Source organism: Rhodococcus sp. Q (assembly GCF_005503035.1).
Classification (GTDB): Bacteria; Actinomycetota; Actinomycetes; order Mycobacteriales; family Mycobacteriaceae; genus Rhodococcus_G.
This window is the reverse complement of sequence record NZ_SCOY01000013.1, coordinates 1-57,387: the sequence shown is the minus strand read 5'-3', so window position 1 is coordinate 57,387 and position 57,387 is coordinate 1. Positions and strand designations below refer to the sequence as shown.

Here is a 57,387-nt window from a genome sequence, read left to right as displayed (position 1 = left end):
ATGCCCTGCCCGAGCCGTACGGCACTGCCGCGAAGGCGCTGCTGCGGTACTTCACCTACTCCAGTGGAATCACCGACGGCACAACCCTCGTCCAGATGGTGGGCGACCTGGCCGACCTCTGGGAGCGGGCGGCCGTCGACGGCACACCGATCCGCGAGATCGTCGGCGAGAACCCGGTCGAATTCGCCGAGGCGTTCGTCGAGGCCTACACCGGCAAGCAGTGGATCGACAAGGAACGTGCCCGCCTGACCAAGGCGATCGACGATGCCGAAGGGGCCCAGTCATGACACCGGCAGCGATCCAGGTGCGGGGCCTGGAGAAGTCGTACAAGGATCTGCAGGTGCTGCGCGGCGTCGACTTCGACGTGGCGCCGGGCAGCATCTTCGCCCTGCTCGGCTCGAACGGCGCGGGCAAGACCACGGTCGTGAAGATCCTCGCGACGCTGCTCAAGGCGGATGCGGGCACAGCCACGGTCAACGGCTTCGATGCCGCCGCGCAGCCGCAGAACGTCCGCGAGTCGATCAGCCTCACGGGCCAGTTCGCGGCAGTCGACGAGATCCTCAGCGGGCGAGAGAATCTCGTGCTCGTCGCCAAACTGCGCCACGTCGAGAACCCGGCCCAGGTCGCCGACGACCTGCTCGCTCGATTCTCGCTCACCGACGCAGGTGACCGGAAGGCGGCCGAGTACTCCGGCGGCATGCGTCGCCGCCTCGACATCGCGATGAGCCTGATCGGGGATCCGCCGCTCGTCTTCCTCGACGAACCGACCACCGGGCTCGACCCGCAGGCGCGGATCGACGTGTGGCACACGGTCAAGGAACTCGCCGATCGCGGGACGACCGTGCTGCTGACGACGCAGTACCTGGACGAGGCCGAACACCTCGCCGATCGCATCGCGATCCTCCACGAGGGCCGGATCATCGTGAACGGCACCCTCGCCGAGCTCAAGGCACTGCTGCCACCCGCGACCGTGGAATACGTCGAGAAGCAGCCCACCCTCGAGGAGGTCTTCCTCGCGATCGTCGGCGACACCCACACGGACCAGGAGGAACGGCGATGACCACCACGTATTTCTACGGCGACACCACCGCGTTGACGGGGCGTTCACTACGCCACATCCTGCGCAGCCCGGACACCATCATCACCACGGCGGTCACCCCGGTGGCCCTGATGCTGATGTTCGTCTACGTGTTCGGCGGCGCGATCGACACCGGGTCCGCGTCGTATGTGAACTACATGCTGCCCGGCATCCTGCTCATCACCGTCGCGTCGGGCATCGCCTACACGTCCTACCGGCTCTTCATGGACATGCAGGGCGGGATCTTCGAGCGATTCCAATCCATGCCGATCGCCCGGTCCAGCGCACTGTGGGCACACGTCCTGACCTCGCTGGTCGCCAACATGATCTCCCTCGTCGTCGTCATCGCCATCGCCCTGCTCATGGGCTTCCGCACCGGCGCCGGTGTGCTGGCGTGGCTCGCGGTCGCGGGCATCCTTGTCCTGTTCACCCTGGCGTTGACCTGGGTCGCGGTGATCGCCGGCCTCTCCGCGAAAACCGTCGACGGCGCAGGCGCTTTCGCCTACCCCCTCATCTTCCTGCCGTTCGTCAGCTCCGCGTTCGTGCCCACCGACACCATGCCGGGCCCGGTGCGCTGGTTCGCCGAGAACCAGCCGGTCACCTCGATCGTCAACACCATTCGCGCCCTGTTCGCACAGCAGCCGGTTGGCGGCGACATCTGGATCGCCCTCGCCTGGTGCGTCGGCATTCTCGTTCTCGCCTACGTCGCCGCGACGGCCGTCTACAACCGCAAGATCAGCTAGGCGCGCGCCTGCGCGCGGCAGCGGGTCGCTCCCGGCAGACTGAGCAGATGCTGCATCTTCGGATCCTGGCGCCCACGGCATACACCGACGACGTCCTGGGAATCCTCGACGACGAACCCGGCGTCAGCAGCCTCGCGGTCCACCGCGGGGCTGCGGTCCGTCCGGTGGGCGACATCGTCCACGCCGACCTCGCGCGGGAAGTCGCCAACGACGTGGTCCAGCAACTGCGCGCGACCGGCCTGCACCACCACGGCACGATCGAACTCGAACCGGTGCACACCTGGCTCTCTCGCGACGGCCTCGACGCGGAACTGAAGAGTCCCGGCAGCTCCGCCGACACCGTCGTGTGGGCGGAGGTCGCCCAACGCTCCTACGAGGACGTCGAACTGAACTGGACGTACCTCAGCTTCATGACCATGGCGACACTGCTCGCCGGGATCGCGATCATCACCGACTCGCAGATCCTGGTCATCGGCGCGATGGTGCTCGGACCGGAGTTCGGCGCCATCGCCGCACTCGGCGTCGCGCTGGTCAAACACCGGTACGTGCTGCTCGCGACGGCAATACGCACACTGGTCGTCGGGTTCGTCGTCGCGATCGCGGCGACGGCGATCGCGGCGCTGGCCGGGCGCGCCCTCGGCTGGGTGACCCTCGAGGACGTGGCGGGTCCACGCCCGGAAACCGCGTTCATCTACACCCCGGACAAGTGGTCGTTCATCGTCGCCATCATCGCCGCGGCCGCGGGAGTGCTGTCACTGACGTCGTCGAAGCTCGGCGGGCTGTCGGGCGTGTTCATCTCCGTGACGACGGTTCCGGCGGCGGGCAACGTCGGGCTCGGGCTGGCATTCGGTGCAGGCGAGGAGATCTGGGGCAGCACACAGCAGTTGCTGCTCAACCTGACGGGAATGGCGCTGGCGGGCTGGGCGACGCTGGCGATCCAGCAGGCGGTGTGGTCGAAGGTGTCGGTCCGCCGGGCCAAGGCACTCGACCGCAGACGCCGAATGTTGTGACAGGAGAGGTGCCATGACGGGACACGAGGTGTTCGAACGGGTCGTCGGCAGTGTCGACGACACGGTGTACGTGGTGACCACGACGGCCGGCGGCGAGCGTGCGGGCTGCCTGGTGGGATTCGCGACCCAGGTGAGCATCGACCCGTCCCGGTTCCTGGTCGGGTTGTCGACGGCGAACCGCACCTTCCGTGTCGCGGACGCGGCCGACCACCTGGCCGTGCACGTCCTCCGGCGCGGCTCGGACGACCTGACCCGGCTGTTCGGCGGTGAAACCGGCGACGACGTCGACAAGTTCGCGCGCTGCGTGTGGCATGCGGGACCGCACGAGCTGCCGATCCTGGACGGCGCCGCCGCCTGGTTCAGCGGACGCATCCTGGCGCGAGTGCCATTCGGGGATCACACGGGATTCCTGCTCGAACCCGACGGGGGCGTCTGCGACGAGGAATCACTGGACCTGATGAGGCGAACCGATGTGGACGACGTCGATCCCGGGCACGACGCCTGACGGGGCCCTCCGGTCAACAGTTGTTCGCGACCATCCGCTGTGCGATCTCGCGTAGACCTGCTCGCACCGACGCGGGCGCCACCACCTCGACGCCATCGCCGAGCTCGGTCAACTGGTGCACCGCAACGGCTTCCGATTCGAGGGCGAGATCGACCTCCACCCACCCGTCGCCGTCCGGCGGCCCCGGTGTCACGCGGGCGGCTTCGACCCCGACGACGGCGGGAAGCGCGCGCCACGCGGCGGGAGCGAGTCGCACCCGGCACGGGCACCGCAGCAGGGACCGGTCGAACTCGGCGGTCGACTCGGTCCACCACGACGCCAGGTCGAAGTCGGAGGGCCGCTCGGCGGGGGCGTCGAGGTGCTCGGCGGAGTCGATCCGCGTCACCCGGTAGGACAGGACGCGACCCCGGTGCGCGGCGACGAGGTACCAGGTCCCGGCCTTCGCGACGAGACCGTACGGGTCGACGGTTCGGGTGACGGTGCCTGCCCCGCGCCGGTACTCGACACGCAGCCGCCTCCCCTCCAGGACTGCCCGCGCGACGGTGGCGAGGTGCGGTGCGCGTGTGGAGTTGTCGAACCAGCCGGGGGCGTCGACGTGAATCCTGCTGCGCCACATCTGCGCTCCCGCACGCAGCGGCAGGGGCATGGCCCCGAGGAGTTTGGCCTCGGCGGCGGCCGTCTCCTCCCCCAGACCGAGGTCGTCGGCGAGCCCGGGGATGCCGAGCAGCATCAGCGCGGACGTTTCGAGTGCCGTCATGCCGCTGAGTTTGGACTGCCAGCCGTCGAGCAGACGGATACCGCCGCCCGGCCCGGATTCGGTGTAGAGCGGGACACCCGCCGCCTGCAGTGCCGCGACGTCCCTGTAGACGGTGCGGACGGACACCCCGAGCTGGTCGGCGAGGCGATCCGCGGTGCTGCCCGCACCGCCCTGCAGTCTCAGCATCAGGTCGAGCAGCCGGCTGGATCGCATACCGGACAGACTAGTGAAAATTCCTGACAGGAGATGTCAGGGATACGGGCGCAGACTGGAATCCATGACGACCTGGCAGCAGTTCACCGAGGAAGCCCCCGACCTCGCCGATGCCGTCCACGCACGCCTCACGGCGCACAAGCACCACGTCCTCGCGACCCTGCGGGCGGATGGCTCACCGCGGGTCAGCGGCACCGAGGTCGAGACGTTCCTCGGCATGCTCGTGCTCGGCTCCATGCCGAACGCCCGCAAGGTGCTGGACCTGCGACGGGACCCGCGTTACTCGCTGCACTCGAATCCCGGACACCACACGATGGACGGCGGAGACGCCAAGATCTCAGGGCGCGCCCGCGAACTGCTCGGCGCCGAGAAGCGGGCGATCCGCGACTGCTACCCGGACGATCCGGGCGGCGACGCCCAGTTCTTCGCACTCGACATCGAGTCGGTGGTGCTGACCACCGTGTCGGCGGACAAACTGCACGTCGACCTGTGGCGGCCGGGCGCCGGTGTCGTCAGGAGGAGCCGATGAGCACACCGGATCTGGCCGGGAAGGTGGCGTTGGTCGCGGGCGCGACACGCGGCGCGGGGCGGGCGATCGCCGTCGAACTGGCGCGGGCGGGCGCGTACGTCTACGCGACGGGGCGCAGCAGTCGCGCGGGCAGGTCCGAGATCGACAGGCCCGAAACCATAGAGGAGACAGGTGAACTCATCGCCGCGACGGGCGGCGACGGCGTCGCACTGCGCGTCGACCACCTGGAGCCCGACGAGGTACGCGCCCTCGTCGAGCGGATCGATGCCGACCACGGGCGTCTCGACGTTCTCGTCAACGACATCTTCGGTGGTGATCGCTACGCGCAGTTCGGCACGACCCTGTGGGAGCACGACCTCGACGGCGGGCTGCGGATGCTGCGCATGGGCATCGACACCCACGCGATCACGAGCCACTTCGCGCTGCCGTTGCTGATCCGCAGACCAGGCGGGTTGGTCGTCGAGATGACCGACGGGACAGCCGACTACAACGTCGCCTACCGGCACCACGTGGGTTTCTACTACGACCTCGTGAAGGCCGCGGTGCAGCGGATGACCACCGCGCAGGCCTACGAACTGGCGCCGCACGGGGGCGCGGCGGTCGCGATGACGCCGGGGTGGTTGCGGTCGGAGAACATGCTCGACGCGTTCGGCGTCACGGAGGATACCTGGCGCGACGCGCTGGACCGGGTGCCGCACTTCGCGATCTCGGAGACGCCGACGTTCGTCGGCCGAGCGGTCGCGGCGCTGGCCGCCGACCCCGATGCGGGTGAGTTCAGCGGCACCGTCGTCTCGAGCGGGCAGTTGGCGCAGCGGTACGGCTTCACCGACGTGGACGGATCGCGGCCCGACTGCTGGCGCTATCTCGTCGAGGTGGCCGACCGCGACCTGCCTGCGAACACCGACGGCTACCGCTGACCCGTCACCAGGTCAGGTTCTCCTCGCAGTGCGCGCCGTCCGCGCTGGATTCGACCTGGACCGTCGCGTGCCCGAGCCCGTGCGCGTCGAGCACCGTCTTCGCGGCCCGCAGCACGGCCTGGGTGTCCAGGTCGGTGGTGAGGTGCACGGTCGCGACGTCCATGCCGGTGGTCAGCGTCCAGACGTGCAGGTCGTGCAGGTCGGTGACCCCGGGCAGGGCGAGCAGGTCGGCGCGGACGGCCTCGATGTCCACTGTCGCCGGCGACGCCTGGGTGAGGATGCGCAGCGACGCGGCGGCGAGCTTGACCGCCCGCGGCACCACCCACAGGGAGATCGCGACGCCGACGACGACGTCCGCCCAGGTCCAGTTGAACGCGAGAACGAGGGCGCCGGCGATGAGCACGCCGACGCTACCGACGGCGTCGGCGAGGACTTCGAGGTAGGCACCGCGGACGGCGAGCGAATCCTTGGAGTCGCCGCGCAGCATGAGCATGACGACGAGGTTCGCGGCGAGACCCGCGGCGGCGGTGAGCATCAGCGGAAGGCCGGGGATCTCGGGGCTGTCCCCGATGCGCCCGATCGCCTCGTACATCACCCAGGCGGCGACGGCGAGAAGCAGGACGGCGTTGGCCATCGCGGTGAGCACCTCGGCGCGGTGCCAGCCGAAGGTGCGGGCGGCGGCGGTCGAACCCTGGCGGGCGAGGAGGAGCGCGGCCAGGCCCATGCTCATGCCGACGACGTCGGTGACCATGTGCCCCGCGTCGGCGAGCAGAGCGAGCGATCCGATGGCGAGGCCGACCACGACCTCGAGGACGAGGAAGCCCAGGAGGATCGCGAGGGCGAACACCATGCGGCGGATGCGCTGCGTGCTCGGCCCGACTGCGCCGGGTTCGACGCCGACCTGCCCGTGCGAATGTCCGTGTCCGACGCCCATCACCACTCCCTTGGTTCGCTCGCGGCCATCATATGCATACATTCGCATATATCGAAACCCCACTTGCCCATTCACAGTTGAAGTCAACTTCAACTAAGGTGACCTGACTCACACCACTCGTCTCGAAGGGCCACCATGACCGACATCTCCGGTACCTGCGACGCACGCTTCGACGGACTGCGCGAGGCACTGCGCCGCAACCTCGACACGGGCGAGGACCTCGGCGCGTCCCTGGCCGTCACGGTGGACGGTTCCCCCGTCGTCGACATCTGGGGCGGCTGGTCCGACACCGAGCGGACCACACCCTGGCAGCGCGACACGATCACCAACGTGTGGTCGTGCTCCAAGACCGTCACCGCATTGGCGGTACTGATCCTGATCGACCGCGGTCGCATCGACCCCTACGCGTTGGTGTCGAAGTACTGGCCAGAGTTCGCGGCGAACGGCAAGGACACCGTCGAGGTCCGGCATCTGCTGTCCCACACCTCCGGGGTGTCCGGCTGGCAGGAACCCATCGCGCCCGACGAGATCTACGACATGACCCTCGCCTGCTCCCGGCTCGCCGAACAGGCGCCGTGGTGGGAACCCGGCACCGCGTCCGGCTACCAGGCGATCAACCACGGCCACCTGCTCGGCGAACTCGTCCGGCGCGTCGACGGGCGCGACCTGCAGCAATTCGTCGCCGAGGAAATCACCGGCCCGCTCGGAGCCGACTTCCGGTACGGCGTCGACCGCGCCGACTACGGACGCGTCTCGAACGTCGTTCCGCCGCCGCCGCTCCCCATCGACTTCGCATCCCTCGACCCCGACTCGATCCTCGTCAAGACGTTCGGCAACCCACCCGCCAACGCCGCCATCGCCTGGACCGACGGCTGGCGAGGCGCGGTGATCGGCGCCGCGAACGGCCACTCCAACGCCCGCGCCCTGGCCCGCATCCAGTCCGCGATCGCGTGCGGCGGCGAGGTCGACGGGGTGCGACTGCTGTCCCCCGACACCGTCGAGTTGATCTTCGAGAAGCAGTCCGACGGCGTGGACGTCGTCCTCGGTGTACCCGTCCGATTCGGTATGGGATTCGGTCTGCCCACACCCGAATCCGTGGCGTTCATCCCCGAGGGCCGGATCTGCTTCTGGGGCGGCTGGGGTGGCTCGCAGATCATCGTCGACACCGAGCGCCGCGCGACCATCTCCTACACGATGAACCGGATGGGTGCCGGTTTCCTCGGCTCCGAGCGTTCCGCCGAGTACGTGGCCGCCGCGTTCGCCGCACTCGACTGAGCCCGCGGTCCTTCCGGTCCGCTTGGGGGCCACAAGGACTCACGGGCGGGCGCAGCCGCCTACTCCGGCGGGTAGGCGGGCTTCGGCACCGTCGGGGGCAGGGTCGCGATCGCCGAGATCCGGCTCAGCCCCGCCACCTGCAGAAGGTCCACGATCAGCGACCGGATCTGCGCGAACACCACGGTCGCCGAGATGCCCGCGTTCTCGACCAGTTCGGCCTTCGCGCCGACCGCCACCGAACGCAGCACTCGCGCCGCCTCCGCGCGGTCCGGCTGCTGCCCCGGGTCGGCGAGGACGACATGGCGCAGCACGTCCACCGCATGCGCGAGCTTCTCCACCTCGTCGACCAGCCGGGGATCCAGAATCTCGTCGTCCCGGACCAGCGTCAGCGACCGTCTGGCCAACACCCGGATGTTGCGCATCGCATTGTCGATCGGGTCCGCCGCGGCGGCGAGCCGGTCGAACCGCTCCCGCGACCCCCAGTACAGCGGCGACAAGCGGCTGATCTCGCGACCACCGCTCAGACTCGACCGCAGCCCGTCGATCGCGGCCTGCGACGTCCGGGCCTTGCGCAGCGCCGCCTCGATCGGTTTCGGATCGTTCGCCACCAGCCCGTCCGCGACCAGTTGCAGCACCTCGGACGCGGTACCGAGGATCTCGGCAGCGGTCTTGCGGGCGCGCAGCACCGGATGCACGGGCACGAGTGTGACGACGAGGAAGCCGACGACCCCACCGATCAGGGCGTCGAGCATCCGGTCCGGGCCGCCGCCCTGCTGCGGCGGAATCAGGGTCGCGACCAGGACCGCGGACGTCCCCGCCTGCATGGAGATGATCGGGCCACCGTCGAGGAAGATCGCCGTCGTCATTGCCAACGCGACGGCGAGGGTGATCTGCCAGGCGCCGGTGCCGATCAGCGAGATCAAGGTGTCGCCGATACCGATTCCGACGGTGACACCGACGATCAGCTCGACCGAGCGACGGACCCGCGCACCCAGCGAGAGCCCGAGGGACACCACGGCCGCGATCGGGGCGAAGAACGGATCATGGTGGTGGAACACGTCGTTGGCGACGAACCACGCAAGGCCCGCCGCCAACGCACACTGCAGTACCGGGAACGCGGACGCCCGCACCCGGACAGTCGACGCCCGCAGTCGCTCTCGCGCGCGACTGCGTGAGTAGGGCCGAAACCTATTCGACGCCAAGCGCTTCGGCGGCCCGCGGATCGCAGTCCTCGAGCAGATCCAGGCAACGGGCGTGCTCGTCGTTCTCACCGATGGCCTGCGAGGCACGTGCCAGCACGGCCACACACCGCAGGAATCCACGGTTGGGTTCGTGGCTGTAGGGGACGGGCCCGAAGCCCTTCCATCCGTTGCGACGCAGCTGGTCGAGTCCGCGGTGGTAGCCGGTACGGGCGTAGGCGTAGGCGGTGATCGTCTCGCCGCTCTCGAGCGCGGCTTCCGCCAGGTAGGCCCACGCGATCGACGCCGTCGGATGGTCGGCGGCCACCTGCTTGGGGTCGGCCTTGTTCAGCAGTTCGGACTCGGCGTCGTCATCGCCGGGCAGGAGGGTGGGCTGGGGGCCGAGCAGATCACCGAAAGAGGTCATTCGTCCATTGTGCGCGCCGCGCATCCCCGACGATCCCCCGACACCCCCGTAGGCTGCTGGCCGTGGACAACAGCGAATCGGACGCGACGCCGTCGTCGCCGGCAGCCGTACCCCCGCCGCCCGCCGCGCCGTCCGAGGCACCGACGGTCGCCATCCCGCACGCGGCGCGGGCAACCCCTACCCGCGTCGGGCCCGGGACGCCTCCCCCACCCGGCGTGGCACCGACGCCGACCCGTGTCCCCGAGCCTGCGCCGCGCGGGCGGCGCCGCTGGCCACTGGTCCTCGCGGCCGTGGTTCTGCTCGCGGTGGCCGCGACGGGCATCGCGCTTCTCGCGAGCCGAATCGGCGGCAACTCCACCGAGAACGACGTCCGCGGCGCCATCAACGGATTCGTCGACGCCGTGGACCGCGGCGACCTCGCGACCCTGCGGGCCGGTACCTGCGGCGAACTCGGTGCCTACTACCAGCAGGTGTCCGATGCCGATTTCGCCGACGTGTACCAGTCGGCGAACTCGGACCGCGCGGTGCCGATCATCGACAGCATCGACGCCGTGGCCGTCACCGACGGCACCGCCCTCGCACAGGTCACCGTGCACACGGCGAACGATCCGGCGGCGACGTCGGTGCGCTCGTTCGCATTGGAGCAGCAGGACGGCGTGTGGAAGGTGTGCAGCTAGGGCGTGTCTCCTGACGCCCTACAGTTCGGCGAGGGGCGGGAACACGTCACCGATCCCGACGGGGTCGCGGTGCAGGACGTGTCGGACGTCCCTCGTGACCCGTGCGAGGTCGCCGTTCGCGATCGCCGCGTAGGAGCTGACCCAGCCGTCGACCTCCCACCGCTGCGCTCCGAGATCCGAGCGGGACGCGTACGCCTCGTCGAGCGTTTCGCGGTGGTACCGGATCGGGCGTCCCAGCGCTGCGGTCAACGCGTCCGCGACATCGGTCAGCGACAGCGCCGCCGGACCTGTCAGGTCCAGTGTCCGGTCGTCGTGACGGTCCGAGCCGAGCACCGCGGCGGCGACCTCCACGACGTCGGCCCGCGCGACCATCGCGGCACGCCCGTGACCGGCGGGCCCGCGGATGACGTCGTCGGTGCCGACCATGCCGGGCATCAGGTCGAGGTACAGGTTGTCGCGGAGGAACGTGAACGTCAGCCCGGTGTCCCGGACGGCCTGTTCGGTGTGCCAGTGGTCGCGCCCGAAGGTGAACGTGCAGTCGGGTGCGGCGCCGACGAAGGAGAGGTACACGATCCGCCGGACCCCGGCGTCCGCGGCGGCCCGGACGGCGGCCCGATGCAGGTCGACGCGGTGCTCGGTTTCGGTCGCCGAGACCATGAAGAAGGTGTCGACGCCGCGCAGCGCGTCCGTCAACCCGGCGTCACCGAATCCGGCCTGCACGGCGGTCGCGTGCGGCAGGTCCGGTAGTCGGGACGGGTCGCGGGAGAGCAGGCGCAGGTCGGTGCCCGCCTCGGAGAGCAGGCGCGCCACTCCCCCGCCGATGAATCCGCTTGCCCCAGACACCGCGACGGTCATGCGACAAGCCTAAGGCGGGAAAGCACGAGAGTGCAGTGCCCGTCGCGCCGTTCGGCGAACGCGACGGGAACTGCACTCTCGGTGAGAACCCTGGTGGGAGGACTATCCGGCGGAAACCGACCGGCCGGCGGACTTGAGGTCGTTGCAGGCCTCGAGGACGCGAGCGGTCATGCCCGCCTCGGCCTTCTTGAGGTAGCTGCGCGGGTCGTAGACCTTCTTGTTGCCGACCTCGCCGTCGATCTTCAGCACGCCGTCGTAGTTGCTGAAGAAGTGTCCGGCGATCGGACGCGAGAACGCGTACTGGGTGTCGGTGTCGACGTTCATCTTCACGACGCCGTAGCGCAGCGAGTCCTCGATCTCCGACTTCAGCGAGCCCGAGCCGCCGTGGAAGACGAAGTCGAACGGCTGCGAACCGGCAGGGAGGCCGAGCTTCGCGACGGCCGCCTCCTGGCCCTCCTTGAGGACCTCCGGCTTGAGGACGACGTTGCCCGGCTTGTAGACGCCGTGGACGTTGCCGAACGTGGCCGCGAGCAGGTACTTGCCGTTCTCGCCGACGCCGAGGGCGTCGATGGTCTTCTCGAAGTCCTCACGCGAGGTGTACAGCTTGTCGTTGATCTCGGCCTCGACGCCGTCCTCTTCGCCGCCGACGACGCCGATCTCGACCTCGAGGATGATGTTCGCGGCCTTCGACAGCTTGAGGAGTTCCTGCGCGATCTGCAGGTTCTCGTCGATCGGCACGGCCGACCCGTCCCACATGTGCGACTGGAACAGCGGGTTCAGACCCTGGTTGACGCGCTCCTGCGAGATGGCCAGCAGCGGGCGGACGAATCCGTCCAGCTTGTCCTTCGGGCAGTGGTCGGTGTGCAGCGCGATGGTGACGTCGTACTTCGCGGCGATGACGTGCGCGAACTCGGCGAGCGCGACGGAGCCCGTCACCATGTCCTTGACGCCGAGGCCCGAACCGAACTCGGCGCCACCGGTGGAGAACTGGATGATGCCGTCGCTGCCCGCGTCCGCGAAGCCCTTGATGGCCGCGTTGATCGTCTCGGACGAGGTGCAGTTGATGGCGGGAAAGGCGAAGGAGTGTTCCTTGGCCCGTCCGAGCATCTCGGCATAGACCTCGGGAGTTGCGATGGGCACGGCGGCTGACCTCCACGTCGACGAATTCATTCGGGTGCGCTCGGCCGGACGGGCCGGCAGCGTCGTCCTAGCAGTATGGCAACTGCCGGGCACGCCGTCTCCTGCAAGTCCGAGATCGGGCGATACGGGCGCTGCCCCGCATCGGCGGTACTGTGGTCCGCGTGATTGTGCAGGCAGCCGCTGACCTCGTGACCGCAGGCCAGGACTCCGTGACGAATCTGGCGCTTCTGCCGGGATTCCTGGACCCGGTCAACCTCCTCAACTCGTTCGGCACCTGGGTGCTGGTCGGTCTGCTGTTGGTGGTGTTCATCGAGTCGGGTCTGCTGTTCCCGCTCCTTCCCGGCGACTCCCTGCTGTTCACCGCGGGCCTGATCGCCGCGTCGAAGTCCACCGAGGTCGAGCCGTTCGCCCCCCTGTGGGTCCTGCTGGTGACCATTCCGATCGCCGCGTTCCTCGGCGACCAGGTCGGCTACTGGATCGGCGCGAAGGGCGGCGCCGCCCTGTTCAAGTCGAACGACGCGAAGTTCTTCAAGAAGAGCTACATCGACGAGTCCCACGCGTTCTTCGAGAAGCACGGCCCGATCACCATCTTCCTGGCCCGCTTCGTTCCGATCGTGCGCACCTTCGCGCCGCTGGTCGCCGGCGCGTCGAAGATGAAGTACACGGTGTTCCTCACCTACAACATCCTCGGCGCGGTCGTGTGGGGCGCGGGCGTCACGCTGCTCGGATTCCTGCTGGGCCAGATCGAGTTCATCCGCGACAACGTCGACGCGATCTTCCTGCTCATCGTGTTCGTCTCGGTCATCCCGATCCTGGTCGAGATCGTCAAGCGCTACACGGCGTCCCGCAAGAGCCGGCCAGCCGCCGACAACCCCGCGGACGAGTACACGCCGTAATCGATGGCGTTCGCAGCCCCCGACCTGGGGCACTTCGCGACCGTCGGCCCGGTGCTCGTGTGGGTCCTGGTCGTCACGTTCGTGTTCCTCGAGTGCGCGTTCGTCATCGGACTGTTCCTGCCCGGTGACTCGATGCTGCTGACCGCGGGCATCGTCCTGGCCGGTCATGCGGCGGGCAGCACCCATGTGTGGACGCTGTCGGCGGCCGCTGCTGCTGCCGCGATCGCCGGGAACCAGGTCGGCTACGTGCTCGGGCATCGCAGCGGTCACCACCTCGTCGCCCGCCGCAACGGCCGCTACGTCAACACCCGGAATCTGCACAAGGTCAACGCCCTGCTCGACCGGAACGGATTCTGGGCTGTCCTGATCGCCCGCTGGATTCCGTGGGTGCGGACCCTGTGCCCGCTCGTCGCGGGCGCGGCGCGGATGAACCATCGCACCTACACGATCGCGAGCACCCTCGGGGCGCTCGCCTGGGCGCCGGTCCTACTGCTGCTCGGTTTCTATGCGGGCGAGTTCCTCGAACGGGTGCCGTGGCTGATGCCCGCGGTCCTGGGGGTGCTGGTGGTCGGACTCGTCGTCGGCACCGCTGTCGGTGTGGCGCAGTACCGGCAGGAACTCGCCAAGCCGGCCGAGGACTACGAGGTGGAGTGACGACGCGCGACGTTCGCGACGATCGCGTCGTGGACGTACCGCGCGAATCCCGGGGCGACGGCATCCCAGGTCGCGGCGGCCGCCGGATCCGCCAGGTACTGGTCGGCGATCTCGATGTGGCGCTGTGGGCCGCACTCGAAGAACCATCGCTCGAGGTGCTGCCGATGCTGCTCCGCGGCGTCCGTCGCCGAGTCCGATCCGACGGGTGCCTGCGCCGCGATGGCATCCGCGAAGAGCGCGATGACGGCGTCCGCCTCCGCTTTTATCGCTCGCCACTCCTGCTCCCCGTATACCGCCGTCACCCGCCACTGCGCGCTCGTTCCCTCTGCCTCGGCGAGCAGGTCCGCGAACCGGTCCGTCCCGAAGATCTCCCGCTGCTGGGCCGGCGACAGCGCGATGCCCAGTTCCAGAGCCTCCACCTCGCGGTCCAGTTGGGCGAGCATGTCGGACGTGCGGGCCTGCCGCTGCCTCAGCAGCCGATGCTGGCGTCGTAGGTGCGTCCCGGGATCGGGGTCGTCGAGCAGTGCCGCGATCCGGTCCAGGGGAAAGTCGAGCGCGCGGTAGTAGAGGATGCGCCGCAGCCGCGCGAGGTCGCCGTCGCCGTAGCGACGGTGCCCCGCCGCGGTACGGGAGTTCGGGACCAGCACGCCGATCTCGTCGTAGTGATGCAGCGTCCGGATCGAAATCCCCGACATGGCCGCGACCTCGCCGACGGAGTAGTCAGCCACGACGGCGGCTCCACGCCAGCGCCTCGGCGAGCAGCGACGTCACCAGGTCACCGGTCCTCGGACCGGGATTGACGATCGACACCCACGCCTGCGCCGCGTACACGGGGTGCGGGAGCACCCGGTCCGCTTCGCGGTAGTCGTGCTCGTCGCGGCGGGACGCACTCGATTCCGGGCCGTATCCGACGAGGTCGCGGAACCGGTCGCGTCCGACATGGATGTTGACCCGGTACACGTCGGGGCGGTCGAGGTCCGATGCGGTGTCGAATCCGGGGTAGTCGCTGACCACGATCGTCGCGAACGGGATCCCGGCGTCTGCAGATGCCGTGGCAGCGGAGGCGCCGGCGTCGTAGACGAACATGTCACCCCAGGCGGACTCCGGGGCCCCGGATTCCGCGTCTGCGACGAGAATCCGCACCCCGTCCATCGCGGCGACCCGGGTCGTCATCTCGTCGAGTGTCCAGGTGCGCGGTAGGTCGGTCATGTCAGCCACGCTAGGACCTCACGCTGCGTGAGGTGCAAGTCGTCAGACGTGACGCGGGCGGGTCGCCTTCCGTTCGAGTGTGCCCGCCGCAACGTGGGCGGCCTCCATCAGCATCCAGCCACCGAGCTGCACCGAGAAGTCCCGCTCGGCGATGTCGGACGCGTGCACGGTTCCGCCGGAGAACGCGGCGATGCCGTCACCCAGACCGGGCAGGCGGGCCGGGCTCGCCCAGTCGCAGCCGAACAGGGGCTGACCTTCCACCTGCAACCGGTTCTCCCAGGCCGACTCGGCGGAGCCGAGAACGATCTGCGCGGCCACCGTCCTCGCACGCTGGTCGGCATCCTCGCTCCCTGGCAGCGACGCGGCAACGTGCGCGAGGTAGCGGGCCAGGATGCCGTTGAACAGTCCCCCGTCTCCACCCCCACCTCCGACGATCACCCCGTCGACGGTCAGGTGCTTGTCGACGGCATCGACGAGGGCATGGACCCGCAGTCGGTGCCGAGGCTCGTCGAGACTGCGGGCGAGTTCCGTCTCCGCGCCGAGCACCACGCCCTGGCAGTAGCTGTAGACGGCGCGGTCGAGGATGCCTGCGGGCACCGGCTTCCCCGGGGGGAAACGGATGCCGTCGAGGATCAGCCCGGTAGCCGGATCCTTGAGAGCGAGGTCGATCCAGTCGATCATCGCCTGGGCGCGCAGCAGGCGCCCGGTGCGGGCGAGCAGGATCGCGGCGGGCCCGTTCGCGGGGGCGTTGTAGAAGTCGGACCGGGTTCGCCACGGGATTCCACCGCCGGATTCCGGCACCCAGGCATCCCACAGCTGGGCTTCGAGGTCACCGATCGGACGACGGAAGTCCAGATGCTGCAGTCGCTGCGCCCGCTCCAACGAGATCCCGAGCCAGGCCATGTCGTCGTAGTAGTTGTTGGTCCACCCGGTCACGTTCCGGATTCGGTGGGCCCGGGCGATTTTCGTGATCCTGCGCCGACGGCGCGGGGTGGGTTCTCGGTCGGCGGCGTCGACGACGCAGTCCAGCAGATGCGCCTGCCACCAGTAGTGCCAGGAGAAGAACATCCGCTCACGACGGACCGGGGGCCACGCGACGACCGCCATCGATGTGCCGGGCAGCGCCCACAATCGTCGGAGGTGCCGGGTGACCACAGCGGCTTCCGCCGCATCCGCCCGCCCCGACCACTGGTGCTGCATGACAACCGATCTTGCCCACTCGTGTCACAAATCGCTACCAACTACGGCCGAGATCGGCGTGTTGCCGGACCCAGGCGTGCATGGCGATGCCTGCGGCCACCCCTGCGTTGATGCTTCTGGTGGAACCGAACTGCGCGATCGACACGGTCATCACCGCGGACTGTTTGGCGTGGTCGCTGACGCCGGGACCCTCCTGCCCGAACAGCAGGATGCACTCGCGAGGCAGGCGCGCCGTCTCCAGTGGAACCGACCCGGGAACGTTGTCGACGGCGACGACGGCCAGGTTCTCGACGGCCGCGAACTCGAACAGTTCCTCGGCGGTCGGGTGGTGCACGATGTGCTGGTAGCGGTCGGTGACCATCGCTCCGCGCCGATTCCAGCGTCGACGGCCCACGATGTGCACGGCGGCCGCGGCGAACGCATTCGCGGAGCGGACGACGGTGCCGATGTTGGCGTCGTGCCCGAAGTTCTCGATCGCGACGTGGAACGGATGCCTGCGGGAGTCGATGTCCGTGACGATCGCCTCGCGGCTCCAGTACCGGTAGGCGTCGACGACGTTGCGGCGGTCACCGCCTGCGAGCAACTCGGGGTCGTACCGCGGGTCGTCGGCCGACTCACCCGGATGCTCGAGGGCCCATGGGCCGACTCCGTGCGGATGCTCACCCCACTCGGTGGGGCCGGCCTCGTGGTCCTCGCCGGGGTCTGGCTCGTTGCCGCTGGGACCGCTCGCACTCATGAGGTCATTGTCCCGCTCGCTGCGAACACCGACCGAAGGGACCCCGGATACACCTGTGGGCGGGTACCGCAGATGCGGTACCCGCCCACAGGCGAGAACGGAAGATTTACTCCGCGGAGAGCGAAGAAACCGATCCACCGAACTCAACGATGCCGCTGAGCGCGTCGCCGACGCCGGTGAGAAGGTTGCCGAAGTCGCCGAGGGCGGTGAGCAGCTCGATGGCCTGATCGAAGTCCATGGTGTTCCTTTTCGTCGAGCGCAGCTGGCGGGCCGCACTGGGCTTGTGATCGGAGTCGACATCACAATTCGATGACAACAACGGTGATGACCGTACGTACCGACCAAGGTCTGCTTCAAGCGCTACAGCAGTGAGTTGGCTCACATAAGCACATGCGCAACCTGTTGTTAACCAGGACTTTTCAAAAAATTTCGTTAAAATCTTCGCCAATCGCGAAGCCGTGACCATTCGAGTCGTTAAGGCATCTTGCGCCCGCCACCTCCGATGTGCATGTGAACCCGAACGAGGACACGGACTGCCCGACCGGCAACTCCGGATCACTGTCACCAGAGGTGTAGACGACGCCGCCCGCACACAGGAATTCCGCAGGTCCGGCACTGGTGACGCGGATGCCCGTCCCCCACGCGATCATGCAGTTCTCCGGACGCGGCGGGATCGGCGTCGTCGGTCCCTGACAGCCCGCTTCGACGCGGGTCGCCAATTCGATGATGCCGCACTGGAACTCGCCGTTCAGTGCCGTGAAGTACACGGCTTCGTTACGCCGGTACGTCGTGGTCGGTGCCGCGCTGGTCGTGGTCGTGGTGGCGCTCGGCGTGGTGGTCGTCGGAGGCGCCGTGGTCGTCGTGGTCGGTAGCGACGGCGCGGCGGTGGTCGTCGTGATGCTCGCCGCCTCCGGCGTATCAGCCCCTCCGCAACCCGTCACCGCCATCGCGGCCACAACCGCACCCAGCCCGATCACCGTTCGACGAAAAACCACCGGCACTCCTTCTCCTCGCAAAGAACCCGTTCGACCCTACGGGCCGCGACGAGAGTGACGGAACCCACGTCGCGAACCCTGGTCGTTACATACGGGTGAGGCGGGAGTTGATCGCGCGGCTCAGCCAGGCGGGTGCGAACCGCGACGCGAGCATCATCGCCCGCGCCTGGCGGCCGACGGGGTAGTGCACCGTCGGCAGGCGCCTGCCCTTCCCCACCGCCGACACGATCTCGTCCGCGACGTCGTCGGCGGTCAACCGGACACCGAGCGAGGCGACGGCCCCCGTGTGCATCCCCTCGACCATCGCGGTCTGCACGAACAGCGGCCAGACGGCCAGGACCCTGATCCCCACCGTCCGCCATTCCAGTTCGAGGGCCTCGGTGAGTCCGCGGACCGCGAACTTGGTCGCGCTGTACGTCGCGAGGTCGGGTTGGCCGTAGATCGCCGACGCCGAACACAGGTTCACCAGCACCGACCCCGGCGTCGCGGCCAGATGCGGGTACGCGGCGACGCAGCCGTTGACCACGCCGCCGACGTTGACGTCGATCATCGCGCGATGCCGGGCCGGGTCGGTCTGCGCGAACGGCCCCGACGCCAGCACCCCGGCATTGTTGACCAGCACGTCCAGACGTCCGCCCGAAACCTCGACGAACTCGGCGAGACGCTCGCGCCACTGCCCCGCGTCGGTGACGTCGAGGACCCCGGTGTGCACAGATCCAGCCGCACCCCGGATCGCGTCCGCGAGCGACGCCAACCCGGCCTCGTCGACGTCGAACGCCCCGACCGACCAGCCGTCGCGGGCGAACCGCAACGCCGTCGCGCGCCCGATGCCCGCGGCGGCTCCCGTGATCGCGACGGCGCGCACCGTCATTCGGTCATGCCCTCCACGAGCAGAGCCTGGGCGGCCGCGTAGCTCGCCAGGATGGCGGCCTCCGCGACCCGCCGACCCGTGTGCCCGCGGACGAACAGTCGCCGAACCACGATCATCGCGTCCGATCCGGTGAACAGGATTCCGCCGAGCGCGAGCCTGCTACGCGGATCGGCGTTCGGCACCGCGGTGCCCGCGACCACCCGGGCGCCCGGTGCGAGCGCGGGATCGGCCGACAGGGTCGACGTCGTCGCGAGCACCGCGCCGTAGGCCGTCAGCGTCGGCGCGACGGACTTCGCCCGGGCCCGCAGCAGGCCGGCGGCACCGAGCCAGCCGAGTACACGCGGGACCAGCGCGGGCGCGGTCGGGCGCGCGCCTCGGCGCGCGAGGACGGCCGAGTAACCGAGTTGCATCACCGCGAACGACCGCGCGCCTGCCTGCAAGCGGGCGTCGTCGTCGGGGTCGATCATGAACACGTCACCGACCGTGGCGGCGGCCAGCGACCCGAGCAGCAGTCCGGTGTCGAGGCGGTCGATGTTCCCGCGGCGCCGCAGCACCCGTGCCGCCAGGGCCGGGCCGATCAGCGGCTTCGCGGCCAACTGCAACTTCTCGTTCTCGGTGACGGCGCCGACGACGGTCGCCGCGGTCGCGCCAAGGAACACGACGTGCTCGAGTTTCATGCCCACCTCCGGTTGCGGATATCTCCGCATGACGGTAGCCGCCTCCCATGGCCATATCCTCGAACCACCGGGATGCGACGGAGAGGTAGGCGATGGCGTTCATCAAGATGTGCGGGCTGCGGAACGAGGCGACGGTCGATCACGCCGTGGGGCTCGGCGTCGACGCGGTCGGATTCGTCCTCGCCGAGAGCCCGCGTCGTGTGACGCCGGAGCAGGCCGCGGCGTTGCGCACGCGGGTGCCCGCAGGCGTGCTCGCGGTCGGGGTGTACGTCCGGATGCCACTCGACGAGATCGTCGCGACGGCCTCCGCGGCGGGACTCGACCACGTGCAGGTGCACGACCTGCGGTCGGCCGACGACGTCCGTGTTCTGCACGACGCCGGACTGACGGTGATCCGCGCCGTCAACTCGGGCGGCGCCGACGCCGTGAACGCCGACTTCGGCGCCGACCTGCTCCTCGTCGACGGCGCCGTCGCGGGCGCCGGGGTGACCTGGGACTGGCAGGACCGCAGCGCCCTGCCCACCGGCCGGTGGATCCTCGCGGGCGGCCTGACCCCCGAGAACGTCGCGCGAGCAGTCACGACATCGGGGGCGTGGGGCGTCGACGTGTCCAGCGGCATCGAGTCGAGCCGCGGCGTCAAGGACCCGGCGTTGATGACGGCCTTCGCGGCGGCGGTGCGGTCGGCGTCCTGACGACGCAGTGTTCCGCACACGCGGCAGGACACCATTTACATACATAGTTACGCTATGCAATAATTCTCGTCGTGGAGACAGCAGGGCACTCGAACGCATCGGACGACACCGAGGCCCACCTGCGCCGGGTACTGGCGGAACTGGTCACGAACTCGTCCCGCCTCACCCGGCTCGCGTCGTCCATGGCCACGGACAACCTCCCCCGGCCGTGGACGCGCGCGCTCTCCCTCCTCGAGGAGTACGGCGGACTCCGAGTCAGCGAATTCGCCCGCCTCGACAGCACGTCCCAACCGACGGCAACCACCCTGCTCAAGCAGCTCGGCGAGGCGGGACTCGTACGGCGGCAACGCGATCCGAACGACTCCCGGGCCGTTGTCGTCGAGATCACCGACGCGGGACGCCAGTGGCTCGCGCAGGCACGCGACCACATCGGCGCAACCCTCGCCGAACACCTGCGCGACCTCGACGTCGACCAGGTCGAGCGCTTGTCCCACAGCCTCCGCGATCTCAGAGAGATCGTGAAGGAGTCGAAAATCAAACGATAACAACATATTTCACACACAAGGAGGTGCCGGTGACCAGCACTGCCACGGCCCCCGTCACGGAACCCGCGTCCGGCATCCTGCACCAACCCAAAGCGGTGTGGGCGGTCGCGTTCGCCAGCGTCATCGCCTTCATGGGAATCGGACTCGTCGATCCCATCCTCAAACCGATCGGCGAGGAACTCGACGCCTCGCCGTCCCAGGTCTCACTCCTGTTCACCTCGTACATGCTCGTCACCGGCGTCGCCATGCTCGTCACCGGCGCCATCTCCAGCCGCATCGGATCCAAGAAGACACTGCTCAGCGGCCTCGCGATCATCGTCGTCTTCGCCGCGCTCGCAGGAGCCTCGGACACCGTCGGCGGCATCATCGGCTTCCGCGCCGGCTGGGGACTCGGCAACGCCCTGTTCATCGCGACCGCCCTGGCCACCATCGTCGGCGCCGCATCCGGAGGAGTTGCCAAGGCGATCATCCTGTACGAGGCGGCACTAGGCGTCGGCATCGCCGTCGGACCGCTCGTCGGGGGCGTCCTCGGCGACATCAGTTGGCGGGCACCGTTCTTCGGGGTCGCCACGCTGATGGCGGTCGCGTTCATCCTGCTCGTCGTGATGCTGCCCGCGACACCGCCACCCGCATCCGGCGGCACCTCGCTCGCCGCACCCTTCCTCGCCCTGCGGCACCGCGGCCTGCTCACCGTCGCGATCACGGCACTGCTGTACAACTACGGCTTCTTCACCCTGCTCGCCTACACGCCCTTCCCTCTCGACATGGGCGCCTATCCGATCGGGTTCATCTTCTTCGGATGGGGCCTCGCGCTGGCGATCTCGTCTGTGTTCCTCGCGCCGCGCCTCCAACGCCGCTACGGCACACTGCCGATGATGATGCTGTCACTGACGCTGTTCGCGGCCGACCTGGCAGTGATGGCCCTGTTCACCGACTCGAAACCGGTACTGATCGCGTGCGTGGTCGCCGCCGGACTGTTCCTCGGAGTCAACAACACCCTCATCACCGAAACCGTGATGATCTCGGCGCCCGTCGAACGGTCCACCGCGTCCGCGGCGTACAGCTTCGTCCGCTTCGTCGGCGGCGCCGCCGCACCCTGGGTGGCAGGCAAGCTCGGCGAACACCAGGCGAACCTGCCGTTCTGGGTGGGTGCGGCGTGCACCGTCCTCGCGATCGGTGTGCTCGCCAGCGGGCGCAAGGTTCTCGCGCACGTGGACGACCACGACCCCGCGCCGCACAGCATCGAGGAAGCCACCGCGGTCACCGTCGGCGACGCCGACTGATCGAGACCGTCGGCGACGCCGACTGATCGAAACCGCTTGGCCGAACTCGGTATAGCCCATCCGCCGGTTCGGTGGCCCGAACGTCACGACACCGGGGTCACACGCCGCGCCGCGGCTCCCCCGGTGTCGATACGGAGGAACGCGGGGGCCACGAGCCCCCGCGTTTCTGCTGTCGAAAGCACCTCACCCGCAACCCGATCCACGTCCGCCACGTCCACGAGTGCGATCGCGGACCCTCCGAATCCGCCGCCCGTCATCCGGGCTCCGTGCGCGCCTGCGGCGAGCGCGGCGTCGACCGCGCTGTCGAGTTCCGGACAGGACACCTCGAAATCGTCGCGCAGCGAGATGTGCGACGAGGTGAGCACGGCGCCCACCTCTCTGAGACTTCCAGAGCTCAAGAACTGCAGGACTTCCCGCACGCGGTCGATCTCGGTGACGACATGCCTGGCCCGGCGTTCCGTCAGCGGATCACCCAGTCGGTCCAGATCGGTGCGAGTCGCGTGCCGCAGCGTCGGCACGCCGAGCTGCGCTGCCGCGTCCTCCACCGACCGACGCCGCTGCGCGTACTGCCCGTCGACGAGGCGGTGCGGGGCGCGGGTGTCGATCACCAGCAGCGCCAGGCCGTCCGCTCCGAGGTCGAACGGGACGGGGGCGACGGTACCGTCCCCGGAGTCGACGAGGACTGCGTGACCGGCCCTGGCGTGCAGGGCGATCGCCTGGTCCATGCCGCCGGTCGGGGCGAGGGCGATCTCGTTCTCCGCGGCGACGCACGCGGCTGCGAGGGCGGTGCGTCCGGCGTCGTCGGTCGGCGCACCGACCAGGTCCGCGACCGCGATCGCCAGCGCACACTCCAGCGCCGCCGAACTCGACAGGCCCGCACCGATCGGGACCGCCGACGCGACCGCGACGTGGGCGCCGAAATCGGTGCCGCACAATCCGCTTCGACGCATCGCCCACACCACCCCGGCGAGGTACGCCGGCCACCCCGACGGCGCGCCGGGCCCGACGGCGTCCACCGCGCCCTCCCACGACCCGAGACCCGACCGCAGCCGGAGGTGTCCGTCCCGGCGTTCCCGCACGGCGACGGCGGTGCGGTGAGACAGCGCGATCGGCAGCGACAGCCCGCCCGCGTAGTCCACGTGCTCGCCGATCAGATTCACTCGGCCCGGTGCCACCCACACCCCGTCCGGAAGACCGCCGAACGCATCCCGGAACGCCGCGGTCGCCGATGCTGCGAGATCCGCGTCGGGCGTCGCCCGCACCCACTCCGTCACGACGCCGACCGCCCCGGCGCCACGTCGCGCAACCGGGCCGCGATCGACTCGGGTGCGGCGTCGGAGATCCATGCCCCCATCGCCGATTCCGACCCCGCCAGGTATTTCATCCGGTGCGGCGACCGCATCAGCGAGAACACCTGCAGGTACAGCCGGCCCAGTTCCCGACCGTCGCCGACCGGCGCCTGGTGCCAACCCGCGATGTACGGCAGCCGCTCGACTCCGTCGAAGTACCGGTCCAGCCGTCCCAGCACGTCGACGTACACGCCGGCGAGCTCCTCGAGTTCGGGATCGGTGAGTTCGGTGAGGTCCGCGACGTCGCGGAGCGGCGCGACGTGTAGTTCCACCGGCCAGCGGGCCGCGGCGGGCACGTAGGCGCACCAGTGCTCACCCTCGAACACCATGCGGGTCCCGGCGCGTCGTTCGGCGTCCATGACGTCGCGCAGGAGGTTGCCCCCGGTCCGGGCACGGTGCGCACGCGACTGCCGCAGCAGCGCCTCCGTTCGTGGCGTCACCGTCGGGTAGGCGTAGATCTGCCCGTGCGGATGATCCAGCGTCACACCGATTTCCGCGCCGCGGTTCTCGAAGCAGAACACCTGCGCGACACCGGGCGACGCCGACAGCGCACGGGTCCGGTCGACCAGCGCGCCCAGCACCGTCCGCACCCGCGACACCGGCAGCCGGGCGAAGTCGACGTCGTGATCGCTGGTGAAACACACCACCTCGCAGCGACCGGCCGCGGCGCGTTGCGGCCACAGCGGTTCGCCGTCGAGGTGGTCGGCGCCGGGCTCCGCCACTCCGGACGCGAAGGACGGGAAGCGGTTCTCGAACACCGCGACGTCGTAGTCGCCGGGGATCTCCGTCGCGGGCAGGCCCGGACGGGTCGGGCACAGGGGGCATTCGGCGGCCGCGGGCTGAAAGGTCCGGGCGTTGCGGTGCGACGCGAGCGTCACCCACTCGCCGGTGAGGACGTCGTAGCGCATCGTCCCGGTCGACGCGACGGCGTCGAGCGTTCTGTTGTCGCGCAGTTCGCGTGTCGCCGACCCGTCCGCGTACGGCGCGGTGTCGTCGAAGTAGATCAGCTCGCGACCATCGGCGAGCGCGGTCGTGGTCTTCCGGATCGGCACCACACCACGATAGGCGGCGCCGCCGCTCGTGCGTGGTTCGCGGGTCCCCCGGACCCGAACGCGCACGAGCGCCGAAGGAGGCTACAAACCCAGATCGGCCAAACCGAGCAGCGACCGGTACTCGACGCCCTCGGCGGCGATGACCTCGTCGGCGCCGGTGGCACGGTCCACGACGGTCGCGACGCCGACGACGATCGCGCCGGCCTCACGCAGCGCGCGGACGGCGGTCAGCGGGGAGTTGCCGGTGGTGGTGGTGTCCTCGACGACGAGCACCCGCTTGCCCACGACGTCGGGGCCCTCGATCTGACGCTGCATGCCGTGCGCCTTCGCTGCCTTGCGGACCACGAACGCGTCGATGGGGCGTCCGGGGGCGTGCATGACGGCGAGCGCGACCGGGTCGGCTCCCATGGTGAGACCACCGACGGCGTCGAAGTCCCAGTCCGCGACGAGTTCACGCAGCAGGGAGCCGATGAGCGGTCCCGCGCGGTGATGCAGCGTCGCGCGACGCAGGTCCACGTAGTAGTCGGCTTCCTTGCCGGACGAAAGGGTGACCTTGCCGTGCACCACAGCCAGCTCGCGTACGAGCCCTGCGAGCTCAGCCTTTTCCGTCATCGAACTGCTCCCTCGTCGCGTCCAGTCTCGACCAATGAGCCTAGGCCATGATCATCCGACGACCGCACCGCGTCGTCGGCGTACGGCGCCACCTCGGTGACGTCCGCTTCGAACAGGGTGGCGGGGAGGGCGCCGAACAGTCGGGCCGGCACTCGCGTCACCCCGCGGAGCAGTCCGTTCATCGCGGCAGCGTGGTCGTTGTAGACGCGGGCCGCTCCGGCGAGGCGCTGCTCGGTGGTCGCGAGGTCGAGGATGGGGCGCTGGATCGCCCAGTCGTTCTTCACCGCCGGGTCCGTCGCCGCGACGTTCGTCACCGCGTGCAGGGCGACGGACAGCGCGTTCTCGGCGCCCGCCCGTTCACGCAGCGTCAGGCCCTGGTCGCGGACGCCGATCGCGAGGGATCGGGCCCCGGCGAGCGGCCCGGTGAACGCCGAGCCGACCCCCGCGACGCGCGTTGCTGCCACGAGGGTCTCGGTCTGCGCGTGACGACGGTCGATCTCCGTCTCGAGGAGCGCGCGACTCGCGGTGAGGCTCGCGCTGCACCGCCGCACGCGGCGCGCCACGGTCGCGACCCAGCACACAACCAGGGCAACAACAACCACAATCGCCACAACAGTCACGGAGCAGAAATCTACTCACTTCGGACATCACCCGCCACACCGGCCACGCGGCGAGAACTCGTCAGTCGTCGTGAAGATCCAGCGGATGCGGACGAGGCCGACCCGGATCGTGCACGCTGCCCGAGCGAGTGCCCGTCGGCTGGGACGCGGGCGGCAGGACGTGCAGAATGCCCGACAGCCGCGACACCGCTTCGATGGCGGCTTCCCAGTCCCGGCCACTGCTCGTGATCGGAAGCGAGCCGAGCGTCCAGTCGCCCTCGCTCCACAACATCTGGATCTGCGGGGGCACCGACTCGGTGAACGTCACCATCCGCTGGTCGCACACGCGACGGGCGATCTCGAGGTCGGTCGTGAACACCACGCGCGGCCCGATGGCACCGAGCAGATTCAGGTCGGAGTCCTTGGGCGGCGGCGTCGACTTGAGACGCAGGTCGATGTCGACGTCGGAACCGCAGGTCCGCTGCACCGCGACGATCGTCATCGACTCGGGCAGGTCGAACAGCACGAAGTTCTCACCGCGCCGGGTGCCGTGCACCACGTCGACCGCACCGAGATACTCCTGCCGGGACAGCGCGGCCCGATGCCAGGTGGACGGGAGCTGGTCGTCGGACTCGTTGTAGATGTAGCCCTGCGCCTTCGCCCACATCTGCCGGACCCGGCCGAACTGCTCGCGGCGGTCGCGATCGATGTACAACAACACGACCGCGCCCGCGAGCGCGATCGCCGAGAGTCCGAACCAGATGAGCGTCATTGCACGCCACAATATCCAGCCGGACCGACACGCGCGGCACTCGGCTCGAACTCGCTCGGATCGGGGGCCGCGTCAGTTGCCACCGAACTCACCCAGATTCGGAATCGTGGTGCTGATGATGACGCGGGCGGCGACCGTGCCGTCCGGGCCCGGGTCGCCCTGGACGAGCACCGTCTCCCCCACGTCGAGCTCGTCGACGCTGCTCGCGCCGATCGCGATCACCTGCGTGGACGCGTCGGTCGTCACCGTCACCTTGGAACCACCGATCCCATTGAGGATCAGGGTGGTGCCGTCGTTGGAGGTGACGCTCCCGATCGCGGCACCCGCCGCTCCGATCGCCTCGCCGACACCACCCGGGATCTGCGACAGGTCCGGGGGCACGATCTCGGGATCCGCGGACCGGGGTGTGCTCGGTGCCGGTGTGGGCGCCGGCGGCAGTGCCCGTGTCGTCGTCGGCGCCGATGCCGTCGTGTCGTCGTCGCCGCCCGAGAACAGCAACGCGCCGACTCCGATGACCGCGATCAGCAACAGCCCTGCGACGGTGACCGCCGCGACGAGCACGCCCTTGCTCGGCCCCTTCTTGCCGCCACCCGGTTCGCCCGACTCGTACGGCTGCTCCGGCGGGTACGGCTGCCGAGGATCACCCGTCGGGTAGGCCTGCGTCGCGTTCTGCTGCTGGCCCTGGTACGCCTCGTACGTCGGATACGCCTGCGTCGCGTTCGGCTGCTGCTGGCCTTGATACGCCTCGTACGTCGGATACGCCTGCGTCGGATTCGGCTGCTGCTGGCCTTGATACGCCTCGTACGTCGGATACGCCTGCGTCGGATTCGGCTGCTGCTGGCCCTGGTACGCCTCGTACGTCGGGTACGCCTGCGTGGGCTGGTTCTGTGCCGGATCGGCGTGGGTGGGAATCGACTGGGTGGGCCCGCCGCCGTACGCCTCGTACGGGTCGGTGGTGTAGCCCTGCGGATCGAGCCGCTCCGTCTGCTGGTCCGGTGTCTGCGGGTTCGGGCGCGGCGCCCAGTCCGATGTCGGATCGGCGTCGACGGGCAGCGCCTCTGTGCCGTCGGGTGTGCGCTTGTCGTCGGTGTTGCTCATGGTTCGGGCCTGCTCTCTCCGCGGGTTCGGGCCGACCCTCCAGAGTAGGGGCAGATCCTGAGGCGCGCCTGTGAGACGGTGCGGGTACTACCCCTGCTCCCGGCATGTCACTGCATGGCTTCCCAGGTGACCGGCTTCGACAATGCGCTGGGGAACTTCTTCCGGAGGTAGGCCGACAGTTCCGCCACGTGCGTGCGCATCGCCTGTTCCGCCGCCGTGCCGTCACCCGATTCGATGGCGTCGAGGATCGCCCGGTGCGCCTCGTGAACCTTCGCTCGGCGGACGGTCGGATACTCGACTCCGACCGCGACGCCTTCGAAGATCCCGTCGACGGCGTCGATCAGGTATCCGAACAGGACGTTGCCCGATGCCGTCGCGATGACGTCGTGGAAGACCCTGTTCGTCTCGAGGAACACGTCGAGGTCGCGGAGGTTCTCGCCCATCTTCGTGACCGAGTCGGCCAGTGCCTGCAGCTGGTCGCCGGTGATCCGTTCGGCCGCGAGCCGCGCGGCCATCGGTTCGAGCCCGGCGCGGGCCTCGACGATGGTCGAGAAGGGTGCACCTTCGAATTGGAGGACGAGCCCGAGGCTGTTCATCAGGTGGGTCGCGTCGGGCTTCTCGACGGTGGGTCCGCCGCCGGGCCCCGGTTTGAGGGAGATGGCCCCGGACAGTTCGAGGTAGCGCAACGCTTCACGCAGGGTGCCTCGACCCACCTGGTACTCGTCGAGCATGAGTTTCTCGGACGGCAGTTTGTCGCCCCGCACGAGACCACCTCGGTGGATCTCTCCGACGATGCGCCGCGCGATGATCATCGCCGTTTTCTGCGGACGCCCGGACCTGCTGCTCACCACTGCTGTTGCCCCCTGCATATCCCCTGGCAGTGCATACCCCATGACACTGCGAACCCCTCGGCACTGCAATCCCCGTGCACTTGATGCCCCCGTGCACCGTCGGTCCCCGTGCACCGCACCGCCTCCCGGCGCGGTGGTTGCGAACAATACCGTCGGGAGGCGGGTGTGGAGACTCATCCGCGCGCATTGTGTCGTCCGCCTCACCCGCAGATCACACTCCGACCCGGATGTCGCGCAAGACATGCGTGACATGTGTCTCACTCGGGTCGGGTCCATTTCGTTGATCCACGCGAATGATGCCGATAGTTTCGATCGAGTGCCTGTTGGCACGACGCCGTATTCGGCACCGCATGCCTCGCCCCTCACGAGTCATGAGCCGGATGCGTGAAAAGCAGACGCACGGTCCGAAATACCCCCTCCCGGACCGTGCGTCTGTGCGTGTCAGCCGAGAACCAGCCGATCTCCGTCCTCGGACACGCCGACCGAGACCGCGTCCCCGTCGTGCACCTCACCCGCGAGCAACTTCTTCGCGAGCTGGTCACCGATCGACTGTTGGATGAGCCGACGCAGGGGCCGCGCCCCGTACAGCGGGTCGTACCCACGGACCGCCAGCCACATGCGCGCCGCGGGCGACACGTCCAGCGTGAGCCGCCGCGCCTGCAGACGCTTGGCCAGCTGGCCGAGCTGGATGTCGACGATCGACTCGAGCTGCTCCTCCGACAGCGGATCGAAGATCACGACGTCGTCGAGCCGGTTGATGAACTCCGGCTTGAACTTCGACCGCACCGCGGCCATCACCTGCTCCTTGTCACCGCCCGCCCCGAGATTCGAGGTGAGGATCAGGATGGTGTTGCGGAAGTCGACGGTGCGGCCCTGCCCGTCGGTGAGCCTGCCGTCGTCGAGCACCTGCAGCAGGATGTCGAACACGTCCGGGTGTGCCTTCTCGACCTCGTCGAACAGCACCACCGTGTACGGCCGTCGCCGCACCGCTTCGGTCAGCTGGCCACCGGTCTCGTAACCGACGTAACCGGGAGGCGCACCGACGAGGCGTGCGACCGAGTGCTTCTCGCTGTACTCGGACATGTCGATCCGAACCATCGCCCGCTCGTCGTCGAACAGGAAGTCCGCCAACGCCTTCGCGAGTTCGGTCTTGCCGACGCCGGTCGGGCCGAGGAACATGAACGAGCCCGTCGGCCGGTTCGGGTCGGCGACCCCGGCCCGCGCCCTGCGCACCGCGTCGGACACGGCCTGCACGGCGTCGGACTGGCCGACGACACGCTTGCCGAGCTCCGATTCCATCCGCAGCAGCTTGGCCGTCTCACCTTCCATCATTCGACCGGCGGGAATGCCGGTCCACGCGGCGACGACATCGGCGACGTCGTCCGGGCCGACCTCCTCCTTGAGCATCACGTCGCCGTCGGAGGCGCCACCGGACGCCTCCACCGCGGCCTCGAGATCCTTCTCCAGCGTGGGGATCCGGCCGTACCGCAACTCGGCGGCCTTGCCGAGGTCGCCGTCGCGTTCGGCGCGCTCCGACTCACCCCGCAGTTCCTCGAGCTGCTCCTTGATCTCGCGGACCGAGTCGATGGCCTGCTTCTCGTTCTGCCAGCGTGCACTCAACTGCGAGAGCTTCTCGCGGTCGTCGGCGAGCTCTTCGCGCAGCTTCGCGAGCCGGTCCTGGGAGGCGGCGTCGGTCTCCTTGGTCAGTGCCATCTCCTCGATCTCGAGTTGACGCACCTTCCGTTCCACCTCGTCGATCTCGACGGGACGCGAGTCGATCTCCATGCGGAGTCGCGACGCCGCCTCGTCGACGAGGTCGATCGCCTTGTCCGGCAGGAATCGGGACGTGATGTAGCGATCCGAAAGAGTGGCCGCCGCAACGAGAGCCGAGTCGGTGATGCGCACGCCGTGGTGCACCTCGTAGCGCTCCTTTAGTCCGCGCAGGATGCCGACGGTGTCCTCGACCGACGGCTCACCGACGAGCACCTGCTGGAAGCGACGCTCGAGGGCGGCGTCCTTCTCGATGTACTTGCGGTACTCGTCGAGGGTGGTGGCGCCGACCAGTCGCAGTTCGCCGCGGGCGAGCATCGGCTTGATCATGTTGCCGGCGTCCATGGCGGATTCGCCGGTCGCGCCCGCGCCGACGATGGTGTGCAGCTCGTCGATGAACGTGATGACCTGCCCGGCCGAGTTCTTGATGTCGTCGAGAACGGCCTTGAGGCGCTCCTCGAACTCGCCGCGGTACTTGGCTCCCGCGACCATCGAACCGAGGTCGAGGGAGATGACGGTCTTGCCGCGCAACGACTCCGGGACGTCGCCCGCGACGATGCGCTGCGCGAGCCCCTCGACGATGGCGGTCTTGCCGACGCCGGGCTCACCGATGAGCACCGGGTTGTTCTTGGTGCGGCGGCTGAGAACCTGCACGACGCGGCGGATCTCGGTGTCGCGGCCGATGACGGGATCGAGCTTGCCCGCGCGGGCGGCGGCGGTGAGGTCGGTCGAGTACTTCTCGAGCGCCTGGTAGCTGCCCTCGGGGTCGGGGCTGGTGACGCGGGCGCTGCCGCGGACGGCGGTGAACGCATCCCGCAGTGCCTGCGGGGTGGCGCCGTGGCCGGTGAGGATCTTCGCCACATCGGAGTCGCCCGACGCGAGCCCGAAGAGGACGTGTTCGGTGGAGACGTACTCGTCGTCCATCTCGGTGGCGAGGTGCTGCGCCGCGGTGATCGCGGCGATCGCCTCACGACCGAGTTGCGGCTGCGCGGGCGCGCCGGTCACCTGAGGCAGCCGGTCGACGAGGGTCTGCGCCTCTCGGTGTACGACGGTCGGGTCGACGCCGACCGCCTTGAGGAGCGGCGCGGCGATGCCGTCCGTCTGGTCGAGCAGCGCCACGAGCAGGTGCGCCGGACGAATGTCCGGATTGCCTGCCGAGGATGCGGATTGCAGGGCGGCCGTCAAGGCCGCCTGAGTCTTGGTGGTCGGAGAAAACGAGTCCACTGGTCACCCCTTCGAGAGGACGTAGGTCGCCACCTGTCAGCCTAGGCGCGGCTGGTGCGGCGTTGTCATCAAGATCAACGCACGAAAGGTTGAGTCTGTTCCGCTCAACTTTGGAAATTTCTCGGAGAATCCGGACGACCCAGTTTCCCACTCTTTCGACCTCGCCGACTCCGATGCGGTACCGCGTGCGCGACGACATTCGTCGCTCCACGACCTGGTGACCGGAGCCCCGATTCCGGCTCGAATGAGACGGCGCCTACACCGCCGCGATCGCGATGGCGGATAGTGACAGTGGCCATCACCCCGTGGCCTGACCTGAGCCGCGGACACCAACACGTGTCCGGCCGAGACGGGAGCAGAGAGCAGAACATGAGCGTGGAACAACCGACAATCATCTACACACTGACGGACGAGGCGCCGATGCTGGCGACCCACGCATTCCTTCCAGTGATCCGCACGTTCGCCGATGCAGCCGGGATCAACGTCGAGACCAGCGACATCTCCGTGGCTGCCCGCATCCTCGCCGAGTTCGGCGACCACCTGAACGAGGAACAGCGGGTACCGGACAACCTGGCCGAGCTGGGCCGGCTGACGCAGCTGCCGGAGACGAACATCGTCAAGCTGCCGAACATCAGCGCCTCGGTGCCGCAGCTCCTGACCGCGATCAAGGAACTGCAGGCGCACGGCTTCGCGGTGCCGGACTTCCCGGAGAACCCGAAGACCGACGAGGAAGCAGCGATCAAGGACCGGTACACCAAGTGCCTGGGCAGCGCGGTCAACCCCGTGCTTCGTGAGGGCAACTCGGACCGCCGCGCCCCGCGCGCCGTCAAGGAGTACGCCCGCAAGCATCCCCACAGCATGGGCGAGTGGTCCCCGGCGTCGCGCACGCACGTCGCACACATGCGCCACGGCGACTTCTACCACGGTGAGAAGTCGATGACGGTCGACGGCGACCGTGAGGTGAAGATGGAGCTGCTGACCACCAGCGGCAAGACCGTCGTCCTCAAGCCGAAGGTGTCGCTCACCGACGGCGACGTCATCGACAGCATGTTCATGAGCAAGAAGGCCCTCATCGAGTTCTACGAGGAGCAGATGGAGGACGCCTACAAGACGGGCATGATGTTCTCCCTGCACGTCAAGGCCACGATGATGCGCGTGTCGCACCCGATCGTCTTCGGCCACGCCGTGAAGGTCTTCTACAAGGACGCCTTCGCCAAGCACGGCGCGCTCTTCGACGAGCTCGGCGTGAACGTCAACAACGGCCTGTCCGACCTGTACAGCAAGATCGAGTCCCTCCCGAGCGCCCAGCGTGAGGAGATCATCGACGACCTGCACAAGTGCCACGAGAAGCGTCCCGAGCTGGCGATGGTCGACTCCGCGCGCGGCATCTCGAACTTCCACTCCCCCAGCGATGTCATCGTCGACGCGTCCATGCCCGCGATGATCCGAGCCGGCGGCAAGATGTACGGCGCCGACGGCCGGACGAAGGACACCAAGGCGGTGAGCCCCGAGTCCACGTTCTTCCGGATCTACCAGGAGATGATCAACTTCTGCAAGACCAACGGCGCGTTCGACCCGACCACCATGGGTACCGTGCCGAACGTCGGTCTGATGGCGCAGAAGGCCGAGGAGTACGGCTCGCACGACAAGACGTTCGAGGTCCCCGAGGCGGGCGTCGCGAACATCACCGACCTTGCGACGGGCGAGGTCCTGCTGACCCAGAACGTCGAAGAGGGCGACATCTGGCGTCTGTGCATCGTCAAGGACGAGCCGATCCAGGACTGGGTCAAGCTCGCCGTCACCCGCGCGCGCAACTCCGGGATGCCGGTCGTCTTCTGGCTCGATCCGTACCGCCCGCACGAGAACGAGCTGATCGGGAAGGTGCGGAAGTACCTGGCCGACCACGACACCGAGGGCCTCGACATCCAGATCATGTCGCAGGTCCGCGCGATCCGGTACACGATGGAACGGCTCATCCGCGGGCTCGACACCATCTCGGCCACCGGCAACATCCTGCGCGACTACCTCACCGACCTGTTCCCGATCCTGGAACTGGGCACCAGCGCGAAGATGCTGTCCGTCGTGCCGCTGATGGCCGGTGGTGGCCTGTACGAGACGGGTGCGGGTGGCTCGGCCCCCAAGCACGTCAAGCAGTTGCTGGAGGAGAACCACCTGCGCTGGGATTCGCTCGGCGAGTACCTCGCTCTCGCGGTCAGCCTCGAGGATCTCGGCATCAAGACCGGTAACGAGAAGGCGGTGCTCCTCGCCAAGACCCTCGACGCCGCGACCGGCAAGCTGCTCGAGAACGACAAGAGCCCGTCCCGCAGCACCGGCGAGCTCGACAACCGCGGCAGCCAGTTCTACCTCGCCATGTACTGGGCCCAGGAACTCGCCGCGCAGACCGAGGACGCGGAACTGCGCTCGCGGTTCGCGCCGCTGGCCGACGTTCTCACGAAGAACGAGAACACGATCGTCGGTGAGCTGGGCGACGCGCAGGGCAACCCGGTGGACATCGGGGGCTACTACCAGCCCGACGCCGACCTGACCGCGGCGGTCATGCGTCCGAGCAAGACGTTCAACGACGCGCTGGCGGCAGCGCGCGACTGAGCCGTGCTCGCGAGGAAGGGCCCGCACCCACCAGGGTTGCGGGCCCTTCCCGTCACCGCGGTCGGTCGATCACGTCGGTGCCCGGCAGCACCACGCCGACCGGGCCCGCTCCCAGGCACAGCTGGAGTCCCGGCGTCCTGGGCCGAACCGACAGGTGGTCGCCGGTCCCGTAGATCCGCACGAACGCCTGGTTCAGGCCCTTGCGCACGGGCACCGCGACCGCCTCGCCGGCCCCGAGACCGACGTCGACCACCCCGTCCACCGTCGCGTGGTAGTTCAGTTGAGCGGTCCATTGCCAGAGCATCAGAGGACCGGTGAGAGGCACCTCCCCACCGTCCGGACCGATCCGGATTCCGCATCGCGGCTCCGACCCCTGCACGGTCCACCGCGCCGGCTCGACGGTCGCGTGCACCAGGCGTCCGGACTCGTCGAGGACGCGCAGTTCCGATGTCGCGCCGACGAATTCGGGCCGGTCCTTCAGCGGCGCGAAGACGTTCGACGCGTTGTTCCAGGGCGCCGCGACCGGCAGCAGCGTCATCAACGACACGGGCTGGTCGAGCAGCGGGACATCCCTGTGTTCGGCCAGCGACCGGGTGGCGGTGGCGAGGTAGTCGGCGCCCGGGTTGTCCTGCCAGCTGCGCGCGAAGGTCACCGTCGACCAGACGCTCGACACCACCAGCCCGGCGACGAGAACGGTCGCGACGGCGGGGTTCGTCATCGTGCGCCCGAACGCGCCGATCGTGCCGGTGTCGTAGCGCCCCGGGGGCTGCGCCACCAATCGGCGCGGGGGCTGCGCCACCAGTCGCTGCGGGGCTCGGGCCACCAGTGCGCATCCGAGCGCGAGGACCACGGCACTGTCGCTGGTGTAGCGCAGTGTCTGTGCGAGTTCGTAGGTGGTGTCCGCCCCGGAGCGGGCGAGCATCATCGCCACTTCGGACGCCGCCACGTACGCGGCCGCGCTCGTCCACACCCAGCCGGTGCGCTTCTTGTATCGGACGGAGACGACGACAGCCACCACGAGCGCGACCCACGCCGCGACGACGAGCCCGTCCGGCGGCGTGGCCCACGGTGGCCCCGGGGGCCAGCGTGTCCACTGCCACGGGCCGCCGAACAGGGTCGGCACGACACCGAGGGACGTCCCGTGATGAACGAACGCCAACGCCTCGGACGCGGTAGGCACCTCGATGCCGGTGTCCGCGACGGCGAGGTAGACGGGCGCCCACACCGCGATCACGGCGCCTGCCGCGAGCCACAGTCGCAGGCCCGCCCGCCACGCGGTCCGTATCGGGGTGGCGTCGCCGTCGACCCGCATCGTCAACGCGACGACGGCGAACGCGACGAACGGCACCAGCACCGATTTCTCGAAGAACGCCAATGCCAGCGCGGTGACGAGGGTTCCGGTCAGGGCGTATCGACGCCGCCCGGTCCGTGCGAGCAGCAGCGCGTCACCGGCCACCCAGGCCAGCGCCGCCTGCAGCGGAAGCGAATTCAGCCCCGCTGCCCACCACGCGAACGACGGCACCGTCAGCGGCGCGAACAGGTACAGCGCCAGCACGGCGAGGAGTGCGGGGCGGGGACCGATCAGCAGCCACAGCACACGCAGCACCGCCAGCGCGGCCAGCAACTGCAGTCCGATCAGGGTGACGGCCGCGGCCCACCACTGCAGCGGGGCGAGCGCCGTCGTGATGCCTGCGGTCAGGAACGCGGCGGGCATGAAGTGGCCGTCGTGGTTGTAGAACAGGAACTCGGGCGAGAGCAGCGGGAGCGCAGCGGACCGTCCGGTGAGGATCAGGTCGTCCCAGTACAGGTTTCCGCCGAGGGCGAGGGCGCCGCGGACAACCGTCTGCGCGGCCACCAGTACGAGCGCGGCGACGAGCAGGGTGCGGGGGGTCCACCGTCTGGAGTTGTCCGCCTCAACCGCCACCCGATCACCCGGCCACGCGGAAACGTTCGAGACGTTCCACGAGTTCGTCCGGGCGGGCCAGCGCGGGCAGGTGTCCGCTGTCGATCTCGTCCGGCTCGATGCCGAGGCGATCGCGCACCACGCGGCGCATGAAGTCGGCGGGAAACAGGCGATCCCGCGTGCACAGCAGGAATCGGGTCGGCACGTCCGGCCACGGCGGCATCGGCAGCGTCTGCTCGAACGGCGTGTCCGATTGCGGGCGAGCGCCACTCAGCGCGACGGAGAGCACGTCCGCCGGCACGTCGTGCAGGAAGGTGACCATCGGGTCGAAATCGGCGTCCGGGTCGCGGCCCTCCTGAACTGCGAGCGCGCGACTCGCCGCCTCCTGCCCGGTGTTCGCCCACCAGTCTCCGGGCGACTCACCCTCCGCGGGCACCATCGCCGCGATCAGGACGACCAGTCGCACGTCGATGCGCGGACAGAGCAGCGGCACGAGGAATCCGCCCATCGACTGTGCCACCAGGACCACATCGCTGCGATCGCCGACCGCACCGGCCACGACGTCGGCGTAGTCGACCAGGCCGGCGGCATCGTCGTCGCTGGGCAGGTCCGGTGCGATCACGTCGTGCCCGCGCTCACGCAGGAGCGGAGTCACGAACTGCCAGTACGCCGACTCCCCGCCGGCACCGGGAACGAGGACGTAGGTCGCCATGTGGCGAGGCTACGCCTGTGCGCCTTCGAGGTAGTCCCGCGACCACGAAGGCGCACAGGCGGCGAAACCGCCTACACGGACCGAGCGGAACCCTCCCAGTAGCGGGCGCGCAGGGCCTTCTTGTCGAGCTTGCCGATCGGGGTCAGCGGCAGGGTGTCGACGAAGTCGACGGTCTTCGGGGCGTGCACCGCACCCTTGGCGTCCTTGACCATCGCGGACAGGTCCTCGCCGGCGACGGTCTGGCCCTCGCGCAGCACCACGCACGCCTTGACTGCCTCGCCCCACTTCTCGTCGGGCACACCGACGACCGCGACCGACGCGACCGCGGGGTGCGCGGAGATGACGTCCTCGATCTCACGCGGGAACACGTTGAACCCGCCGGTGACGATCATGTCCTTCTTGCGGTCGACGATGAACAGGAAGCCGTCCTTGTCGGCGCGCGCGATGTCGCCGGTGTGCAGCCAACCGCCGCGCAGCGCCTCCTCGGTCTCGGCCGGCTTGTTCCAGTACTCCTTCATCACCAGCGGTCCGCGGACGCAGATCTCGCCGAGCTCGCCCTGCGCGACCTCGTTGAGGTCGTCGTCGAGCAGCTTGACGTTGAGCCACGGCACCGGACGGCCGCACGACGCGAGCCGGTCCATGTCCCCGTTGGTCGGAGATTCCAGGAGGTGCTCCTCCTTGCGCAGCACGGAGATCGTCATGCCGCACTCGGACTGCCCGAAGTACTGGAAGAAGATCGGGCCGAGCTTCTCGATGCCCTCACGCAGTCGCGCCGGCGACATCGCGGAGGCGCCGTAGAAGAGCGTCTCGAGGCTGGAGACGTCGCGGGTCTTCAAGTCGGGGTGGTCGAGCAGCATGTAGATCATCGTCGGCACCAGCATGGTGGAGGTGATCCGGTACTTCTCGATCGCCTCGAGCACCGCACCCGGCTCGAACGCGGGCAGCACGACCAGCGAGCCGCCGCGCATCAGCGTCGGCACGAAGAACGCCATGCCGGCGTGCGAGAGCGGCGTGCAGGCGAGGAAGCGCATCTCGTCGGGGAACTGCCACTCGGCTGCCTGGATCTGCGGCAGCGTGACACCGGACGCGAAGGTGTTGACGACGCCCTTCGGCTTGCCGGTGGTGCCGCCGGTGTAGACCATGCTGGACGGGTCGTCGCCGTCGACGTCAGCGGCGACGAGCCGCGCGGGCTCGAATTCCGCTGCGAGCGCGAGGATGTCGATGCCGATCTCGGACGGGCCGAGGGAGAAGAAGTTCTTCAGCGTCGGGACGGTGTCCTTGAGCTCGGCAGCGCGCGCCTCGAACGATCCCGGATCGAAGATCAGGGTCTCGATCTCGGCGTCACCGAGAATGTAGGCGTGGTCGTCGATCGAGCCCATCGGCGCGAGCGCGGTGTTGCGGCAGCCGAGGATCATCTGCGCGCCGACACTGATGAGCACCTCGGGCCGGTTCTTCGACAGCATTGCCACCGTCGAACCCTTGCCGATGCCCTGCGAGGCGAGCGCCTGCCCGAAGCTGCTGATCTGGTCGCGCATCTGACCGCCGGTCAGGACGACGTCGCCGAGGTAGAGCGCCGGGCGGTCTGCGTTGCGCTCGAGCGCCGTGATCAGCAGGTCGGCCAGGAATTGCGGCCGGTGCAGGGCGTCGGTGGTCATGAATACTCCGCTCTCGTGGGCGCCGGGTGCGCGTGGGTTGCCTCACACACTAGATCGAAAACTGACACATGTTCTAGTGGTTGCGCAAAGCCCGGTGCTGCAGTTCCGGGCGTCCGCGCATCAACACGTCCGCGGGCGCATACCATGCACGGCGTGAGTGAGCAGGAGTTGGACCTGATGACGGTGACGGTCGTGCAGCATCACCGGCTGCGCGAGGACGTCGCCGTCATCCGCCTCGAAGGCGAGTTCGTCCCGTTCGCCGCGGGGCAGTCCGTTGGCGTCATCGTGCCGCAGAACCCGAACGTCGGCAGGCGCTACTCCCCCGCACTGCCGCCGTCACTCGACGGCAAGCTCGAATTCCATGTCCGGGCCGTGCCCGCCGGCTGGCTCAGCCGGGCCATCGTCACCGACACCGTCGTCGGTGACGAGTGGCAGGTCGCCGCGCCCAGCGGACGTCTCGTCGTCGACCGCGACGCCCGCGAGGTGATCATGGTCGCGGGCGGCACCGGTCTGGCGCCGCTGCGCGCGATCATCCTCGACCTGACGCGCCGCCCGAACCCGCCGCAGGTGTTCCTGTTCATCGGCGGACGGAATCCGCGCGACCTCTACGCCTCGGACATGCTGTGGCTGCTCGACGAGCAGTTGGACTGGCTGACGGTGATTCCCGTCGTGGAGGAGGTCACCGACCCCGTGTGGCCCGACCAGTGGTACGACCGCGTACGCGGGGCTGTCGGGTACGGCGCCGACCATTACATTCAGGGCACGCTCGCCGAGGTCGTCAGCTCGTACGGCGCGTACATCGACCACCAGGTGCTCGTCGTCGGATCACCCGCGATGGTCCGCTCCACCGTCCGAGCCCTCGTCGACACGGGCACCCCCGCAGGGGCGATTCAGGTGGGCTAGGAAACGGGTCCGGGGTCCTCGGTCAGAACAGCGGATCGTGCCGGATGTTCGCCATCGGGGTGCCCTTGGCCTGCAGGCGGTATTTGATGGTCTGCACGGTGGACGGCGATCCGACGATCTGGATGTCGCGGTCCTCCCACGTCCCGAACTCGGCGACCACCGCGCCGAGCTTGCCGGTGAGCCGGGCGCTCATTCCGGGAGGGGCGACGGGGGTGGGATCGGTGTGCCACCACGGATTGACGTTCTCCTCGGACACCGGGATCACCGTCAACCACGGATTCGTCCGCGCCAACTGCCACAGCGTCTCGAGGTCGTACAGGTCGCACGGGTAGGTGCCGCCGACGAAGAGGTGCACGCGCGGGTTGTTGCCGCGCATCGCCATCTCCATGATCTGTGCGCGCAGCGGCGCGATGCCGGTGCCGGACGCGATCATCAGCATGTCGCGCCCCTGGGTGCGGTCGACGCCGAGACCGCCCAGCGGTGCGCTGAGCTTCCACACCTCACCGGGTGTCACCCCGCGAACCATCGCCGGGCTCACCCATCCACCCGTGACGCGACGGACGTGGAATTCGATCTGACCGGCGTCGTTCGAGGGGATCGCGGGCGACAGGTACCGCCACATGCGCGGACGGGACGGCACCGAGACGCCGACGTACTGTCCTGCGCCGTACCGCATCGGCTGGTCGAGCTGCAATCGCACCACGGCGACGTCCTGCAGGACCTGCTTGTGTTCGACGACGGTGCCCGTCCAGGTTCCCGGTCCGTCCTTGGAGTTGATCTCGCCGAGCATGATCGCGGCGATCAGCGCGACGGCCTCACGCCAGGCCAGGTCGACTTCCTCGGTCCACAGTTCGGTGCCCGCGAAGCGTTCGAGGGTGGCGATCAGGGTGCCGCCGACGGCGATGAAATGGTCTTCGGTGATCGCGTACCGGCGGTGGTCACGGCCGAGCTGCGCGAGGAAGGGCTGGACCTTGTCCATGTCGTCGAGGTTCTCGACGACGTAGGCGATGGCCTGGAGAAGACGGTCGGCCTGCATCTCCATCACGGCAGGGAAGATCTCGCGCATGTCCGGGTACTTCGCGAACAGGATCGAGTAGAACGACCGTGTGACGTGGACGCCGCCGTCCTCGGCCGCCGCGAGGGCCTTGAACGTCGTTCGGATGTGTGAAACAGCCGTCGAATCCACTGCAGGTTCCCCGTTCTGCACAGGCAACGGCCCGCCGCAGTCCCCGGCAGGCCGTGGTCACCCTCGGCGGTCGCCGCGGGTTTCAGCGAGTCTAAGCGACCAGAGGGGCGGGTGTGAAGCTGTGCGACCCGTGTGCAGTGTGACCCACATCGCGTTGTCGTGGGGACCTCGCGAGTGGGTCAGCGCTCGTGCCGGGGCTTCCACACCACGATGGAATTGCGCGGGGCGGGCGCCAGTTCGCGGCGGTAGCCGGCGGCGAGTCGGGAGATCTCCGCTGCCATCTCGGTGACGCGGGCCTGCAACGCCTCGACCTGGTTCGTGAGCTCGATGATGCGTTTGATGCCCGCGAGGTTGACGCCCTCGTCCTGAGACAGTCGCTGCACCTCGCGGAGCAGCGCGACGTCGCGGGGCGAGTAGCGCCTGCCGCCCCCGGTGGTGCGTTGCGGGATGACGAGACCGAGGCGGTCGTAGTTACGCAGCGTCTGCGCGTGCATCCCGGCGAGTTCGGCGGCCACCGAGATCACGAAGACCTGCGCGTCCGGATCGAGGGGTCCGTCCTTGCCCTGCTGTTCGGCCATCACTCACCTCCGCGTGGTCCCGGTGTCGTGTTCGGGGCGGGGCGTCATGCGCCCGCCCACCCTGCACGCGGATCGAATCCGCTGGCCTTCTCCGCCTCGAGATAGGTGGTCAGCGCCTCGGTGGCGGTGTCGTCGAGGTGCGTGGGCACCGCGACCTTGACGGTGACGAGCAGATCGCCCGCGCCACCCGATCGCTTGGGAACGCCGCGGCCACGGACTCGCAGAATGCGGCCGTCGGCGGTGCCCGCGGGCACCTTGACGCCGACCCGACCTTCGAGCGTCGGGACGGAGATGGTGGTACCGAGGACGAGTTCGCCGTAGCTGACGGGCACGATCACGGTGAGGTCGTCGCCGTTGCGGCCGAACACCTTGTCCGCGGTGACGTGCACGACGACGTACAGGTCGCCCGACGGCGCACCGCGCAGTCCGGCTTCGCCCTGTCCGGCGAGGCGGATCTTCTGCCCGTCAGCGACACCGGACGGGATGCGAACCGTGATGGTGCGGGTGCGGTTCTGGACGCCGGTGCCGTGGCAGTCGGTGCAGGGGTCGTCGATGATCGAGCCGGTACCGCGGCAGTCGTCGCACGGTTCACTGAACCCGAACGCGCCCTGGTTGCGGCTGACGATGCCAGATCCGTTGCAGTGCGGGCACACCCGCGGGCTGGTGCCGGGCTTGGCACCACTGCCGTGGCAGGTGGTGCAGGCGGCCGGGCTGGTCAGCCGCAGCGGCACGGTGGTGCCCGTCGTGGCGTCGCGGAACGGAAGGGTGATCTCGGCTTCGACGTCGGCGCCTCGCTTCGGGCGCGACGCGGTCGCGGTGCGGCCGCCCCGTCCGCCGCCGAACAGGCCGCCGAAGATGTCGCCGAGTCCGCTGTCGTTGGTGGCGCCGCCGCCGAACAGGTCGCCGATGTTGAACTCGGCACCGCCGAACCCGCCCCCGCCGGTCGTGGAGTATCCGCCGCTCGGGGCGTAGCCGCCGCGTCCGAATCCGCCGGACGCGAACATCTTCCGCGTCTCGTCGTATTCCTTCTTCTTGGCGGGATCGGTCAGCACCGACTTCGCCTCGGTGACGGCCTTGTAGCGTTCGGCGGCCGCCTCGTCACCCGGGTTCGCATCAGGATGCAGTTCCCGCGACAGCTTCTTGAACGCCGCCTTGATGTCCTTGTCCGAGGCGTCGGGGGAGACGCCCAGGTCCTTGTAGAAATCCTTCTCGATCCACTCCCGCTGGCTCACCGGGCGTCTCCTCCTCTCGCTGTTTTCTGTGTACTTACTCTGCGGGCTCGTCGGCGGCAGGCTCGCCGTCGGTGACGGTCACCATCGCGTGCCGAAGCACGCGGTCGCCGAGCTTGTAGCCCTTGCGCAGCACCGTCCCGAGCACCGGGTTGTGGCCGTCGCCCTCCATCTGCACGGCTTCGTGCAGATCCGGGGCGAAGGCGTCGCCCTCCTCACCGAACCCGACCAGCCCGATACCTTCGAGCACTCCGGTCAGCTTGTCCGACAGCGACTTCAGCGGACCGCTCTCGAGGTCGCCGTGGGCGCGGGCCCGGTCGAGGTCGTCCGCCACGTCGAGGAACTTGGTGACGATGGAGGCGGTGGTGTTCTCGACCGCTTCGGCCTGCCGGATCTTGAACTTGCGCAGGTCGTTCGCGTGGTCGGCCTTCGCGTAGCCCAGATCCTTGACGGCCTGGTCTCGTTCCACGATGGCCTTGGCGAGTTCGTCCACTTCGATCTCGGCCGCGGGCCCGGCCGCCGCGTCAGCGGCGGCCGGGGTGGTGTCGGCGTCAGCGGCGGGCGCGTCGGCCGGTTCGCGGTCGGGGTTCTCCGCGCTCACTTCTTGTCCTGATCGGTGGGCTCGTCCACGACCTCGGCGTCGACGACGTCGCCGTCCTGCGCCTGGCCCGGAGCGTCACCGGCGGACTCGGCGGCCTGCGCGGCGTAGATCGCCTCACCCAGCGACTGGGATTCGGTGGCGAGCTTCTCGACCGCGGACTTGACGGCGGCGATGTCGCTACCGGCGAGCGCGGTGTTGGCCTCGGCGATCGCAGCCTCGACCTTCTCCTTGACGTCGGCCGGGACCTTGTCCTCGTTGTCCTTGATGAACTTCTCGGTCTGGTGCACCAGCGACTCGGCCTGGTTGCGGACCTCGGCCTCCTCGCGGCGGGCCTTGTCCTCCTCGGCGTGCGCCTCGGCGTCCTTGACCATCCGGTCGATCTCTTCCTTGGACAGGCCGGAGCCGTCCTGGATCTTGATCGTGTTCTCCTTGCCGGTGCCCTTGTCCTTCGCGGTCACGTGCACGATGCCGTTGGCGTCGATGTCGAAGGTGACCTCGATCTGCGGCACGCCGCGCGGGGCCGGCGGGATGCCCGCGAGCTCGAAGGAGCCCAGGAGCTTGTTGTGCGAGGCGATCTCGCGCTCACCCTGGAAGACCTGGATCTGCACGGACGGCTGGTTGTCGTCGGCCGTGGTGAAGGTCTCGGACCGCTTGGTGGGGATGGTGGTGTTGCGCTCGATGAGCTTGGTCATCACGCCACCCTTGGTCTCGATACCCAGGGACAGCGGGGTGACGTCGAGGAGCAGCACGTCCTTGACCTCGCCCTTGAGGACGCCGGCCTGCAGGGCGGCGCCGACGGCGACGACCTCGTCCGGGTTCACGCCCTTGTTGGGCTCGCGGCCACCGGTCAGCTCGCGCACCAGATCGGAGACGGCGGGCATACGGGTGGAGCCACCGACGAGCACGACGCTGTCGATCTCGCCGACGGAGATGCCTGCGTCCTTGATGACGGACTGGAACGGCGCGCGGGTGCGGTCCAGCAGATCGGAGGTGATCTTCTGGAACTCGGCGCGGGTGAGCTGCTCGTCGAGGAACAGCGGGTTCTTGTCCGCGTCGACGGTGATGTAGGGCAGGTTGATCGACGTCGACTGCGAGGACGACAGCTCGATCTTCGCCTTCTCCGCGGCCTCGCGCAGACGCTGCAGGGCCATCTTGTCCTTGGTCAGGTCGATGCCCGAGGACGCCTTGAACTTGTCGACGAGCCAGTTGACGATGCGCTCGTCCCAGTCGTCGCCACCGAGGTGGTTGTCACCGGACGTCGCGCGGACCTCGACGACACCGTCGCCGATCTCGAGCAGGGACACGTCGAAGGTGCCGCCACCGAGGTCGAAGACCAGGATGGTCTGTTCCTTCTCGCCCTTGTCGAGGCCGTACGCCAGCGCGGCCGCGGTGGGCTCGTTGACGATGCGCAGGACGTTGAGACCGGCGATCTGGCCGGCTTCCTTGGTGGCCTGGCGCTGCGCGTCCTCGAAGTAGGCGGGGACGGTGATGACCGCGTCGGTGATCTCCTCACCGAGGTAGGCCTCGGCGTCGCGCTTGAGCTTCATCAGCGTGCGAGCGCTGATCTCCTGCGAGGTGTACTTCTTGCCGTCGATGTCCACGGTCCAGTCGGTGCCGATGTGGCGCTTGACGGAGCGGATGGTGCGGTCGACGTTGGTGACCGCCTGGTTCTTCGCGGGCTGGCCGACCAGCACCTCGCCATTCTTGGCGAAGGCGACGACCGACGGGGTGGTGCGCGCGCCCTCGGAGTTGGCCACCACTACCGGCTCGCCGCCCTCCAGGACGGCAACGACCGAGTTGGTGGTCCCGAGGTCGATTCCGACCGCACGAGCCATGGTGTTTCCTCCTACGTGTTGCGCCCGGCCGAACCGGTTGTGGTCTGTTCGGCACGGGTCTTCGTCAGCTTCCTCACCCTAAGTGAGTGGCACGCGCTCAAGTTTGCCCTCGACTCCACTCGGAGTCAAACCAAACTTGAGTCGACCACACTCAAGGTTGTCGATGTTCTCAACGGGGCCCTCCCGGGATTTGTTCCCCGATCACCGCAGTCGAATCGGTGTGATGTCCGTCACGGCCGCACCGCCGGTCACACCTCCAGGATCAGCGTGGCGTGCCTGCGCACGAACAGGCTCGCCGCCCACTCGGCGCCCACCGGTTCGATGTGGTCACTGCGATCCAACAGCAGACGCACGGCGACCTGCGCCTCCATCCGGGCCAGTGCCGCACCGACGCAGAAGTGCGCTCCCTTGCCGAACGCCAGGTGCGACTTGAGGTTCGGACGGTGCAGTCGGAACTCGTCCGGCGCGTCGAACACCGCGGGGTCCCGGTTCGCCGACCCCCACAGCAGCGTCAGGTGACTGCCCTCGGGGAGCGCGACGCCGCCGAGCGTCGTGTCCCGGGTGACGTGGCGGTGGTGGCCGCGGAACGGCGACTCGAAGCGCAACGCCTCGTCGAGGAACGGCGCGATCAGCGTCGCGTCCGCGCGCAGCATCGCCTGCAGCTCCGGCCGATCCGCCAGCAGCCGGGCCGCCGACCCGATCAGCCCGGCGGTCGACTCGCCTCCGGCACCGACGAGCTGCACGAGGATGAGGACGGCCTCGTCCGCGGTCACCGCCCCGGCGACGCAGGCACGTGCCAGGTCGCCGAGCAGGTCGTCGCGCGGATCGCCCTGAGCCCGCTGGAACGCCGAGTACAGGTGGCCGGCGAGCCGGGCCGCCGACGTCGTCAACGCGGGCAACTCCGTCTCGGTGACCACACCACCGAGCATGTCCGTGCTGTCGTAGGACCAGGACAGCAGTTGCGGCACGTCGTCGTCCGGCAATCCGATCAGCCGCGCCACCATCGTGAGCGGAAGCCGGTCGGCGACGGCGGACACCCAGTCGATGCGGCGGCCGTCCAGGCCCTCGGTCCACAGCGTCTCCGCGAGCGCACCGACGTGGGGTTCGAGTGCGCGAATCCGCTTGGCCACCAACGTCGGAAGCACCAGCCTCCGGTGCGCGGCATGGTCGGGATCGTCGGCGGTCGCGAGCACCTGGATCGCGTGGCCACCGCCGGTCATGTCGAAGGTCGACGGGCCCGCCGGACCGTGCACGAGGGTCCCGGTCAGGTGGGACGAGAAATCGTCGGTGCGGGCGCAGGCCTGCGCGACCAGCTCCGCCGTGGCCACCAGATGCACGTCCGTTCCGGGCACCCGGTACACCGGCGCCTGCTCGCGTAACCACCCGTACAGCGGGTACGGGTCGCGCTGCACCTCCGGGTCGAACAGGTCCTGCACCGGTGCCTTCGTCATCGTCGAGTCCTTCCGTCGCGCCGTGTCCGGGTCACCGTCGCAAGATCGGATCGGGCGCGTCAAGGGGTCGCGGGAAAGTGAGAACCCCCAGTCCAGGACGGGTTCTCCGCCGTCTCACGACGTTCCGGAGCGCCGCAGGTCGGCCCCCAACCGGAGGTAGACGACAGTGGTCGTTCTGTCTCACACTGAGACACATTCACGTACCGAGTTTCAGGGAGATTCGATGACCGATCGCAGCGACTGGCTCACCGGAACACCGCGCCACGACGCCGCGACCGACCGCATCCTCACCGCGGCGGCGGCGCTCATGGCCGAGCACGGATTCGACGCCGTCACGGTCGACGCCGTCGTGGCGCGCGCGGGCTGCTCACGCGCGACCCTGTACCGGCACCTCGGCGGCAGGCAGGCCATTCTCGACGGGGTCATCACCCGCGCCGCCGCCGACGTCGCCCGCCGGGTGGCCGCGGCCATCGAGGGCGTCGACGGCGCGGACCGGGTGGTCGAGGCGATCCTCACGTCCGTCCGGGCGATCCGCGCGGACCCGGCCCTGAACGCGTGGTTCGCCGGCCCCCGCACCCGCAGCGTCGACGACTACCTCGCGACGTCGGCACACCTCGGCGCACTGTCCGCGACGCTCACCGGACTCGGCCCGGCCGACGAGGGCGCACTCGGCGTAGCCGACCTTGGAGCGCAGTGGACGGTCCGGGTCGTCCTCGCCCTGCTGACGTGGCCGCTGGCCGACGCGGACGCCGAGCGACACCTGGTTTGCCGGTTCGTCGCACCGGCATTCGCGTGACAACGCACTCGGACCACGACCCGTGGTCGGGTCGTGGCCCGAGGTGATGTGTCGACGCGGCTGGTCGCTGCGATCAGCCGAGCTGCGGCAGCCCGGCCGGAAGCGGCGGAAGCCCGGCCGGAAGCTGTGGCACGTCGATCGGGATACCCGCGTTGACGGCCCCGGCACCGATCGCCGCGCCCGCACCCGCCGCGGGGATGCCGAGCGCCGCCGCTCCGAGCGCTGCACCGACGCCGGCGCCGAGGACGCCGCCGACCGCCATCGCGGGTCCGGCCGTGACCGCCTGTGCCGCAAGGCCTGCCACGAACACCGGCACGTTGATGGTGCAGCCCGTGGTCGCGCATCCGATCATGGAGCCGGTGAAGATTCCGGCTGCGGTCGCACCGATTCCGACCAGGAATCCGGCGCCTGCGCCGACGACCGCACCGGCCGCGGCGCCGCCGACTCCGCCGATGACCGCGGCAGGCACCCCGCCTGCGACCGCTCCGACCACCGCGGCCTCCTCGACCGTCGCCGAGATCGGCGCGGCCGGAAGGGCGATGTCCGCGAGCGTGGGCACCGAATTCCCCTGCGCCGAAGCAAATTCGAGCAGGGCGATCATCTGGCCGGGCAGAGCGACGGGCGCGGGTTCCGAGACGACCGGCGCGGCGGACGCGACTCCGGTCCCGGCGGCTGCGACGGCAACCGGAAGCGCGGCGGCGACGGCGATCCGACCTGCGCGCACGACAAATCGACGATGAATCATGTATCCCCCCAAAGAAAGCTCCGCGTGTCCACGGAGGCACATCGAACCTAGGAGACCGCCCGGTACGAACTCAAGCAGATGTGGGTCGCGTCACTGAGCGGCGAGGTTCGCGAGCACACCCTCCGCGCTGCGGGCGGCGACGGCGCAGGCCCGCGCCGTGAAGCCGTCGACGAGCGGGTGCTGTGCACGCGTGCGCCAGAAGCGCACCGCTCCGAGTGCGGTGTCCCGCTGCTGCGCGAGGCCGGCGTCGGGTGCGAGACCGAGACGCTGGGTGGCCGCGACACCGTTGCCGCCGACGAGCCTCTGCAATAGTCGGGTGTCGTCGTCGCCGAGCGTGACCGGTGTCGATCGCAGTCGCCCGAGGAGCCGGATCTCCTGGAACCCGTGGCCGTCCGACAACGCCTGTTTGACGGCGCCCAGGACCCGTCCGGCGTCCGTTCCCGGCTCGTGGGCGAGCACTCGTTCGACGGCGAGCAAAGCCGAATGCGCCTTGAGTTGATCTGCGCGCTGCCCGAACTGGACGTCGATCACCTGCTGCAACTCGTCGAGCCCACTGCGCTCGACGAGTTCGGCGGCGAGCGTCGGCGAATCCTGCGTCCCGAGTTTGATCAGCGTCACCGCGAGTCGAATCCCGAACAGCCCGAAGCGATGTGCGAGCTGGGCACGCAGTTCGGCATCGACCGGCAGTGGACAGTCGGGGCGCGCGAACCGGTCCGCCGAGAGCATCGCCACCTGCAGGTCGTCCGCCGGGACGTCGGCGAGGGTGCGGAACGCCTCGAACTCGGCCTGACGGAGCGTGCGTGCGCCGAGCGCGAGGAGACCCGCGACGGGCACCACGGCCTGACAGAGCCCGGTGCGTTCGAGTTCGGTCGCGAACCGGTCGGCCACGTCCCGCGCGGACGACATCGCGTCGATGCGGCCCGCACCGACCTCGTCGGCCCGCGACACCACCCCGACGACCCCGAGCGGGCCCGATTCGCCACCCACGTGTGCGCCGATCCGACCCAGGAAGTCCACGTCGGACGCGCTGAGGGTACGCAGCAGGTAGACCACCGCGTCCGCACCCGACGTCGCGTCCTCGGGGGTGAGCATGCGCAGGGTGCGGGCGGAGACGTCGCGGGACAGCGACGACGTGCCCGGGGTGTCGATGATCGTGGTGTGCCGCAGTGCGCGGGCGGGCCATTCCACTTCGAGCCGGTCCACGTCGGCCGCGGTCAGCTGACCGAGGTCGAAGGTGAGCGCGCCGGCGATGCGGTGGACTGGGACGTTGGCCGTGCGGTCACCGTCGTAGCGGGCGGTGACGGTGGGCGTCGCACCGCTGCGGTACCAGGTGACGACCCGGGTGCACTCCGTCGCATCGGTCGGTGCAATATCCTGCCCGACAATGGAATTGAGGAGGGTCGACTTGCCTGCCTTGAGCGAACCCGCCAGCGCCACACGAAGCGGCTCCTCGAGCCGTCGGGCACAGTCGTCCAGCCCGGACCGCGCCCGCGCACCGACCGCCTCCCGCGCCGACCCGATCAGCGTCCGTGCCGAGTCCAACGCGGCGGCGGTCACCTCGACACTCCGGCAGCGGCGTCCCGCGCCGCAGCGAGAACCCGCATCCGCTCCTCGATGTCGGTGGCGCGGCGGGCGCGGTCCGATGCGGCGACCTGGGCCGCATCCTGGGCTGCGCGCAGGGATTCCGCGAGCGAGCGCAACGTCTGCTCCGCGACCTCGGTGAAGTGGTCGCGCAGCATCCGCTGGATCATTCGCAGCCGATCCTTCGACTCCTTGCCCGCCTGGAAACTGACGTCGTCGACGAATCGCCGGATCGCGACCTTGGCTTCGCTGCGGCGCTTGAGAATTCGGGACTCCCGATCCTCCCGGTACGCCTTCGTTCCGAGCAGCAGTCCCGCGCTGACCGAGATCGGATTGACCAGCGCCATGCCCATCATCGTGGTGATCAGCCCGAACATCAGCACGCCACCATACGATCCGCGCATGCCGACCAGAACCTTCTGGGTGATGCCGATTCGTCCCGACTCCAGGTCGGCGAGGGACGCCACCGGATCGAGCAGTCCGTCGAGGTCCGCGACGTGCAGGTGCGGCAACGCCACCGCACCCGAGTCGGAGAAGTTGCTCGCGACCACTTCCGCCAGCCACACCGACCGCTCGTGCGCCCACACGAAGTTGTCGCCGATCGACACCGCCACCTGCTGTTCGAGCCACTCCCCGAGTGCGGGCCAGTCCCGGCCGGGATCGCCCTCGTCGACGGTCTCCTCCGCTTCCCTGGTGACGCGCCGCAGGCGGTCCCGCAGGTCGTGGTCGATATCGGCGGCGAGGTCGGCGATGCCGTCGGCGAGCGTCTGCTGCCACTTCGACGACTTCTTCTGCAGATCCTCAGCGACCGCCTTCGCCTTCTGCAGTTCGGCGACGGCGGCGGCACCCTTCGCCGGATCACGCAGTGCCGCCAGCTCGCTTCCCAGCGTCAGCGCGAGATGTTCGGCAACGGAACGAACGTCGAGTGCAACCGACTGCCTGATGGTCTCCTCGGTGCGAGCGCGCACCTGCTCGCGGAGGAAGTCGTAGAGCGCCGCGAAGCCCGACTCGACGTCGAGTTCCCGATCCTGCAGTCGCAGTGCGTGTGTCCGCAGCACGGACGAAATCGGGATCAGCGGCAGTTGCAGACCGGCCCGCACGAGGTGACCGCGATCGGCCTCCACGATCTCGCGCCAGTGCGGGTACAGGTCGGTCTTGCTGATCAGGCAGGCCACGGCGGGGCACAGTCCGACAACCTGCTGGAGGAACGCGACCTCGGGTTCGGTGAACTCCTGACTGGCGTCGGAGAGCACGAGCACGGCGTCGGCCGACGTGACCAGACCGAGAGTGGCGGCGGCATGCGGGTTCCCATGACCTCCGACGCCCGGCGTGTCGACGAACACCAGCCCGTCCGCCAGCAGTGGGCTCGGGACACCGATCTCGACTCGCAGCACCTCGCGACCACCGGCCGCCGGGGTCGAGGGATCGAGTCCGGCGAGGTCGGTGAGAGGAATCGGAACCCGCACCGGGTCCAGCCCCGGTTCCGCCAGAACGAGTTCCGCGGACGCGACATCCGCGTTGTACACGACGGTCGCGATCGCGGTGGTCTCGTCGTCGCCCACCGAACAGACGCTCAGGTTCAGCAGCGAGTTCACCAACTGACTCTTGCCCTGCTTGAGGGGGCCGACCACGACGATGCGCATCCGCGGGTCGACGAGCCTGGTGCGCGCACCCGCCAGCCTGGCAACCAGATCGGTGCGCCCCGCAGCGGCGGCGACAGCAGCGACCTCGTCGACGAGACCGGTCAACTCGGCCGTTCGCGTCGCACTGGTCGGCATCGCCGAACCGGATGCGTTGTCCATGAACCCGACTCACCGTTCTTTCCGCGAGGTCCGGCCCCGCACGTGTCTCACCGCGTGCGGGGCCGGTTTCGTTACACCCGAGTGCTACTCGCCGTGCATCGCGGTGTCCGGGACATCGGTGTGGGTGACGGCCTCGGCCTGGCCGAACAGGCTGTCCCCCGTCGAGAACAGGCTGTCCGAGCCGGACGTGACGTCCGCCTCGAGCCCGGTCGACGCCGACGTCTCCGCACCGAACGCGCTCGACGCGTCCAGGGAGGTCCAGGCGTTGCCGACACCGGACGCGACGCCCTGCAGCCCGGAGGTCAGGTCACCGGCCAGGCCCGAGTCGAGTTGGCCGCCTGCGGCCGTGTCGAAGTGGCCGCCTGCGACCGCATCGAGGTCGCCTCCGGCGGCCGCGGACGCGTCGAGTCCCGACGTGATCGCGGTGCCGGCGTCGATCGCGCCGGTGACCGCTCCGCCGAGGCTCGCGCCCGCGTCCGCAGCCGCACCGACGGTTCCCGCGAGGTCGCCGCCGAGGCCTGCACCGGCGTCGATGGCGCCACCGACACCACCGCCGACACCGGCGACCAGGCCCTGCCCGAGGCTCGCAGCGGTATCGATGCCGCCACTCGCGCCGCCGGTCAGCGCGGTGTTCAGGTCGGCTGCCGCTCCGCCTCCCGCATCGACCGCGCCGCCCAGTGCGCCACCGAGTCCGCCGGTCAGTCCGGCGCCCGCGTCGAGCAGGCCGCCCAGGCTTGCGCCCACATCACCGGCTGCCCCGCCGCCGAGTGCACCGTCAACTGCCGCACCCAGGTCCGCGCCGAGCGCACCGCCGAGGTCGCCGCCGAGCCCACCGCCGATCCCGCCGCCCAGCACACCATCGACCGCCGCACCCAGGTCCGCGCCGAGCGCACCATCGATCCCGCCGCCCAGCACACCATCGACCGCCGCACCGAGATCCGCGCCGAGCACACCGTCGATCCCGCCGCCGAGCACCCCTCCGAGCCCGGCGTCGAGAGCCGATCCGGCCTCGGCGCCTGCGCCGAGCGCACCGCCGACCAGCCCGGACAGGTCCAGGCCCGTGAGCCCGCCCACCTCGAGTGCGCCGCCGAGAGCAGCGCCGAGGTCCGTGGTGAGAGCGGAGTCGAGACCGAGGGATCCACCGAGCACCGAGCTCAGGGCACCTCCCAGGTCCAGCGCCCCGCCAAGGCCGCCGCCGGCTCCCAGCGCCCCGCCGAGGTCACCGCCTGCTCCCAATGCGCCACCGAGAACACCGCCGAGGCTGGTTCCGAGTGCGGCGCCGAGGTCGCCGCCGACTCCGAATGCCGCGCCGAGCACCGAGCTCAGGTCGAGTGCGCCACCGATGTCCGCGGCACCGCCGAGATCGAGACCGGTGACCGCGCCGAGCGCACCGCCGAGTGCCCCGCCGAGGTCTGCGGTGAGGTCGCCTCCGATTCCGAGCGCGCCGCCGAGTGCGGCGGCGACGGACGTGCCGAGGCCCAGTGCGGCGTCGAGGTCGAGTCCACCGCCGAGGCCGAGTGCGCCGCCGAGTCCCAGGTCGGCCACGCCTCCGAGATCCAGGTCGGCAATGCCTCCAAGACCCAGACCGACACCGGCTCCGGCGTCGAGGGCCGCGCCGAGTGCGGCACCGAGATCGGCTCCGATCTGCCCACCAACCTGCAGGGCGGCACCGAGTGCCGCGCCCAGGTCGGCGCCGAGGTCGATGCCACCGCCGACGCTTCCGCCCGCGGATCCGCCGAGGCCGAGGCCTCCTCCAGCACCGAGGCCGAGGCCTCCTCCAGCACCGAGCCCGAGGCCCGCCCCGGCGCCGAGTCCGACACCGCCGCCCAGTCCCCCGCCGAGGCCGGCCCCGAGCCCGCCACCGACGGCGCCGCCGAGTGCTCCGCCCGCCTCGGCGCCCGCGCCGAGGATGCCGGTCAGTGCGGTGCCCGCTCCCGCGAACAGTCCGGATTCGGCGACGAGCGGGGCGACGGCCGTGATGTCGGCGTGCGTGACGTCGCCGAGCCCGGCGGCCGCGAGAACCGCGTCGGGGCTCGCGCAGTACGCGGCCCGCGCCTCGTCGTCGCGCAGCAGGCTGAGGATGAAATCGAGCAGCGCGTTGGTGGCCATGTCGGACTCCTGACGTGTCGTGTGGCGCGGCGTGGCCCACAGGAAAAGTGACACTTCGAAACTAGGCAGCGGTGACGCCCCGCCCAACGGGGTCGGCTCCCCCATTGGATCGGCCGACCCGGGGGTAGGGGATATAGGGGATCCCGGCGATATGGGGGAAATGCCCCTCAACTGCAGTTATGGGTTCGCATTCGGTAACGGAATCGCTTTCGACGACGACACTGATGGCAATAGCGCGGTCCCTGGGGCCGCCCCCTGGGGCCCCTTCTCGGCCCCGGGGACACCGGGCTGACGCCCACCGCACGACACGGGTTGTGGACCTTTCGACGCGCAGTTCGATGCGTCGGGGTCGACGCCTCGCAGACGGGAGAATCAGCATGGCGACAGGGCTCGGACTGACCATCGGCTCGGCGCAGTCGACGGCGGCGCTCGACGCGGATGACGCCGCGCTGGGCAAGGCGGAGATCGTGACGGTCCCGACGGCGCTCGCCCTCGACGGGGCGACCGTGTCACTGGTGGCGGACGGCGCGACACCGCCCATGGTGATCGCGGGGTACGCGGGCCGGGTCGGCGATCCGGTGGCGCTGATCGCCGACGACGGCAGCACTCATTCCGGCGAGGATCTCGTCGCGGCGACGGCGCGGTGCCTGGCGGATTCGGTTCCGCAGGCGGATGCCGTCGCCCTGGCGCATCCGGCCGTCTGGACGGGCTACCAGGTGGACGTGCTGGCCGCCGCGCTGGACCTCGCGGGCCTCCCTGACGTCGCTTTCGTCACCGAGCCGCAGGCCGCGGTCCGGTGGATGCAGCGCACCCGGTCCCACGCGGACGACGCCCCGGTCGTGGTGTACGACCTCGGCGCCGGCTCGCTGGACGTGACGGTGGTTCGCCCACAGGAGGATCCGGAGATCCTCGGTGCGCCGCTGCGGTCCGAGGAGTACTCGGGTTCCGCGTTCGACCACATGACGCTGCAGCACGTCCTCGGTGCCCTGCCGGACGGGGTGAACGGCATCGACCCGTTCGAGCCGCGCGCCGCCGCCGCATTGACGCAACTGCGGATGCAGTGCCGCGCGGCGAAGGAGGCGCTGTCGTCGGACACGGCGACGGTCCTCACGGTCGACCTGCCCGGGGTCCGCTGCGACGTCCGGTTGGTCCGGGAGGAACTCGAGGACCTGCTCCGGGAACCGCTCGCCGATTCGGTGAACCTGGTGCACGAGGCGGTGCGCGGCGCAGGTCTCGACATGTCGGACATCGGGTCGATACTTCTCGTCGGCGGCAGTTCGTCGATTCCCCTTGTCGCCGAACTGCTGTCGTCGACCCTGCGTGTCCCGGTCGTCGCCGACGCGGACCCGGCGGCGACCGCGGCATCGGGTGCAGCATTGTTGGCCGCCGAGTCGGCGGCGCCCCTCCCCGCGACTCCGGCCGAGACGGACACGGCCGCGTTCGCCGCGCTCGGCGCTGCCCTCGGCGCCGCGGCACCGGCGGCGCCCGAGGTCACGTCGACGTTCGCGCCGACCGCGCACCGCGGCGGCGGCCTGACGACACCGAGGAAGGCGGCGCTCGTCTCCGCGGCCGCCGCCGCGATCGTGCTGCTCGCCGCCGGCGGCCTGTCGTTGGGCACGGGGGTGTTCGACCCGTCCTCCGGATCGAAGTCCGATGCCGCGACCACCACCTCCGAGACGACGACCGGTTCGACGGCCCAGGTCGCGGTCGCCACGAGCCCGTCGGGCGGTCCCCCGGCGACAACCGACGCGGCGTCCGCGGGCCGGGCGACCGGCGCGACGGGAGCGACAGGGTCGAGTCGTGCGGTATCGCCGACAGACGCCGCGCGGGCCGCGACGGTGGCGGCGACCACCGGGGCTCGGCCCCCAAGCCCGCCTGCCGTTGTGCCCGAGGCGAACCCGCCTCAGGCACCGGCTGCAGCTCCTCCGCCCGCTCCCGCCTACACCCCGCCCGCTCCCGCCCCGAGCGGCGGCGGCACCGGAGTCGGCCAGGCCGTCGGCGATGCCGCCGCAGGTGCGGGCCAGGGCCTCGGGAATGTGGTCGACGGCGCGGGTGGACTCGTCGGAGGCGTGCTCGGCGGCACCGGCCAACTCGTCGGAGGCGTCGTCGGCGGCGTCACCGACGGACTCCTCGGCCAGTGACCCCGACCGGCATCAGGAAGGCGAACGCCATGCCCGCACAGCTCACCCGCCCGGCCCACGCCGTCGCATCGTCGGGCCCCGCGCGTGCCCTCCTCGACGGTGTCCGATCCGGTCATCCGCACGTCCTGATTCGCGGCGCGTCGGGTACCGGCAAGTCGGCACTGTTGGCCCTGGTGCGGGATCACGTTCCCGGGCCGGTGACCTCGGACCCGGCCGAGGCCACGGCCCCCGGCGCCGCGGTGGTCGTCGACGATGCGCACCTGCTGTCGGCGGCGACGCTCGACGCGCTGACCGAACTGGCGAGGCGCCCGGACACGACGGTGGTGGTCGCCTCCGAGCCACGGTCCGGCAACCCGAGTCTGCAGGCCCTCGCCGCCGCGCTCGACGGGTCGCTGACGTTGACGAACCTCACGTCACGGGAGATCGCCCGACGAGCGGAAGAGGTTCTCGGAGCGACACTTCCCACCGCTCTGGTCGCGCTGATCCACCGGCTCACGGCCGGGGCTCCGCGATGCGTCGACGCCGCTCTGGCGGGCTTGGCCGACATGCCGTCGTCCGCGGCGCCGGACCGCGTCGTCGCGGGGGCCGTCGCCTCCTGCCACGCCGAGGTGCTGGCGCCGATGGATTCACACCTGTTGTCCGCGTTGACCGTTGCGATGACAGGCACCGGGCTGGATGCGGGCGAACTGGCCCGCCTGCTCGCACTGTCGGACGCACGTGACCTGGTGGAACGGGCACGCGGATGCGGGCTCCTGCTCCCCACCGGCGCCCTGGTGGCGTCGGCATGCGAACCCCTGCGTTCCGCGGTCGGACCCCAGCGGGTGACGGGACTGCAACTGGAACTCCTTCGCGTCAAGCTCGAACTCGGCACCCTCGACGTCCCGGCGGCGCGCGCCTTCGCGGCGGCCGGACTCACCGACCCCGATCTGGCCGAATACCTCTGCACCCAGGCCGCTCTCGCGACTCCGCGACTGGCGACCGCGCTGTACGAGGAGGCGGTGTGGGCGGGCGCGGATGCCGATGCCTTCACGCTGCGCCGGGCCGAGGCAGCGGGCCTGTCGGGTGACTTGGTGACCGCCGCCCGCCTCGCCGACACCCTGCTCGAGAAGGCCTCGACGACACCCGGCCCCGAGCTGGCGGCCGCCGTCCGCATCGCGGCGAGCGTCGCCGCCCACCAGGGGATGCTGATCCGCAGCGCGGACCTGTACGAGTGGCTGGGACCGGACCGTCTCGGCGTCGACCGGCCGATCGCCGAGTCCGTCCTGCTCGCGGCGGGCCGGCCCGACGCGGCCGAGGCGGCAGCGGCAGGCGGAACCGACGCTCCGCCGACCTCGACCTCGGCAGGCGAGGCACTTCTCGCTCAGGGGTTGCGTCAGTCGATGGACGGCCCGACGGCGGTGGCGCTGAACTCGATGGCGCGCGCGGTGTCCCTGTCCGCCAACGCCCCTCGGACCCGCCTGCTCCCCGACACCGGCTCGGCGGTGACGGCACTGACCGCCATGCACTGCGGCGAGCTGGGTCGCGCGGCCGCGGTCCTCGCGCGGGCGAGCGAAGGCGACCCCGACACCGACGTCGCCCACAATCGGCACCGCCTCCTGGGTGCGTGGGTGTCGATGCTGCAGGGCGATCTCGACGCCGCGACCCGCACGGTGGATGCACTGGCCGCGGTGGCGGAACGGCCCCGCGACGCCCTGTTCGCCGCCGCACTGCGGGTCGGTGTTGCGCGCCGGGGTGGTGACATCGGGGCACTGCACCAGGCCTGGGAAGCCGCGGCTCCCGTTGTCGCCGAGCATTCTGTGGATCTGCTCAGCCTGCTTCCGCTCGGCGAACTATGGCTCGGCGCAGCACGTCTCGGCGCCACCGAGCGGGTGGCACATCTCGTCGACCAGGCACGCGAACTGCTGACGCGCCTCGACGAGCCGATTCTGTGGGGCACCCCGCTGCACTGGTACGGCGTGCAGGCAGCGATCCTCACCGAGTCGCCCACCGACCTGATCCCGCATGCACACGCACTCGGCGTTGCCGCCGAAACAAGTTCGTACGCTGCGGGCCTCGCGTGTGCGGGACGCGCCTGGCTCAGGGTGCTGCAGGGCGAGACCGACGCCGCCGAGGTGGAGACCGCAGCGACGGGCCTCGGTGCGATCGGGCTGCCGTGGGACGGAGCCCGGCTGGCGAGCGAGGCGGCGCTGCGTGTCGACGACACCGCGACGGCCACCGCGCTGCTCCAGGT

The 57,387-nt window shown here is 69.6% G+C and carries 54 protein-coding genes (1 of these 54 only partly in view); 19 read left to right on the top strand and 35 right to left on the bottom strand.

Features of this window, described 5'->3' with window-relative positions; all coding sequences use genetic code 11:
* The 5 genes in view from FFS72_RS14545 to FFS72_RS14525 are tightly spaced (at most 47 nt apart) and all read left to right on the top strand, a layout consistent with a single transcriptional unit that may run on beyond the window.
* Positions 1-287 carry the 3' portion of a DUF1048 domain-containing protein gene (locus FFS72_RS14545; protein ID WP_137874595.1) on the top strand. It extends 76 nt beyond the left edge of the window, so only the last 287 of its 363 coding nucleotides appear in the window; the start codon falls outside the window, past its left edge; its stop codon occupies positions 285-287.
* Positions 284-1,060, top strand: a complete 777-nt coding sequence (locus FFS72_RS14540; RefSeq protein ID WP_137874594.1) for an ABC transporter ATP-binding protein — start codon at positions 284-286, stop codon at positions 1,058-1,060. Before FFS72_RS14545 ends, FFS72_RS14540 begins: the two co-directional genes overlap by 4 nt.
* The gene (locus FFS72_RS14535) at positions 1,057-1,821 is read left to right on the top strand and encodes an ABC transporter permease (protein WP_137874593.1); all 765 of its coding nucleotides are present in this window, start codon (positions 1,057-1,059) and stop codon (positions 1,819-1,821) included. The genes FFS72_RS14540 and FFS72_RS14535 overlap by 4 nt, the downstream gene beginning before the upstream one ends.
* Positions 1,822-1,868: 47 nt before the next feature.
* On the top strand, positions 1,869-2,831 hold the full coding sequence (locus tag FFS72_RS14530; protein WP_137874592.1) for a DUF389 domain-containing protein: 963 nt from the start codon (positions 1,869-1,871) through the stop codon (positions 2,829-2,831).
* A gap of 13 nt (positions 2,832-2,844) precedes the next feature.
* Positions 2,845-3,336: a flavin reductase family protein gene (locus FFS72_RS14525; RefSeq protein WP_137874591.1), complete on the top strand. Its 492-nt coding sequence runs from the start codon at positions 2,845-2,847 to the stop codon at positions 3,334-3,336.
* 13 nt (positions 3,337-3,349) lie between these two features.
* Here the strand turns inward: FFS72_RS14525 and FFS72_RS14520 are convergent, their stop codons facing one another.
* A complete protein-coding gene (locus FFS72_RS14520; RefSeq protein WP_137874590.1) occupies positions 3,350-4,306 on the bottom strand; it encodes a helix-turn-helix transcriptional regulator in 957 nt (318 codons plus the stop codon).
* A 64-nt stretch (positions 4,307-4,370) separates the two neighbouring features.
* On the opposite strand from FFS72_RS14520, the gene FFS72_RS14515 reads away from it, so the two are divergent.
* Together FFS72_RS14515 and FFS72_RS14510 are read left to right on the top strand one after the other, a co-directional pair.
* The gene (locus FFS72_RS14515) at positions 4,371-4,835 is read left to right on the top strand and encodes a pyridoxamine 5'-phosphate oxidase family protein (protein WP_137874589.1); all 465 of its coding nucleotides are present in this window, start codon (positions 4,371-4,373) and stop codon (positions 4,833-4,835) included.
* On the top strand, positions 4,832-5,752 hold the full coding sequence (locus FFS72_RS14510; protein WP_137874588.1) for an SDR family oxidoreductase: 921 nt from the start codon (positions 4,832-4,834) through the stop codon (positions 5,750-5,752). The genes FFS72_RS14515 and FFS72_RS14510 overlap by 4 nt, the downstream gene beginning before the upstream one ends.
* A 4-nt stretch (positions 5,753-5,756) precedes the next feature.
* Here the strand turns inward: FFS72_RS14510 and FFS72_RS14505 are convergent, their stop codons facing one another.
* Positions 5,757-6,686 carry a cation diffusion facilitator family transporter gene (locus FFS72_RS14505; protein ID WP_137874587.1) on the bottom strand — a complete coding sequence of 310 codons (930 nt, stop codon included), beginning with the start codon at positions 6,684-6,686 and terminating at the stop codon, positions 5,757-5,759.
* Between the two features lie 135 nt (positions 6,687-6,821).
* Between FFS72_RS14505 and FFS72_RS14500 the strand changes: the two genes are divergently transcribed.
* Positions 6,822-7,961, top strand: a complete 1,140-nt coding sequence (locus FFS72_RS14500; RefSeq protein ID WP_137874586.1) for a serine hydrolase domain-containing protein — start codon at positions 6,822-6,824, stop codon at positions 7,959-7,961.
* A 59-nt stretch (positions 7,962-8,020) separates the two neighbouring features.
* On the opposite strand, the gene FFS72_RS14495 is transcribed toward FFS72_RS14500, so the two are convergent.
* Together FFS72_RS14495 and FFS72_RS14490 are read right to left on the bottom strand one after the other, a co-directional pair.
* Positions 8,021-9,112: an FUSC family protein gene (locus tag FFS72_RS14495; protein ID WP_137874659.1), complete on the bottom strand. Its 1,092-nt coding sequence runs from the start codon at positions 9,110-9,112 to the stop codon at positions 8,021-8,023.
* A 37-nt stretch (positions 9,113-9,149) separates the two neighbouring features.
* The gene (locus FFS72_RS14490; RefSeq protein ID WP_050065406.1) at positions 9,150-9,566 is read right to left on the bottom strand and encodes a DUF3151 domain-containing protein; all 417 of its coding nucleotides are present in this window, start codon (positions 9,564-9,566) and stop codon (positions 9,150-9,152) included.
* 62 nt (positions 9,567-9,628) lie between these two features.
* On the opposite strand from FFS72_RS14490, the gene FFS72_RS14485 reads away from it, so the two are divergent.
* A complete protein-coding gene (locus FFS72_RS14485; RefSeq protein WP_137874585.1) occupies positions 9,629-10,243 on the top strand; it encodes an Rv0361 family membrane protein in 615 nt (204 codons plus the stop codon).
* A gap of 18 nt (positions 10,244-10,261) precedes the next feature.
* Here FFS72_RS14485 and FFS72_RS14480 read toward each other — a convergent pair whose 3' ends face one another.
* Together FFS72_RS14480 and fbaA are read right to left on the bottom strand one after the other, a co-directional pair.
* Positions 10,262-11,098 (bottom strand): NAD(P)H-binding protein, encoded by an 837-nt coding sequence (locus FFS72_RS14480; RefSeq protein WP_137874584.1) that lies wholly within the window; start codon positions 11,096-11,098, stop codon positions 10,262-10,264.
* 102 nt (positions 11,099-11,200) lie between these two features.
* Positions 11,201-12,238: a class II fructose-bisphosphate aldolase gene (gene fbaA / locus FFS72_RS14475; RefSeq protein ID WP_137874583.1), complete on the bottom strand. Its 1,038-nt coding sequence runs from the start codon at positions 12,236-12,238 to the stop codon at positions 11,201-11,203.
* Between the two features lie 152 nt (positions 12,239-12,390).
* Here fbaA and FFS72_RS14470 point away from each other — a divergent pair, with 152 nt between their 5' ends.
* Complete coding sequence (locus FFS72_RS14470) at positions 12,391-13,134, top strand: VTT domain-containing protein (RefSeq protein ID WP_171018686.1); 744 nt, start codon at positions 12,391-12,393, stop codon at positions 13,132-13,134.
* A 3-nt stretch (positions 13,135-13,137) separates the two neighbouring features.
* Positions 13,138-13,788 carry a DedA family protein gene (locus tag FFS72_RS14465; RefSeq protein ID WP_137874582.1) on the top strand — a complete coding sequence of 217 codons (651 nt, stop codon included), beginning with the start codon at positions 13,138-13,140 and terminating at the stop codon, positions 13,786-13,788.
* Here FFS72_RS14465 and FFS72_RS14460 read toward each other — a convergent pair.
* The 8 genes from FFS72_RS14460 to FFS72_RS14430 all read right to left on the bottom strand — a co-directional run bounded on the left by FFS72_RS14460 (position 13,773) and on the right by FFS72_RS14430 (position 19,476).
* Entirely contained in the window at positions 13,773-14,516 is a 744-nt protein-coding gene (locus tag FFS72_RS14460) for a TipAS antibiotic-recognition domain-containing protein (RefSeq protein WP_137874581.1), read from the bottom strand. The two genes, FFS72_RS14465 and FFS72_RS14460, sit on opposite strands and share 16 nt — an antisense overlap.
* A complete protein-coding gene (locus FFS72_RS14455) occupies positions 14,509-14,997 on the bottom strand; it encodes a DUF6194 family protein (protein ID WP_249353318.1) in 489 nt (162 codons plus the stop codon). Before FFS72_RS14455 ends, FFS72_RS14460 begins: the two co-directional genes overlap by 8 nt.
* 42 nt (positions 14,998-15,039) lie before the next feature.
* A complete protein-coding gene (locus FFS72_RS14450) occupies positions 15,040-16,197 on the bottom strand; it encodes a glycoside hydrolase family 76 protein (protein WP_137874580.1) in 1,158 nt (385 codons plus the stop codon).
* Between the two features lie 34 nt (positions 16,198-16,231).
* The gene (locus tag FFS72_RS14445; protein WP_137874579.1) at positions 16,232-16,933 is read right to left on the bottom strand and encodes a TrmH family RNA methyltransferase; all 702 of its coding nucleotides are present in this window, start codon (positions 16,931-16,933) and stop codon (positions 16,232-16,234) included.
* Positions 16,934-17,039: 106 nt separating this feature from the next.
* Positions 17,040-17,171, bottom strand: coding sequence for a hypothetical protein (locus FFS72_RS26975; protein ID WP_283235416.1), 132 nt, complete (start codon positions 17,169-17,171; stop codon positions 17,040-17,042).
* Between the two features lie 181 nt (positions 17,172-17,352).
* Positions 17,353-17,910, bottom strand: a complete 558-nt coding sequence (locus tag FFS72_RS14440; protein ID WP_249353316.1) for a hypothetical protein — start codon at positions 17,908-17,910, stop codon at positions 17,353-17,355.
* Positions 17,911-18,013: 103 nt separating this feature from the next.
* Positions 18,014-18,799: an SDR family oxidoreductase gene (locus FFS72_RS14435; RefSeq protein WP_137874578.1), complete on the bottom strand. Its 786-nt coding sequence runs from the start codon at positions 18,797-18,799 to the stop codon at positions 18,014-18,016.
* Positions 18,796-19,476, bottom strand: a complete 681-nt coding sequence (locus tag FFS72_RS14430; protein ID WP_137874577.1) for a lysoplasmalogenase family protein — start codon at positions 19,474-19,476, stop codon at positions 18,796-18,798. The genes FFS72_RS14435 and FFS72_RS14430 overlap by 4 nt, the downstream gene beginning before the upstream one ends.
* A gap of 92 nt (positions 19,477-19,568) precedes the next feature.
* Between FFS72_RS14430 and FFS72_RS14425 the strand changes: the two genes are divergently transcribed.
* The 3 genes from FFS72_RS14425 to FFS72_RS14415 all read left to right on the top strand — a co-directional run bounded on the left by FFS72_RS14425 (position 19,569) and on the right by FFS72_RS14415 (position 21,996).
* The gene (locus FFS72_RS14425) at positions 19,569-20,168 is read left to right on the top strand and encodes a phosphoribosylanthranilate isomerase (protein WP_137874576.1); all 600 of its coding nucleotides are present in this window, start codon (positions 19,569-19,571) and stop codon (positions 20,166-20,168) included.
* Between the two features lie 71 nt (positions 20,169-20,239).
* The gene (locus FFS72_RS14420; RefSeq protein WP_249353315.1) at positions 20,240-20,713 is read left to right on the top strand and encodes a MarR family winged helix-turn-helix transcriptional regulator; all 474 of its coding nucleotides are present in this window, start codon (positions 20,240-20,242) and stop codon (positions 20,711-20,713) included.
* A 29-nt stretch (positions 20,714-20,742) separates the two neighbouring features.
* Positions 20,743-21,996: an MFS transporter gene (locus FFS72_RS14415; protein WP_137874575.1), complete on the top strand. Its 1,254-nt coding sequence runs from the start codon at positions 20,743-20,745 to the stop codon at positions 21,994-21,996.
* An 83-nt stretch (positions 21,997-22,079) separates the two neighbouring features.
* Here FFS72_RS14415 and galK read toward each other — a convergent pair whose 3' ends face one another.
* From galK to clpB, 8 genes are all read right to left on the bottom strand, one after another.
* Complete coding sequence (gene galK, locus FFS72_RS14410) at positions 22,080-23,342, bottom strand: galactokinase (protein WP_137874574.1); 1,263 nt, start codon at positions 23,340-23,342, stop codon at positions 22,080-22,082.
* On the bottom strand, positions 23,267-24,391 hold the full coding sequence (gene galT, locus FFS72_RS14405) for a galactose-1-phosphate uridylyltransferase (protein WP_137874654.1): 1,125 nt from the start codon (positions 24,389-24,391) through the stop codon (positions 23,267-23,269). Before galT ends, galK begins: the two co-directional genes overlap by 76 nt.
* Positions 24,392-24,478: 87 nt before the next feature.
* The gene (gene pyrE / locus FFS72_RS14400; RefSeq protein ID WP_137874573.1) at positions 24,479-25,009 is read right to left on the bottom strand and encodes an orotate phosphoribosyltransferase; all 531 of its coding nucleotides are present in this window, start codon (positions 25,007-25,009) and stop codon (positions 24,479-24,481) included.
* Complete coding sequence (locus FFS72_RS14395) at positions 25,006-25,629, bottom strand: LemA family protein (RefSeq protein ID WP_137874572.1); 624 nt, start codon at positions 25,627-25,629, stop codon at positions 25,006-25,008. Before FFS72_RS14395 ends, pyrE begins: the two co-directional genes overlap by 4 nt.
* Positions 25,630-25,690: 61 nt before the next feature.
* Positions 25,691-26,380, bottom strand: a complete 690-nt coding sequence (locus FFS72_RS14390) for a TtfA family protein (protein WP_137874571.1) — start codon at positions 26,378-26,380, stop codon at positions 25,691-25,693.
* Between the two features lie 72 nt (positions 26,381-26,452).
* Complete coding sequence (locus FFS72_RS14385) at positions 26,453-27,478, bottom strand: DUF5666 domain-containing protein (protein ID WP_137874570.1); 1,026 nt, start codon at positions 27,476-27,478, stop codon at positions 26,453-26,455.
* A gap of 107 nt (positions 27,479-27,585) precedes the next feature.
* Complete coding sequence (locus tag FFS72_RS14380) at positions 27,586-28,290, bottom strand: FadR/GntR family transcriptional regulator (RefSeq protein WP_171018685.1); 705 nt, start codon at positions 28,288-28,290, stop codon at positions 27,586-27,588.
* Between the two features lie 480 nt (positions 28,291-28,770).
* Positions 28,771-31,323 (bottom strand): ATP-dependent chaperone ClpB, encoded by a 2,553-nt coding sequence (clpB, locus tag FFS72_RS14375; RefSeq protein WP_137874568.1) that lies wholly within the window; start codon positions 31,321-31,323, stop codon positions 28,771-28,773.
* A gap of 369 nt (positions 31,324-31,692) precedes the next feature.
* On the opposite strand from clpB, the gene FFS72_RS14370 reads away from it, so the two are divergent.
* Positions 31,693-33,930 carry an NADP-dependent isocitrate dehydrogenase gene (locus FFS72_RS14370; RefSeq protein WP_137874567.1) on the top strand — a complete coding sequence of 746 codons (2,238 nt, stop codon included), beginning with the start codon at positions 31,693-31,695 and terminating at the stop codon, positions 33,928-33,930.
* A 52-nt stretch (positions 33,931-33,982) separates the two neighbouring features.
* Here FFS72_RS14370 and FFS72_RS14365 read toward each other — a convergent pair whose 3' ends face one another.
* The 3 genes from FFS72_RS14365 to FFS72_RS14355 all read right to left on the bottom strand — a co-directional run bounded on the left by FFS72_RS14365 (position 33,983) and on the right by FFS72_RS14355 (position 38,200).
* Positions 33,983-35,854 (bottom strand): hypothetical protein, encoded by a 1,872-nt coding sequence (locus FFS72_RS14365; RefSeq protein WP_137874566.1) that lies wholly within the window; start codon positions 35,852-35,854, stop codon positions 33,983-33,985.
* Positions 35,855-35,858: 4 nt separating this feature from the next.
* Positions 35,859-36,545 carry an alpha/beta fold hydrolase gene (locus tag FFS72_RS14360; RefSeq protein WP_137874565.1) on the bottom strand — a complete coding sequence of 229 codons (687 nt, stop codon included), beginning with the start codon at positions 36,543-36,545 and terminating at the stop codon, positions 35,859-35,861.
* A 71-nt stretch (positions 36,546-36,616) separates the two neighbouring features.
* Positions 36,617-38,200, bottom strand: a complete 1,584-nt coding sequence (locus FFS72_RS14355; RefSeq protein ID WP_137874564.1) for an AMP-binding protein — start codon at positions 38,198-38,200, stop codon at positions 36,617-36,619.
* Between the two features lie 144 nt (positions 38,201-38,344).
* On the opposite strand from FFS72_RS14355, the gene FFS72_RS14350 reads away from it, so the two are divergent.
* A complete protein-coding gene (locus FFS72_RS14350) occupies positions 38,345-39,103 on the top strand; it encodes an FAD-binding oxidoreductase (protein WP_137874563.1) in 759 nt (252 codons plus the stop codon).
* Positions 39,104-39,125: 22 nt separating this feature from the next.
* Here FFS72_RS14350 and FFS72_RS14345 read toward each other — a convergent pair whose 3' ends face one another.
* From FFS72_RS14345 to FFS72_RS14320, 6 genes are all read right to left on the bottom strand, one after another.
* Complete coding sequence (locus FFS72_RS14345) at positions 39,126-40,289, bottom strand: globin domain-containing protein (protein WP_137874562.1); 1,164 nt, start codon at positions 40,287-40,289, stop codon at positions 39,126-39,128.
* A gap of 179 nt (positions 40,290-40,468) precedes the next feature.
* On the bottom strand, positions 40,469-40,867 hold the full coding sequence (locus tag FFS72_RS14340) for a heat shock protein transcriptional repressor HspR (RefSeq protein WP_137874561.1): 399 nt from the start codon (positions 40,865-40,867) through the stop codon (positions 40,469-40,471).
* A 44-nt stretch (positions 40,868-40,911) separates the two neighbouring features.
* Entirely contained in the window at positions 40,912-42,099 is a 1,188-nt protein-coding gene (gene dnaJ / locus FFS72_RS14335) for a molecular chaperone DnaJ (RefSeq protein ID WP_137874560.1), read from the bottom strand.
* 34 nt (positions 42,100-42,133) lie between these two features.
* Complete coding sequence (grpE, locus tag FFS72_RS14330) at positions 42,134-42,697, bottom strand: nucleotide exchange factor GrpE (protein WP_137874559.1); 564 nt, start codon at positions 42,695-42,697, stop codon at positions 42,134-42,136.
* Positions 42,694-44,532: a molecular chaperone DnaK gene (gene dnaK, locus FFS72_RS14325; protein ID WP_137874558.1), complete on the bottom strand. Its 1,839-nt coding sequence runs from the start codon at positions 44,530-44,532 to the stop codon at positions 42,694-42,696. The genes grpE and dnaK overlap by 4 nt, the downstream gene beginning before the upstream one ends.
* A 248-nt stretch (positions 44,533-44,780) precedes the next feature.
* A complete protein-coding gene (locus FFS72_RS14320) occupies positions 44,781-45,983 on the bottom strand; it encodes a cytochrome P450 (RefSeq protein ID WP_137874557.1) in 1,203 nt (400 codons plus the stop codon).
* A 223-nt stretch (positions 45,984-46,206) separates the two neighbouring features.
* On the opposite strand from FFS72_RS14320, the gene FFS72_RS14315 reads away from it, so the two are divergent.
* Entirely contained in the window at positions 46,207-46,779 is a 573-nt protein-coding gene (locus tag FFS72_RS14315) for a TetR/AcrR family transcriptional regulator (RefSeq protein ID WP_137874556.1), read from the top strand.
* 73 nt (positions 46,780-46,852) lie between these two features.
* Here the strand turns inward: FFS72_RS14315 and FFS72_RS26485 are convergent, their stop codons facing one another.
* From FFS72_RS26485 to FFS72_RS14295, 4 genes are all read right to left on the bottom strand, one after another.
* On the bottom strand, positions 46,853-47,503 hold the full coding sequence (locus FFS72_RS26485) for a hypothetical protein (protein ID WP_171018684.1): 651 nt from the start codon (positions 47,501-47,503) through the stop codon (positions 46,853-46,855).
* A 111-nt stretch (positions 47,504-47,614) separates the two neighbouring features.
* Positions 47,615-49,081, bottom strand: a complete 1,467-nt coding sequence (locus tag FFS72_RS14305; RefSeq protein WP_137874555.1) for a dynamin family protein — start codon at positions 49,079-49,081, stop codon at positions 47,615-47,617.
* Positions 49,078-50,883, bottom strand: coding sequence for a dynamin family protein (locus FFS72_RS14300; protein WP_137874653.1), 1,806 nt, complete (start codon positions 50,881-50,883; stop codon positions 49,078-49,080). The genes FFS72_RS14305 and FFS72_RS14300 overlap by 4 nt, the downstream gene beginning before the upstream one ends.
* Positions 50,884-50,991: 108 nt before the next feature.
* The gene (locus FFS72_RS14295) at positions 50,992-53,016 is read right to left on the bottom strand and encodes an IniB N-terminal domain-containing protein (RefSeq protein ID WP_137874554.1); all 2,025 of its coding nucleotides are present in this window, start codon (positions 53,014-53,016) and stop codon (positions 50,992-50,994) included.
* Positions 53,017-53,393: 377 nt separating this feature from the next.
* Between FFS72_RS14295 and FFS72_RS14290 the strand changes: the two genes are divergently transcribed.
* A complete protein-coding gene (locus FFS72_RS14290; RefSeq protein ID WP_249353312.1) occupies positions 53,394-55,157 on the top strand; it encodes an Hsp70 family protein in 1,764 nt (587 codons plus the stop codon).
* A gap of 29 nt (positions 55,158-55,186) precedes the next feature.
* On the top strand, positions 55,187-57,387 hold a 2,201-nt coding region (locus FFS72_RS14285), incomplete at its 3' end, for a LuxR family transcriptional regulator (protein WP_137874553.1).

Coding starts and splice junctions, on each gene's coding strand:
- FFS72_RS14510 (WP_137874588.1), top strand. CDS start 4,832: ATGAGCACACCGGATCTGGCCGGGAAGGTGGCGTTGGTCGCGGGCGCG.
- FFS72_RS14540 (WP_137874594.1), top strand. CDS start 284: ATGACACCGGCAGCGATCCAGGTGCGGGGCCTGGAGAAGTCGTACAAG.
- FFS72_RS14315 (WP_137874556.1), top strand. CDS start 46,207: ATGACCGATCGCAGCGACTGGCTCACCGGAACACCGCGCCACGACGCC.
- FFS72_RS14370 (WP_137874567.1), top strand. CDS start 31,693: ATGAGCGTGGAACAACCGACAATCATCTACACACTGACGGACGAGGCG.
- dnaK (WP_137874558.1), bottom strand. CDS start 44,532: ATGGCTCGTGCGGTCGGAATCGACCTCGGGACCACCAACTCGGTCGTT.
- FFS72_RS14515 (WP_137874589.1), top strand. CDS start 4,371: ATGACGACCTGGCAGCAGTTCACCGAGGAAGCCCCCGACCTCGCCGAT.
- FFS72_RS14500 (WP_137874586.1), top strand. CDS start 6,822: ATGACCGACATCTCCGGTACCTGCGACGCACGCTTCGACGGACTGCGC.
- FFS72_RS14360 (WP_137874565.1), bottom strand. CDS start 36,545: ATGGCGACCTACGTCCTCGTTCCCGGTGCCGGCGGGGAGTCGGCGTAC.
- FFS72_RS14530 (WP_137874592.1), top strand. CDS start 1,869: ATGCTGCATCTTCGGATCCTGGCGCCCACGGCATACACCGACGACGTC.
- FFS72_RS14390 (WP_137874571.1), bottom strand. CDS start 26,380: ATGACGCTCATCTGGTTCGGACTCTCGGCGATCGCGCTCGCGGGCGCG.
- FFS72_RS14505 (WP_137874587.1), bottom strand. CDS start 6,686: ATGGGCGTCGGACACGGACATTCGCACGGGCAGGTCGGCGTCGAACCC.
- FFS72_RS14355 (WP_137874564.1), bottom strand. CDS start 38,200: ATGACCACCGACGCCCTGCACCGGCCGCAATTCCTGGCCGACCTGCTG.
- FFS72_RS14455 (WP_249353318.1), bottom strand. CDS start 14,997: ATGACCGACCTACCGCGCACCTGGACACTCGACGAGATGACGACCCGG.
- FFS72_RS14430 (WP_137874577.1), bottom strand. CDS start 19,476: ATGAAACTCGAGCACGTCGTGTTCCTTGGCGCGACCGCGGCGACCGTC.
- FFS72_RS14385 (WP_137874570.1), bottom strand. CDS start 27,478: ATGAGCAACACCGACGACAAGCGCACACCCGACGGCACAGAGGCGCTG.
- FFS72_RS14290 (WP_249353312.1), top strand. CDS start 53,394: ATGGCGACAGGGCTCGGACTGACCATCGGCTCGGCGCAGTCGACGGCG.
- FFS72_RS14380 (WP_171018685.1), bottom strand. CDS start 28,290: ATGATCATCGCGCGGCGCATCGTCGGAGAGATCCACCGAGGTGGTCTC.
- FFS72_RS14535 (WP_137874593.1), top strand. CDS start 1,057: ATGACCACCACGTATTTCTACGGCGACACCACCGCGTTGACGGGGCGT.
- FFS72_RS14480 (WP_137874584.1), bottom strand. CDS start 11,098: ATGACCGTCGCGGTGTCTGGGGCAAGCGGATTCATCGGCGGGGGAGTG.
- FFS72_RS14435 (WP_137874578.1), bottom strand. CDS start 18,799: ATGACGGTGCGCGCCGTCGCGATCACGGGAGCCGCCGCGGGCATCGGG.
- galK (WP_137874574.1), bottom strand. CDS start 23,342: ATGGATCTCCGACGCCGCACCCGAGTCGATCGCGGCCCGGTTGCGCGA.
- FFS72_RS14445 (WP_137874579.1), bottom strand. CDS start 16,933: ATGAGTGCGAGCGGTCCCAGCGGCAACGAGCCAGACCCCGGCGAGGAC.
- FFS72_RS14350 (WP_137874563.1), top strand. CDS start 38,345: ATGCACGGCGTGAGTGAGCAGGAGTTGGACCTGATGACGGTGACGGTC.
- pyrE (WP_137874573.1), bottom strand. CDS start 25,009: ATGACGGAAAAGGCTGAGCTCGCAGGGCTCGTACGCGAGCTGGCTGTG.
- FFS72_RS14450 (WP_137874580.1), bottom strand. CDS start 16,197: ATGCAGCACCAGTGGTCGGGGCGGGCGGATGCGGCGGAAGCCGCTGTG.
- FFS72_RS14490 (WP_050065406.1), bottom strand. CDS start 9,566: ATGACCTCTTTCGGTGATCTGCTCGGCCCCCAGCCCACCCTCCTGCCC.
- FFS72_RS14465 (WP_137874582.1), top strand. CDS start 13,138: ATGGCGTTCGCAGCCCCCGACCTGGGGCACTTCGCGACCGTCGGCCCG.
- FFS72_RS26975 (WP_283235416.1), bottom strand. CDS start 17,171: ATGGACTTCGATCAGGCCATCGAGCTGCTCACCGCCCTCGGCGACTTC.
- FFS72_RS14520 (WP_137874590.1), bottom strand. CDS start 4,306: ATGCGATCCAGCCGGCTGCTCGACCTGATGCTGAGACTGCAGGGCGGT.
- FFS72_RS14525 (WP_137874591.1), top strand. CDS start 2,845: ATGACGGGACACGAGGTGTTCGAACGGGTCGTCGGCAGTGTCGACGAC.
- FFS72_RS14425 (WP_137874576.1), top strand. CDS start 19,569: ATGGCGTTCATCAAGATGTGCGGGCTGCGGAACGAGGCGACGGTCGAT.
- FFS72_RS14295 (WP_137874554.1), bottom strand. CDS start 53,016: ATGGCCACCAACGCGCTGCTCGATTTCATCCTCAGCCTGCTGCGCGAC.
- FFS72_RS14320 (WP_137874557.1), bottom strand. CDS start 45,983: ATGACGAAGGCACCGGTGCAGGACCTGTTCGACCCGGAGGTGCAGCGC.
- FFS72_RS14300 (WP_137874653.1), bottom strand. CDS start 50,883: ATGCCGACCAGTGCGACGCGAACGGCCGAGTTGACCGGTCTCGTCGAC.
- FFS72_RS14340 (WP_137874561.1), bottom strand. CDS start 40,867: ATGGCCGAACAGCAGGGCAAGGACGGACCCCTCGATCCGGACGCGCAG.